Annotated in this window: 62 protein-coding genes, 2 pseudogenes and 1 riboswitch (2 of these 65 cut by a window edge); of the genes and pseudogenes, 8 read left to right on the top strand and 56 right to left on the bottom strand. The window is 30.9% G+C overall.

Going from position 1 to position 57,671, the window contains the following annotated elements; translation table 11 throughout:
* Positions 1 to 99, bottom strand: the start of a protein-coding gene (locus tag BDW31_RS05885) for an NUDIX hydrolase (protein WP_053024466.1). 444 nt of this gene lie to the left of the window's left edge; the window shows 99 of its 543 coding nt (coding positions 1–99); its start codon is at positions 97 to 99; its stop codon lies beyond the left edge, outside the window.
* A gap of 81 nt (positions 100 to 180) precedes the next feature.
* Between BDW31_RS05885 and BDW31_RS05880 the strand changes: the two genes are divergently transcribed.
* A complete protein-coding gene (locus tag BDW31_RS05880; protein ID WP_110709323.1) occupies positions 181 to 1,089 on the top strand; it encodes an aldo/keto reductase in 909 nt (302 codons plus the stop codon).
* Positions 1,090 to 1,191: 102 nt separating this feature from the next.
* Here BDW31_RS05880 and BDW31_RS05875 read toward each other — a convergent pair whose 3' ends face one another.
* Both BDW31_RS05875 and BDW31_RS05870 read right to left on the bottom strand, forming a co-directional pair.
* Positions 1,192 to 1,434 (bottom strand): hypothetical protein, encoded by a 243-nt coding sequence (locus tag BDW31_RS05875; RefSeq protein WP_037537033.1) that lies wholly within the window; start codon positions 1,432 to 1,434, stop codon positions 1,192 to 1,194.
* A 14-nt stretch (positions 1,435 to 1,448) separates the two neighbouring features.
* Entirely contained in the window at positions 1,449 to 2,204 is a 756-nt protein-coding gene (locus BDW31_RS05870) for an SDR family NAD(P)-dependent oxidoreductase (RefSeq protein WP_037550526.1), read from the bottom strand.
* A 262-nt stretch (positions 2,205 to 2,466) separates the two neighbouring features.
* Here BDW31_RS05870 and proC point away from each other — a divergent pair, with 262 nt between their 5' ends.
* Positions 2,467 to 3,282: a pyrroline-5-carboxylate reductase gene (proC, locus tag BDW31_RS05865; RefSeq protein WP_033079849.1), complete on the top strand. Its 816-nt coding sequence runs from the start codon at positions 2,467 to 2,469 to the stop codon at positions 3,280 to 3,282.
* Between the two features lie 105 nt (positions 3,283 to 3,387).
* Here the strand turns inward: proC and rnz are convergent, their stop codons facing one another.
* Entirely contained in the window at positions 3,388 to 4,308 is a 921-nt protein-coding gene (gene rnz, locus BDW31_RS05860) for a ribonuclease Z (RefSeq protein ID WP_037550534.1), read from the bottom strand.
* Between the two features lie 235 nt (positions 4,309 to 4,543).
* Here rnz and zwf point away from each other — a divergent pair, with 235 nt between their 5' ends.
* Both zwf and BDW31_RS05850 read left to right on the top strand, forming a co-directional pair.
* Complete coding sequence (zwf, locus tag BDW31_RS05855) at positions 4,544 to 6,028, top strand: glucose-6-phosphate dehydrogenase (protein WP_037550537.1); 1,485 nt, start codon at positions 4,544 to 4,546, stop codon at positions 6,026 to 6,028.
* 283 nt (positions 6,029 to 6,311) lie between these two features.
* Entirely contained in the window at positions 6,312 to 7,175 is an 864-nt protein-coding gene (locus BDW31_RS05850) for an AraC family transcriptional regulator (protein WP_037550538.1), read from the top strand.
* Positions 7,176 to 7,336: 161 nt separating this feature from the next.
* Here the strand turns inward: BDW31_RS05850 and BDW31_RS05845 are convergent, their stop codons facing one another.
* From BDW31_RS05845 to BDW31_RS05825, 5 genes are all read right to left on the bottom strand, one after another.
* Positions 7,337 to 7,432, bottom strand: coding sequence for a type I toxin-antitoxin system Fst family toxin (locus BDW31_RS05845; protein WP_107609979.1), 96 nt, complete (start codon positions 7,430 to 7,432; stop codon positions 7,337 to 7,339).
* Between the two features lie 172 nt (positions 7,433 to 7,604).
* Positions 7,605 to 9,251: a glycoside hydrolase family 13 protein gene (locus BDW31_RS05840; protein ID WP_053024468.1), complete on the bottom strand. Its 1,647-nt coding sequence runs from the start codon at positions 9,249 to 9,251 to the stop codon at positions 7,605 to 7,607.
* Positions 9,252 to 9,263: 12 nt separating this feature from the next.
* The gene (locus BDW31_RS05835) at positions 9,264 to 10,259 is read right to left on the bottom strand and encodes a LacI family DNA-binding transcriptional regulator (protein ID WP_053024469.1); all 996 of its coding nucleotides are present in this window, start codon (positions 10,257 to 10,259) and stop codon (positions 9,264 to 9,266) included.
* 175 nt (positions 10,260 to 10,434) lie between these two features.
* Complete coding sequence (gene gndA, locus BDW31_RS05830) at positions 10,435 to 11,841, bottom strand: NADP-dependent phosphogluconate dehydrogenase (protein WP_053024470.1); 1,407 nt, start codon at positions 11,839 to 11,841, stop codon at positions 10,435 to 10,437.
* 73 nt (positions 11,842 to 11,914) lie between these two features.
* A complete protein-coding gene (locus BDW31_RS05825) occupies positions 11,915 to 13,042 on the bottom strand; it encodes a M20/M25/M40 family metallo-hydrolase (RefSeq protein ID WP_053024471.1) in 1,128 nt (375 codons plus the stop codon).
* A 158-nt stretch (positions 13,043 to 13,200) separates the two neighbouring features.
* Between BDW31_RS05825 and prli42 the strand changes: the two genes are divergently transcribed.
* Complete coding sequence (gene prli42, locus BDW31_RS12460; protein ID WP_011275700.1) at positions 13,201 to 13,296, top strand: stressosome-associated protein Prli42; 96 nt, start codon at positions 13,201 to 13,203, stop codon at positions 13,294 to 13,296.
* Here prli42 and BDW31_RS05820 read toward each other — a convergent pair.
* The 18 genes and pseudogenes from BDW31_RS05820 to BDW31_RS05735 all read right to left on the bottom strand — a co-directional run.
* A pseudogene (locus tag BDW31_RS05820) lies at positions 13,293 to 13,791 on the bottom strand (transposase); the annotation flags it as partial. The gene prli42 and the pseudogene BDW31_RS05820 overlap by 4 nt on opposite strands.
* A gap of 410 nt (positions 13,792 to 14,201) precedes the next feature.
* A complete protein-coding gene (locus tag BDW31_RS05815) occupies positions 14,202 to 15,179 on the bottom strand; it encodes an aromatic acid exporter family protein (RefSeq protein ID WP_037550558.1) in 978 nt (325 codons plus the stop codon).
* A 12-nt stretch (positions 15,180 to 15,191) separates the two neighbouring features.
* Positions 15,192 to 15,629, bottom strand: coding sequence for a bacilliredoxin BrxB (brxB, locus tag BDW31_RS05810; protein ID WP_011275697.1), 438 nt, complete (start codon positions 15,627 to 15,629; stop codon positions 15,192 to 15,194).
* A 102-nt stretch (positions 15,630 to 15,731) separates the two neighbouring features.
* Positions 15,732 to 17,060 (bottom strand): dihydrolipoamide acetyltransferase family protein, encoded by a 1,329-nt coding sequence (locus BDW31_RS05805; protein ID WP_110709321.1) that lies wholly within the window; start codon positions 17,058 to 17,060, stop codon positions 15,732 to 15,734.
* A 12-nt stretch (positions 17,061 to 17,072) separates the two neighbouring features.
* A complete protein-coding gene (locus BDW31_RS05800) occupies positions 17,073 to 18,056 on the bottom strand; it encodes an alpha-ketoacid dehydrogenase subunit beta (RefSeq protein WP_053024474.1) in 984 nt (327 codons plus the stop codon).
* Positions 18,049 to 19,050 carry a thiamine pyrophosphate-dependent dehydrogenase E1 component subunit alpha gene (locus BDW31_RS05795; protein ID WP_053024475.1) on the bottom strand — a complete coding sequence of 334 codons (1,002 nt, stop codon included), beginning with the start codon at positions 19,048 to 19,050 and terminating at the stop codon, positions 18,049 to 18,051. Before BDW31_RS05795 ends, BDW31_RS05800 begins: the two co-directional genes overlap by 8 nt.
* 17 nt (positions 19,051 to 19,067) lie before the next feature.
* A complete protein-coding gene (gene lpdA / locus BDW31_RS05790) occupies positions 19,068 to 20,492 on the bottom strand; it encodes a dihydrolipoyl dehydrogenase (RefSeq protein WP_053024476.1) in 1,425 nt (474 codons plus the stop codon).
* Between the two features lie 176 nt (positions 20,493 to 20,668).
* The gene (gene recN / locus BDW31_RS05785) at positions 20,669 to 22,354 is read right to left on the bottom strand and encodes a DNA repair protein RecN (RefSeq protein WP_110709319.1); all 1,686 of its coding nucleotides are present in this window, start codon (positions 22,352 to 22,354) and stop codon (positions 20,669 to 20,671) included.
* A gap of 15 nt (positions 22,355 to 22,369) precedes the next feature.
* Positions 22,370 to 22,822: a transcriptional regulator AhrC/ArgR gene (gene ahrC / locus BDW31_RS05780; protein WP_037550574.1), complete on the bottom strand. Its 453-nt coding sequence runs from the start codon at positions 22,820 to 22,822 to the stop codon at positions 22,370 to 22,372.
* Positions 22,823 to 23,118: 296 nt separating this feature from the next.
* Positions 23,119 to 24,000 carry a polyprenyl synthetase family protein gene (locus tag BDW31_RS05775; RefSeq protein WP_053024478.1) on the bottom strand — a complete coding sequence of 294 codons (882 nt, stop codon included), beginning with the start codon at positions 23,998 to 24,000 and terminating at the stop codon, positions 23,119 to 23,121.
* Positions 23,978 to 24,208: an exodeoxyribonuclease VII small subunit gene (locus BDW31_RS05770; protein WP_053024479.1), complete on the bottom strand. Its 231-nt coding sequence runs from the start codon at positions 24,206 to 24,208 to the stop codon at positions 23,978 to 23,980. Before BDW31_RS05770 ends, BDW31_RS05775 begins: the two co-directional genes overlap by 23 nt.
* Complete coding sequence (gene xseA, locus BDW31_RS05765; protein ID WP_053024480.1) at positions 24,201 to 25,538, bottom strand: exodeoxyribonuclease VII large subunit; 1,338 nt, start codon at positions 25,536 to 25,538, stop codon at positions 24,201 to 24,203. The genes BDW31_RS05770 and xseA overlap by 8 nt, the downstream gene beginning before the upstream one ends.
* Before the next feature lie 18 nt (positions 25,539 to 25,556).
* The gene (gene nusB / locus BDW31_RS05760; protein ID WP_053024481.1) at positions 25,557 to 25,943 is read right to left on the bottom strand and encodes a transcription antitermination factor NusB; all 387 of its coding nucleotides are present in this window, start codon (positions 25,941 to 25,943) and stop codon (positions 25,557 to 25,559) included.
* A 31-nt stretch (positions 25,944 to 25,974) separates the two neighbouring features.
* Complete coding sequence (locus BDW31_RS05755) at positions 25,975 to 26,334, bottom strand: Asp23/Gls24 family envelope stress response protein (protein ID WP_011275686.1); 360 nt, start codon at positions 26,332 to 26,334, stop codon at positions 25,975 to 25,977.
* A gap of 13 nt (positions 26,335 to 26,347) precedes the next feature.
* Positions 26,348 to 27,703 (bottom strand): acetyl-CoA carboxylase biotin carboxylase subunit, encoded by a 1,356-nt coding sequence (gene accC, locus BDW31_RS05750; RefSeq protein ID WP_037550587.1) that lies wholly within the window; start codon positions 27,701 to 27,703, stop codon positions 26,348 to 26,350.
* A complete protein-coding gene (gene accB / locus BDW31_RS05745) occupies positions 27,703 to 28,188 on the bottom strand; it encodes an acetyl-CoA carboxylase biotin carboxyl carrier protein (protein WP_053024482.1) in 486 nt (161 codons plus the stop codon). Before accB ends, accC begins: the two co-directional genes overlap by 1 nt.
* Before the next feature lie 216 nt (positions 28,189 to 28,404).
* Positions 28,405 to 28,962, bottom strand: coding sequence for an elongation factor P (gene efp, locus BDW31_RS05740; RefSeq protein ID WP_053024483.1), 558 nt, complete (start codon positions 28,960 to 28,962; stop codon positions 28,405 to 28,407).
* A gap of 27 nt (positions 28,963 to 28,989) precedes the next feature.
* Entirely contained in the window at positions 28,990 to 30,048 is a 1,059-nt protein-coding gene (locus BDW31_RS05735; protein ID WP_053024484.1) for a M24 family metallopeptidase, read from the bottom strand.
* Positions 30,049 to 30,151: 103 nt separating this feature from the next.
* Here BDW31_RS05735 and BDW31_RS05730 point away from each other — a divergent pair, with 103 nt between their 5' ends.
* Both BDW31_RS05730 and BDW31_RS05725 read left to right on the top strand, forming a co-directional pair.
* Positions 30,152 to 30,733, top strand: a complete 582-nt coding sequence (locus BDW31_RS05730; RefSeq protein ID WP_053024485.1) for a putative periplasmic lipoprotein — start codon at positions 30,152 to 30,154, stop codon at positions 30,731 to 30,733.
* 14 nt (positions 30,734 to 30,747) lie between these two features.
* Positions 30,748 to 30,963: an SA1362 family protein gene (locus BDW31_RS05725; protein ID WP_011275680.1), complete on the top strand. Its 216-nt coding sequence runs from the start codon at positions 30,748 to 30,750 to the stop codon at positions 30,961 to 30,963.
* A gap of 43 nt (positions 30,964 to 31,006) precedes the next feature.
* Here the strand turns inward: BDW31_RS05725 and BDW31_RS05720 are convergent, their stop codons facing one another.
* Entirely contained in the window at positions 31,007 to 31,837 is an 831-nt protein-coding gene (locus BDW31_RS05720) for a lipoate--protein ligase family protein (RefSeq protein ID WP_037550600.1), read from the bottom strand.
* Between the two features lie 151 nt (positions 31,838 to 31,988).
* Between BDW31_RS05720 and BDW31_RS05715 the strand changes: the two genes are divergently transcribed.
* The gene (locus BDW31_RS05715) at positions 31,989 to 32,375 is read left to right on the top strand and encodes a rhodanese-like domain-containing protein (protein ID WP_011275678.1); all 387 of its coding nucleotides are present in this window, start codon (positions 31,989 to 31,991) and stop codon (positions 32,373 to 32,375) included.
* A 178-nt stretch (positions 32,376 to 32,553) separates the two neighbouring features.
* On the opposite strand, the gene gcvPB is transcribed toward BDW31_RS05715, so the two are convergent.
* From gcvPB to dnaG, 28 genes and pseudogenes are all read right to left on the bottom strand, one after another.
* Positions 32,554 to 34,032 (bottom strand): aminomethyl-transferring glycine dehydrogenase subunit GcvPB, encoded by a 1,479-nt coding sequence (gene gcvPB, locus BDW31_RS05710; protein ID WP_037550603.1) that lies wholly within the window; start codon positions 34,030 to 34,032, stop codon positions 32,554 to 32,556.
* Positions 34,019 to 35,371, bottom strand: a complete 1,353-nt coding sequence (gcvPA, locus tag BDW31_RS05705) for an aminomethyl-transferring glycine dehydrogenase subunit GcvPA (protein WP_053024486.1) — start codon at positions 35,369 to 35,371, stop codon at positions 34,019 to 34,021. The genes gcvPB and gcvPA overlap by 14 nt, the downstream gene beginning before the upstream one ends.
* Before the next feature lie 16 nt (positions 35,372 to 35,387).
* The gene (gcvT, locus tag BDW31_RS05700) at positions 35,388 to 36,479 is read right to left on the bottom strand and encodes a glycine cleavage system aminomethyltransferase GcvT (protein ID WP_110709317.1); all 1,092 of its coding nucleotides are present in this window, start codon (positions 36,477 to 36,479) and stop codon (positions 35,388 to 35,390) included.
* Positions 36,480 to 36,555: 76 nt separating this feature from the next.
* Positions 36,556 to 36,671, bottom strand: a riboswitch (glycine riboswitch).
* Positions 36,668 to 37,186 (bottom strand): shikimate kinase, encoded by a 519-nt coding sequence (locus tag BDW31_RS05695; RefSeq protein WP_110709315.1) that lies wholly within the window; start codon positions 37,184 to 37,186, stop codon positions 36,668 to 36,670. It overlaps the preceding riboswitch by 4 nt.
* Positions 37,187 to 37,345: 159 nt before the next feature.
* Entirely contained in the window at positions 37,346 to 37,837 is a 492-nt protein-coding gene (locus BDW31_RS12945; protein WP_037550614.1) for a prepilin-type N-terminal cleavage/methylation domain-containing protein, read from the bottom strand.
* Positions 37,755 to 38,054 carry a hypothetical protein gene (locus BDW31_RS05685; RefSeq protein WP_053024491.1) on the bottom strand — a complete coding sequence of 100 codons (300 nt, stop codon included), beginning with the start codon at positions 38,052 to 38,054 and terminating at the stop codon, positions 37,755 to 37,757. The genes BDW31_RS12945 and BDW31_RS05685 overlap by 83 nt, the downstream gene beginning before the upstream one ends.
* Positions 38,035 to 38,487 carry a competence type IV pilus minor pilin ComGD gene (comGD, locus tag BDW31_RS05680; RefSeq protein ID WP_226956186.1) on the bottom strand — a complete coding sequence of 151 codons (453 nt, stop codon included), beginning with the start codon at positions 38,485 to 38,487 and terminating at the stop codon, positions 38,035 to 38,037. Before comGD ends, BDW31_RS05685 begins: the two co-directional genes overlap by 20 nt.
* Positions 38,468 to 38,788, bottom strand: a complete 321-nt coding sequence (gene comGC, locus BDW31_RS05675; RefSeq protein ID WP_011275670.1) for a competence type IV pilus major pilin ComGC — start codon at positions 38,786 to 38,788, stop codon at positions 38,468 to 38,470. The genes comGD and comGC overlap by 20 nt, the downstream gene beginning before the upstream one ends.
* Positions 38,789 to 38,801: 13 nt before the next feature.
* The gene (gene comGB, locus BDW31_RS05670) at positions 38,802 to 39,866 is read right to left on the bottom strand and encodes a competence type IV pilus assembly protein ComGB (protein ID WP_053024492.1); all 1,065 of its coding nucleotides are present in this window, start codon (positions 39,864 to 39,866) and stop codon (positions 38,802 to 38,804) included.
* Positions 39,838 to 40,812 (bottom strand): competence type IV pilus ATPase ComGA, encoded by a 975-nt coding sequence (comGA, locus tag BDW31_RS05665; RefSeq protein WP_110709313.1) that lies wholly within the window; start codon positions 40,810 to 40,812, stop codon positions 39,838 to 39,840. Before comGA ends, comGB begins: the two co-directional genes overlap by 29 nt.
* Before the next feature lie 51 nt (positions 40,813 to 40,863).
* Positions 40,864 to 41,490: an MBL fold metallo-hydrolase gene (locus BDW31_RS05660; RefSeq protein ID WP_037550628.1), complete on the bottom strand. Its 627-nt coding sequence runs from the start codon at positions 41,488 to 41,490 to the stop codon at positions 40,864 to 40,866.
* A gap of 1 nt (position 41,491) precedes the next feature.
* The gene (locus tag BDW31_RS05655) at positions 41,492 to 41,815 is read right to left on the bottom strand and encodes an MTH1187 family thiamine-binding protein (protein ID WP_011275666.1); all 324 of its coding nucleotides are present in this window, start codon (positions 41,813 to 41,815) and stop codon (positions 41,492 to 41,494) included.
* Complete coding sequence (locus tag BDW31_RS05650; RefSeq protein WP_037550630.1) at positions 41,815 to 42,801, bottom strand: ROK family glucokinase; 987 nt, start codon at positions 42,799 to 42,801, stop codon at positions 41,815 to 41,817. Before BDW31_RS05650 ends, BDW31_RS05655 begins: the two co-directional genes overlap by 1 nt.
* Positions 42,798 to 43,001 (bottom strand): YqgQ family protein, encoded by a 204-nt coding sequence (locus BDW31_RS05645; protein ID WP_037550632.1) that lies wholly within the window; start codon positions 42,999 to 43,001, stop codon positions 42,798 to 42,800. The genes BDW31_RS05650 and BDW31_RS05645 overlap by 4 nt, the downstream gene beginning before the upstream one ends.
* Positions 42,985 to 44,442, bottom strand: a complete 1,458-nt coding sequence (locus tag BDW31_RS05640; protein WP_037550635.1) for a rhomboid family protein — start codon at positions 44,440 to 44,442, stop codon at positions 42,985 to 42,987. Before BDW31_RS05640 ends, BDW31_RS05645 begins: the two co-directional genes overlap by 17 nt.
* Before the next feature lie 15 nt (positions 44,443 to 44,457).
* On the bottom strand, positions 44,458 to 44,994 hold the full coding sequence (locus tag BDW31_RS05635; RefSeq protein WP_037550637.1) for a 5-formyltetrahydrofolate cyclo-ligase: 537 nt from the start codon (positions 44,992 to 44,994) through the stop codon (positions 44,458 to 44,460).
* Positions 44,995 to 45,230: 236 nt separating this feature from the next.
* Positions 45,231 to 45,380, bottom strand: a complete 150-nt coding sequence (gene rpmG, locus BDW31_RS05630; protein ID WP_011275661.1) for a 50S ribosomal protein L33 — start codon at positions 45,378 to 45,380, stop codon at positions 45,231 to 45,233.
* Between the two features lie 117 nt (positions 45,381 to 45,497).
* A complete protein-coding gene (locus BDW31_RS05625; protein ID WP_110709311.1) occupies positions 45,498 to 47,543 on the bottom strand; it encodes a peptidoglycan D,D-transpeptidase FtsI family protein in 2,046 nt (681 codons plus the stop codon).
* Positions 47,544 to 47,670: 127 nt separating this feature from the next.
* Entirely contained in the window at positions 47,671 to 48,270 is a 600-nt protein-coding gene (locus tag BDW31_RS05620) for a superoxide dismutase (protein ID WP_053024495.1), read from the bottom strand.
* Between the two features lie 456 nt (positions 48,271 to 48,726).
* Positions 48,727 to 49,149: a Fur family transcriptional regulator gene (locus tag BDW31_RS05615; protein ID WP_053024497.1), complete on the bottom strand. Its 423-nt coding sequence runs from the start codon at positions 49,147 to 49,149 to the stop codon at positions 48,727 to 48,729.
* Positions 49,136 to 49,998: pseudogene (locus BDW31_RS05610) on the bottom strand (metal ABC transporter permease). Before BDW31_RS05610 ends, BDW31_RS05615 begins: the two are co-directional and overlap by 14 nt.
* Before the next feature lie 62 nt (positions 49,999 to 50,060).
* Positions 50,061 to 50,837 (bottom strand): metal ABC transporter ATP-binding protein, encoded by a 777-nt coding sequence (locus BDW31_RS05605; protein WP_037536591.1) that lies wholly within the window; start codon positions 50,835 to 50,837, stop codon positions 50,061 to 50,063.
* 248 nt (positions 50,838 to 51,085) lie between these two features.
* The gene (locus BDW31_RS05600) at positions 51,086 to 51,976 is read right to left on the bottom strand and encodes a deoxyribonuclease IV (protein WP_053024501.1); all 891 of its coding nucleotides are present in this window, start codon (positions 51,974 to 51,976) and stop codon (positions 51,086 to 51,088) included.
* Positions 51,977 to 51,985: 9 nt separating this feature from the next.
* Positions 51,986 to 53,332, bottom strand: a complete 1,347-nt coding sequence (locus BDW31_RS05595; RefSeq protein WP_053024504.1) for a DEAD/DEAH box helicase — start codon at positions 53,330 to 53,332, stop codon at positions 51,986 to 51,988.
* 46 nt (positions 53,333 to 53,378) lie between these two features.
* Entirely contained in the window at positions 53,379 to 54,479 is a 1,101-nt protein-coding gene (locus BDW31_RS05590; protein WP_037550648.1) for a Nif3-like dinuclear metal center hexameric protein, read from the bottom strand.
* Positions 54,469 to 55,158, bottom strand: a complete 690-nt coding sequence (locus BDW31_RS05585; protein WP_053024507.1) for a tRNA (adenine(22)-N(1))-methyltransferase — start codon at positions 55,156 to 55,158, stop codon at positions 54,469 to 54,471. The genes BDW31_RS05590 and BDW31_RS05585 overlap by 11 nt, the downstream gene beginning before the upstream one ends.
* Before the next feature lie 241 nt (positions 55,159 to 55,399).
* Complete coding sequence (gene rpoD, locus BDW31_RS05580; protein ID WP_011275651.1) at positions 55,400 to 56,506, bottom strand: RNA polymerase sigma factor RpoD; 1,107 nt, start codon at positions 56,504 to 56,506, stop codon at positions 55,400 to 55,402.
* 301 nt (positions 56,507 to 56,807) lie between these two features.
* Positions 56,808 to 57,671: the 3' portion of a DNA primase gene (dnaG, locus tag BDW31_RS05575; protein ID WP_110709309.1), read on the bottom strand. It continues 942 nt past the right edge of the window; only the last 864 of its 1,806 coding nucleotides appear in the window; the start codon falls outside the window, past its right edge; its stop codon occupies positions 56,808 to 56,810.

The raw sequence follows: 57,671 nt of genomic DNA, 5'->3' as shown, positions 1-57,671 counted from the left end.
TGTATTGCCATCAGGCAACTCCACATCATGAATTTCTAAATCTATAATTTTGCCATTATAAATTACTGTTCTATCAAACGTCTTTTCATTAAATTCCATTAAATTCACGTCCCTTTTAATTCATTATATAAATTGGTAAGATGAATGCGTTACCTAAAGTGTATCGAAAGGAGATTGGACATGCAAAAGAATATTTTAAAGAGTGGCATCGAAATTTCAGAATTAGGGTTAGGTTGTATGAGTTTAGGTACAGAGTATGCTAATGCTGAACCTATCATTGAAAAAGCAATCGAAAGTGGTATCACTTATTTTGATACTGCTGATATTTATGATAGAGGGACTAATGAAGAAATTGTGGGCAAAGCTTTAAAAAAATATCAAAATCGTGATGATATTGTAATTGGAACAAAAGTTGGAAATCGCCCTACTGAAGATGGAGGTACAACATGGGACCCTTCTAAGAAATATATTAAAGAAAGTGTAAAGGGATCATTAAAACGATTAGGACTAGATCATATAGATCTATATCAATTACATGGTGGTACAATAGGTGATCCATTGGATGAAACGATTAGTGCATTTAATGAATTAAAGCAAGAAGGTATCATTAAGGCATATGGTATTTCTTCAATACGCCCAAATGTTATTGATTATTATTTAAAACATAGTGAAATCGAGACAATTATGTCGCAATTTAATTTAATTGATAATCGTCCAGAACAATTATTGAGTGACATCCATGCGAAAGGCGTTAAAGTGTTAGCACGCGGACCCGTATTTAAAGGGTTGTTAACCTCCGATAGTATTGATGCTTTAGATCATAAATTTAGTAAGGGCATATTTGATTATACACATCATGATTTAGGAGAAACGATTGCTTCTGTTAAAGAAATAGAAAGTAATCTTAGTGCTTTATCTTTTGAATATTTAAAATCTCATGATGCACTTGGCGCAATTATCGTTGGCGCTAGTTTGCCACAGCAATTAGAAGAAAACGTTAATAATTACAATAAAAAAGTAAGTCTTGATCAAGTGAAAGCAGCTCGAGAAAGAGTGAAGAACTTAGAATATACTCAACATTTAAAATAGATAACATGCTTAATTAATTTTTAAATAATCACTTAGGTGTTAGGGACAATAAATTAAAAACTTGTCCTAAACACCTTTTGTTTCAATTTAAATTGATTTAATTTAATATTGCTTTAAATACCTATGTTTATCATGTTCACTTTCTTCTTTAATGACTACATTCATGATTTCCCCTCTTAATATTAGCTCATGAAATTTGAAATCTATAAATGATTGTTCGGCAGAATCTAATGAATCATAATAGTCTTGTCCTAATAAATCTGTAATAGTAAAAATTGATTGTGGTGATAGTGTATTCACATTCTCAATACATTGTTTGACGTCTCGGTTCACACAACATAACATGCAATCACTCCTATTTACTGTTTGTTTTTAAATAAAAATGGAAAAAGCGATTCAAGAAATCTAGGGCATAATTGATAAAATTTTAAAGCGGAGTGCATCCATTTAGGTTGATTGATTTCACATTTACGTTTAATAATACCGTCAATAATATCTTTAGCTAATAGTGTTGGATCTAACATCATTGCGTCATACTTATGTGCATATGCGAGACTTGGATCTGCTTTTTCGTGAAAAGGCGTTCGAACAGGTCCGGGATGAACTAACATGACATGGTAAGATGGCTGTTCTAAACGAAGTGCATTTAGAACTGCATTAAAAGCCGCTTTAGACGCACCATAATGAGCCGCATTTGCTTGTGAGATGAATGCTGCTTGACTCGAAATCCCTACAATACTCGCATGTTTGGATAAATATGGCAGTAAGGCATGCAGTAATAAATTAAAACCGATGATATTAACTTCGTAAGTTTCTAACATTTCATTAGTGGAATGTTGACTTATCGATTTAAAATATCCAAGCCCAGCACTATATATGATACCGTCAATTTGAGTATCGATATATTGTGGTAACATGCTAATAGCATTTTTATCTTGCAAATCACAAGTTAGCATTTGTACTCTTTTTTCAAATGGTTTGAAATTGATTTGTTTATATTTTTCTTTGTTCCTAGCAAGAATTGAAACATGAGCCCCTTTTTTGATAAGTTGCCTAGTGATTTCAAGCCCCAATCCACTAGTGCCTCCAGTAACGATATAATGTTTACCTAACATAGTAATACCCTCTTTAATTATGATTAAGATTATAATAACCTAAATCATTTCATACATAAAGTTATCTATTATATAAAAAAAGTGCCTTGGGATCACCTGAGCTGAAGCTCGTGCGTATAGTAGCACTAACTTTTATAAAAAAAGTGCTCTGGGATCACTTGAGCTAAAGCTCATGCGTATAGTAGCACTAACTTTTATAAAAAAAGTGCTACTAGTATGTTACTATGGTTTTATAAATTAAAGAGTGAGGATGATGTTGTCAATGAAATTAGTATTTTATGGTGCAGGAAATATGGCACAAGCAATCTTCAAAGGTATAATTAATTCAAAAAAATTAAAGTCACATGATATTTACTTAACAAATAAATCGAATGAAGAAGCGTTAAAAAATTTCGCTGAGGAATTAGGTGTTGAATACAGCTACGATGATGAAAACTTATTACAAGACGCAGATTATGTCTTCTTAGGTTCTAAACCTTATGATTTCGAAAAAGTAGCACAAAGAATTCAACCATATATCAATGAAAACAATCGCTTTATTTCTATTATGGCTGGTTTACCTATCAATTATATTCAGGAACAATTACATGTTGAAAATCCTATCGCTCGAATTATGCCTAATACAAATGCACAAGTTGGTCATTCTGTAACAGGTATCAGCTTTTCAGGAAATTTTGGACCTAAATCAAAGGAAGAGGTTATCGATTTAGTAAATGCTTTTGGTTCAGTAATTGAGGTGGATGAAGACCACTTACATCAAGTAACTGCGATTACAGGAAGCGGTCCTGCATTTTTATATCATGTCTTTGAACAATATGTTAAAGCAGGTACAGATTTAGGTCTTGAGAAAGATCAAGTTGAAGAATCAATTAAAAATTTAATTATTGGTACAAGTAAGATGATTGAAAGATCAGATTTAAGTATGGAACAGTTGCGTAAAAATATTACTTCTAAAGGTGGAACAACTCAAGCGGGTTTAAATGCATTAGCTCAACATGATATTGAAGCAATCTTTAAGGATTGTTTGAATGCAGCAGTTCATCGTAGCGTTGAATTATCTAAAAATGAAGATAATTAAATTTTACTGTAAAAGAGACTAGGATAATGATTTATCTGTGACTTCATTATCCTAATCTCTTACTTTGTAATTTTAATTATACTTACTTTAAAGAATTAGTAGTATTTAAATTTTAAACGTATCAAAATCTTTAACAAATTCAAAATTTGGAACATCTTCATGTGTCTTTAATTGTTGTTTAATAAGTTGAATATTCTCGTGATTATAGCGATTACTTAAATGTGTGATTAAGCTTCTTTTTACATTAGCTTGTTTTATTAATTCAAAAACATCTTCAATATGACTATGGTGATAATTATTTGCTAATGTTTTTTCGCCTTCAATGTATGTAGCTTCATGAATCATTACATCAGAATCTTTAGCAATGCTTAATTCCGACTGACATGGTTTTGTATCACCAAAGATGGATATAATTGGTCCGGGTTTAGCTGGCCCTTTGAAATTTTCCGAATTATATACTTGTCCTTCATGTTCAAAATTATCATAAGATTTTACTTCTTGATATTTTGGTCCAGGATATAAACCAATTGATTTAAGTGCCTCAACATCAATTGTTCCTGGTGTCGTCGGAGATTCAATGCGATAACCATAAGAAGGGATACCATGATTTAACAAATGTGCACTAATTGAGAATCCTTTATGATGATATGTGAAATGATTATCAATTTCTATATAAGTAATCGGATAGTTTAGATGAGATTCAGATAATCTTAGTGTAGTCTCAATAAATTGCTGTAAACCTCTAGGACCAATAACTGTCAGTGGTTTGTCTTCTCCACCTTGAAAAGAACGGCTTGTAAGTAGTCCAGGCAATCCGAAAATATGATCTCCGTGCATATGCGTTATAAAAATATGGTCAACTTTTCCTAGCTTAATTGAATGATGTAATATTTGATGTTGTGTGCCCTCTCCGACATCAAATAGCCATATACTATTCGAAAAAGGCTCAAGGTTCAAAGCTATAGCTTGAGTATTTCTCTCTTTAGTAGGTAACCCAGCGCTTGTTCCGAAGAATGTAACTTCCATGCATATGCCTCCTTTTCCTTCAGTATATTTTATCATATGTGGTTATTTTTGCTATAAAAAGACATAAAATAAATACATTAGATACATTTTGAGTTATAATGATATTAAATTGTGCATCATTCTATTATATAAGTGCCCTAGCAAAATAATAAATATTAGGCAAATCAGTTTGAAGCGGTGCAAATATAATTTATAATAATACAATCATAGTATTAATAGAATTGAGGTTTTGAACTTGAGTAAACATTCTAAACATATTCCTTGTTTAATTACTATTTTCGGTGCTACCGGAGATTTAAGTCATAGAAAATTATTTCCATCACTATTCCACTTATTTCAACAAGATAATTTAGATGAACATATTGCAATAATTGGAATTGGACGTAGAGATTACACGAACGAAGTCTTTCGTGAACAAGTTAAAAGTTCTATCCAAAAGCATGTCAAAGATACGGATCAAATTGATGCATTTATGGAACATGTATATTATTTTAAACATGATGTAAGTGATGAACAAAGTTATTATTCATTATTGAGTTTTTCAAATGAATTAGATTCACAATATCAGTTAAAAGGAAATCGCTTATTTTATTTAGCAATGGCACCTCAATTCTTTGGTATTATTTCGGATTACTTAAAATCGTCTGGTTTAACCGATACTACTGGTTTTAAACGATTAGTTATTGAAAAACCATTTGGCAGTGATTTAAAATCGGCTGAGCAATTAAACAATCAATTAAGACGCTCATTTAAAGAAGAAGAAATATACAGAATTGATCATTATTTAGGTAAAGATATGGTTCAAAATATAGAAGTCTTGCGCTTTTCAAATGCGATGTTTGAACCATTATGGAATAATAAATACATTTCAAACATTCAAGTAACATCCTCAGAAGTATTAGGTGTTGAGGACCGTGGAGGTTATTATGAATCTAGTGGCGCATTAAAAGATATGGTACAAAATCATATGTTACAAATGGTGGCCCTTTTAGCTATGGAAGCGCCAATTAGCTTAAATAGTGAAGATATACGTGCTGAGAAAGTTAAAGTATTGAAATCACTTAGACAGCTTGATCCTCAAGAAGTAAAACAAAATTTTGTACGTGGACAGTATGATGAAGGATTTATTGATGGTGAAAAAGTCATTGCCTATCGAGATGAAGATCGAGTAGCCGAAGATTCAAATACTCCAACTTTTGTATCAGGCCGACTAACAATTGATAACTTCCGTTGGGCTGGTGTACCTTTCTATATTAGAACGGGAAAACGTATGAAATCTAAATCGATTCAAGTTGTAGTTGAGTTCAAAGAAGTACCAATGAACTTATACTATCAGACCGATAAATTGTTGGATTCAAACTTATTAGTTATTAATATTCAACCTAATGAAGGTATATCACTTCATTTAAACGCGAAAAAGAACATCCAAGGTATTGATACAGAACCCGTTCAATTATCATATGCAATGAGTGCTCAAGATAAGATGAACACTGTGGATGCCTATGAAAATTTATTATTCGATTGTTTAAAAGGTGATGCTACAAACTTTACACATTGGGAAGAATTAAAATCTACATGGAAGTTTGTTGATGTTATACAAGATGAATGGACAATGAATGAACCTAACTTCCCTAACTATGAGTCAGGTACAAATGGACCATTAGAAAGTGATTTATTATTAAGTAGAGATGGTAATCATTGGTGGGATGATATTCAATAAATAGTCAATTGATAAGCCTATAGTGAAGCCTTCTGGACTAAAGTAATATTTTGAGTTCAAGTATTATTTTAATAGTAGCTACCTAAATTGAGCATGTGCTCATAGCCAGCCTCTTTCAACTATAGTCATTCTTTTGGTGGTGGGACAATGAATTGATTTTAAATTCTGTCCTACCACCCTTTTCTATTAAAAAATTTTCAATATGACACATGTTAAGATGTATATTTTCTAAAAATAAGGTAAAATAAAAGTTAATGATTGTAAATTTATTGGAGTGAGAGTTTTGGACGTTATCAAGCAGATACAACAGGCAATTGTATTTATCGAAGATCGTTTATTAGAGCCGTTTAATTTGCAAGATTTGAGTGATTACGTTGGTCTTTCTCCTTACCATCTTGATCAATCATTTAAAATGATTGTTGGACAATCACCTGAACACTACGCACACGCAAGAAAAATGACTGCAGCTGCTAAAGAAATGGTTCAAAGTTCTTCGAGGTTAGTAGATGTCGCAAAAAAGTATAACTATCATAGTTCAAATGATTTTGCGAATGATTTTAGTGATTTTCATGGGATTTCACCAATTCAAGCATCTACAAAAAAAGATGAATTAAAATTACAAGAACGTTTATATATAAAGTTGACAACTACTGAACGAGCACCTTATCCATATAGACTAGATACCACGGAAGATATAGCATTAGTAGGTTATGTACGTTATATTGAAGCAAATAATTTATCTAATCCTTATAAAGTTCCTGATTTTTTAGAAGATTTAATTCTTGATGGTAAAATAAAAGATTTAAAAAGGTATAATAATATAAGTCCATATGAGTTATTTGTAATCACTTGTCCATTAGATAATGGATTGGAATTATTTATTGGTGTTCCAAGTGATAGATATCCATCTCATTTAGAAAGTAGAATATTACCTGGAAGACATTATGCGAAATTTAATCTCCAAGGAGAAATAGACTATGCGGTTAATGAAGCTTGGTATTATATCGAATCAAGTTTACAACTTACTTTACCTTATGAAAAAGATAGCTTATATGTTGAAATATATCCCTTTGATGTCTCATTTGAGGACCCATTCACTAAAATTCAATTATGGTTGCCAATTGAACAAGAAAATTATGATTTGTAAATATCAAAGAAATACATTCTCTAATCAAAGCACCATATCTTTTTGCAAATCTATAACGATAAGTGTTATAATCTAACTAACAAGAATATCTGCATTTTATGCACCAATCCCCTCACTATGCCAGTAGTGAGGGGATTTTTTTGGTGTGGCTTGTCGCCTATTTACTTATTGTTACGGTTTCGAAGCCAATACGAAAATAACGCAACAATACAACCACTTGTTACTGTGGCTACGATGTGCACAAGAATATCTGCCATTTTAGCACCCCCTCTCTGCGTATAGATAAACGCCTGAGAGATAGGCGACTTATTTATTATATCATCTCTAATATATGAGTCATGTATTATTTACGGACGTAAAATGATTTTTTATTTTTCAAAAGAAAAAGAGGTTAGGACAAAATAAGTATGTCCTAACATTGCTTATGAATTAAATTTCTGCTACAAATGCTTCGAATGGCTTAAGTGATTTTGAATCTAATTGACTATTGTAGTTATGTAATTTGATTGCATTCTCATCGATATCAAAAGGTAATGTTAATGAACTTTGTTTATCAGTTAAGTTACCTGCAACCACTACAGTTTTGCCTTCTAATTGCCTAGTATAAGCGAACACATTTTCATTTTCTGCATCAATTAAATCAAACTGTCCGTACGTATAAATTTCATGAGATTTCTTTAATTGAATCAATTTTTTGTAAAAATTAAGTACAGAATGCTCGTCTTCTAATTGATGAGCTACATTAATATCTCTATAATTTGGATTAACAGGGAACCAAGGTTTTCCCTCTGTGAAGCCACCATTTGTAGAATCATTCCATTGCATAGGTGTACGAGAATTATCACGATTTTCCATTCTATACTTATCTAATAATTGATCAACGTCTCCACCTTGTTCTTTTACAATTTTATATTCATTTCTAACCGCAACATCATTAAACGTTTCAATACTTTCAAAAGGATAATTGGTCATACCAATTTCTTGTCCTTGATAGATAAAAGGTGTACCTTGCTGTAAGAAATACACAACGGCATGGCTTGTAGCAGATTCAAACCAGTAATCTTTATCGTTACCCCAAGTTGATACACGACGAGGTTGATCATGGTTTTCTATGAAAAGTGCATTCCAACCAATTCCTTCTAGTCTCTTTTGCCAGCGATTTAACACCTCTTTATATGATTTAACGTCAAATTGAGAATCACCAGTACTCCATAAACCTAAATGTTCAAATTGGAAGATCATATTGAATTTACCTTTATCTTCTCCAACCCACTCTTCTGCATTATCTGGATTTACACCGTTGGCTTCTCCAACAGTCATAATATCATATTGGCTTAGTGACTTATCTTTCATTTCTTGTAGCCAATTGTGAATACCAGGTTGATTCATATCTATATCAAAGGCTGGAGCATATTTTTTTCCTTCTGGTACAGGTAAGTCACCAGCTTCAAATGTTTTCTTGATATGTGTAATAGCATCGACACGGAATCCATCAATACCCTTTTCAAACCACCAATTCATCATGTTGAATACTGATTCACGTACTTCTGGATTATCCCAATTTAAATCTGGTTGTTTTTTACTAAATAAATGGAAGTAATATTGATTAGTTGTTTCATCAAATTGCCATGTTGAACCATTAAAAATGCTCTCCCAATTATTTGGTTCAGAACCATCATCTTTAGGGTCTGCCCATATGTACCAGTCTCTTTTAGGGTTCTCTTTACTAGATTTTGATTCAATAAACCAAGGATGCTCATCAGATGTATGGTTAACGACTAAATCTAATATTAGTTTCATACCACGGTCATGTACACCTTTTAATAGACGATCAAAATCTTCCATTGTACCAAATTCATCCATAATATCTTGATAATCACTGATATCATATCCATTATCATCATTAGGTGATTTATACATTGGACTTAGCCATATAACATCAATACCTAAGTCTTTAAGATAGTCTAATTTTTCGATTACACCTGGTAAATCACCAATACCATCATTGTTAGTATCATTAAAACTTCTTGGATAAACTTGATACGCTACTGCTTCTTTCCACCAATTTTTATTCATAATTATGCTCCTTTATATTTTTGTAGTTGATACCCTTTCAACTATTTGAGTTGAAATCAATTTTTCTCTAAAAGAAATAGTTTCATTTCTTAATACATCAATGATTGTATTGCCTGCTGTGAGGCCTAATACATCTGGGTTAATGTTTACGCTTGTTTGAGATGGTGTTGCATTTTCAGTGAGAAAAGATGTATTAAACGTGGCAGTTTGTACATCCTCTGGAATGCGTAGTTGATATTCATAAAGCACATTTAATAATTGCATATTTAACATAGCATCAGACGTTATAATCACTGAAGGCGTATGACTAGCATCAATACAATATTGCTTTATACAATCACGTAAATCATTCATGGACTTTATTACGATACAGTCATTTGAAAGTTTAACGTTGTCACAGTATTGTGTAAATCCTACTGTTCTGTCTTCTGTAACTGCATAATGTCCAGATTCTTGTAAAAATAATATATGGCGGTGTCCTAAATGATATAAATATTGTGTTAATTGATAAGCTGCATCGATATTATTATTATCAATATGTATTATATTTTCGTAGTTCAAAGATTTTCCAATTATAAGATAAGGAACTTTAAACTCATAAAGTAGGTGCTCAATAGGATCATCTTTCAATGAATATAAAAGAATAAATCCATCCGCACTTTTAGATTGAATCATTGTTTTTACTTCATGATATAAGTCCCTGCTATTTTCCGACACAGTCATTCTAGTTGAATAGCCTCTTACATTACATGCCTGATTAATACCATTAAGAACGTCACTATTAAATGGATTTTGACGTATTTCAGGAGTGGAACTTTTCTGTATTAATCCAATGGTCATTGTTTTATTTGTTATTAATGTTCTTGCCGCTTGATTGGGTGTGTATCCTAATTTGGACATAGCCGCTTTGACTTTATTTGAAGTTGCCTCACTAATTTTCGCATTGTTCCGTATCACCCTCGATACTGTAGATGTAGCTACATTAGCCTCTTTGGCAACATCTTTAATTGTAACCGTTGTATATCACCTCAATCTTCAAACTTTAGTAAACGCTTTCAATCATCTTATATTTTCATGGTATAGAATTCGTATTAGGAAGTCAATCATTTTGTGCAATCGTTTGCATAATTTTTAAAAAAGAAGTAAACCATTGAATTGGTTTACTTCTGTAACTAGTATGTGATTACTCTTCAACCCATTGAGTATGGAAGATACCTTCTTTATCTTTACGTTCATACGTATGTGCACCGAAATAGTCACGTTGTGCTTGAATTAAGTTTGCTGGTAAATTTTCAGAGCGATAACTATCATAGTAGTTTACGCTGGCAGAGAATCCAGGTGTTGGTACGCCGTTATGTACACCTGTTGCTACTACATCTCTCAATGCATCTTGATATTCTGTGACAATACCTTTGAAATAAGGATCTAATAAAAGGTTTTGTAATTCTGAGTTGTTATCATATGCGTCTTTAATTTTTTGTAAGAATTGAGCACGAATAATACAACCTTCACGCCATATCATTGCTAAATCGCCTAATTTTAAATTCCATTCATTTTCTTCACTAGCTTTACGCATTTGCGCAAATCCTTGTGCGTATGAACAAATTTTACTCATATATAAAGCTTTACGGATTTTTTCTAAGAATTCATCTTTATTACCAATAAATTCTGCTTTAGGACCGTTTAATTCCTTAGAAGCATTCACACGTTCTTGTTTAATTGATGAAATGAAACGAGCAAATACTGATTCAGTAATAATCGTTAAAGGAATACCTAATTCTAAGGCATTGATAGAAGTCCATTTACCTGTACCTTTTTGACCCGCAGTGTCTAAGATCTTTTCGACAAGTGCTTCATTGTCATCATCTAATTTAGTGAAGATATCACCAGTGATTTCGATTAAATAACTTTCTAATTCACCAGTATTCCATTCTTTAAATGTCTTAGAGATGTCTTCATGTGACATACCTAATAAATCTTTCATCATCGCATAGCTCTCCGCTATAAGTTGCATATCTGCATATTCAATACCATTATGAACCATCTTAACATAGTGGCCGGCACCATTTGGTCCAATATATTCTACACATGATGCACCATCCTTAGCTTTTGCAGCAATTGCATCTAGTATATCACTCACTTTATTATAAGCTGCTTCTTGACCACCTGGCATTAATGAAGGACCAGTAAGTGCACCTACTTCACCACCAGATACACCCATGCCAATAAAGTTAATACCACTTTCAGCTAAGGCTTTATTACGACGGATTGTATCTTGATAATTAGTGTTACCACCATCAATTAAAATGTCATCATCATCTAATAATGGAAGTAAACTGTCAATTGTTGCATCTGTTGCAGGACCTGCTTTAACCATTAATAAAATTTTACGTGGCTTTTCTAATGAATTAACAAATTCTTCCAAAGTATATGTTGGGTGGATTTGTTTACCTTTAGATTCATTAACCATTTCATCTGTTTTTTCGCTTGAACGGTTATATACAGAAACGCTATAACCACGTGATTCAATGTTCCAAGCGAGGTTTTTACCCATTACTGCTAAACCTACTACACCTATTTGTTGAGTCATATTACTTACCTCTCTCATTCAATTTTTCAATAGTATTGTATCATAAAACTTGAAAGTACTTCACTAAACTAAATTACGATTTAGCTACTAACTCAATAATTTTGACAATTTGTTTTGCTAATTGATTAAGTGAATTCACTGAAATACGTTCAGATGTTGTATGAATATGTTCATAGCCCACACCTAAAATGACTGTAGGGATTCCAAATGTATTAATAATACTGCCATCTGATCCGCCTCCAGCAATAACAGTATCCCCAGCTAATCCAATTTCTCTAGCACTATTAGTAGCAAATTGAGTTACTTTATCATCATTTTCTAATTTAAAACCAGGGTAGCTCTTCTCAATGATAACTTTTGCTTCACCACCTAATTCTTGTGCGGTAGTTTCGAATGTTTCCTTCATATGAGCGACTTGTTGTTCAATACTTTGATTGTCATGAGAGCGTGCCTCAGCATCTAAAACTACTTCATCAGCAACGATATTTGTAGCAGAGCCACCATGAAATTTACCTATATTAGCAGTAGTATAGTCATCAATTTGTCCTAGCTTCATGCGACTAATAGCTTTTGCAGCAATGTTTATTGCACTAATTCCTTCTGAAGGTGTACTAGCATGAGCTGTTTTTCCTAAAATAGTCGTGTTTATTACCATTTGAGTTGGTGCTCCTACTACTGTTGTGCCAACGGGTTGACTAGCATCAACTGCATAACCAAACTCAGCGTCAATGTATGTTGAATCTAGATCTTTAGCACCTTTAAGACCAGATTCCTCACCAACAGTAATAATAAATTGGATTTGGCCATGTGGAATTTCATTTTCATTAAGATATTGAATGGTTTCAATTAATGCTGCTAATCCCGCCTTATCATCAGCACCTAGAATGGTACTACCATCAGAATAAATATATCCATCCTCTTTAATTTGAGGTTTAATATTTATTCCAGGTACAACAGTATCCATGTGACTAGTGAAGTAAATTTTAGACACATCTTCTTTCGCACTAGTGGCTGGTAAAGTACATATAAGATTGTTAGCACCTAACCATGACTTTTCTGATGCATGATTTTCAATTACATTTAAACCTAGTTCTTCAAATTTCTTTTTTAAAATGGGTTGAATGACTTCCTCATGTCCTGTTTCAGAATTTATTTGGACTAATTCTAAAAATGTTTCAAGTAATCGTTGACTGTTTATCATTATGACAAAACCCCTTTCTCATTTGATTTCCATTTTAACTAATTTTCTACAATATCAAAAATAAATTGATTGCCATTTGTATAAAAATCATTTATGGTTAATTTATATATTAAGTAAAGTGTATTATGTAAGTGTTTTTAAATAAGGAGCGTCAAATAGTGAATAATAAAGTGTTAAGAATTATAATAATTGTAATGTTGATTGCAATTGTGGCAGCATTACTACTCACAAGTTTAGTGCCACTAATGCATTAATCTTCGCAATAAAAAAGAGTCCGGGACATAAAGTTCCAGGATAAGTAAATAAAGACAATTTCTATTGAAATAATATAGAAATTGTCTTTTTTATAATGTTTTTGATTACTTTTCTTATATTAAGTGCCATTAGCACAAATCCTAGTTCTCTTTTGGCTTTATTTATCCCTCGAACGGACACTCGACGGAAACCCAAAATAGCTTTCATAAATCCAAAAACAGGATCCACATCAATTTTTCTTTGAATGTAGTTGGTTTTGTTTTTGGTTCTGAATGCTTTTTATTAATTTGTGCTTTAAAATATTCCCAATTATAATTTCTCATTATTTTTTTATTTGCTTTTGAATTGAAGTTCATACATTGTTGTTTCAGCGGACATTCTGAACAATCATCACATTCATATAATTTAAAGGCTCGTTTAAAACCATTCTTATCATGGCGATAGGCATATCTTTTGAATCCTATTCTTTTATTGTTCGGACAAATTAATACATCGAATTCGGTCTTAGGGATTGTTTCAACAATATCATTTACATGTCTTGAAATACAATTTGTTGGGATAAGAACTGAAGTTTCCATTGGTAGAGTAAGTTGAGTAATGTTTATAGTCCCTATACATAAGGCACCTCGTTAATTTAGTTTAATGAAGTTTATTAAATTATACGGAAGTGCCTTATTTTTTTAAGTGTTTGAATGTAAAATTACATATAGATAAAAAGTATTTTGGCGAGACTCTTGAGGGAACAGGACAAGCTGAAGACTACAGGCTGAAGCTGTCCCCTAAGAAAGCGAGCCAAGAATACGAAGTATTGTAAATAAAGAAGCCAGTAAATGAATTTATAAAAACTCATTTACTGGCTATTTTGCTAGGAATTATGTACCAGCCTTTTTTATTTAATCACTAATTATATTTCATTATGTAACCGTAGTGATCCAAATTGAGATTTAATGTTTAAATACTTTTCTAGTTCATTTAATATTTGCATCATACTTGAACGTGATTTTAAAGATTGATGAGATTTAGGAAGTGGTAATTCGTCTAGTGATAAACGGATTTCATACAGTGAATGTAATCGTAAAGCAGTATAATCATTACTATTTACGTTATTACCAATTTCTGACATTAAATGAGATACATCAGTCAGTAATGGGTCATCGACAGTGACTTGATTTAATAACGGTTTAATTCTACGCAATAATTCAAGTTGTTCTTGTCTCATATCAAAATAGTGATAATATGAATTTTCATTTCTAATAAAATGATTTTTAACATCTCTAAATGCGATAGATTTGGCCTTTCGAATGTCTAATTGGAGTTTTTCGAAAGATAAAGTAAGATCATTATTATAATTTGAGCAAGCTTCGCTATATGTCATAAAGATTTCTTTGAAGCCTTTTTCTATATCTTTCTTAAAAGAAACTAATGTTTTGTCTAAACTTGGCATAATTAAATTCATAATGAATGCGATTCCTAGTCCAATAGTTAATAAGAGTAATTCATTAATGATTAAATGTAAATTAATCGTGGTTGCATTGAAAACATGTAATAATATAACACAACTAGTTACAACACCCTCTTGAACTTTCAACATAACAGTTATCGGAATAAATAATAATACAATTAATCCCAAAACAAGCGCATTCTGACCTAATAAGCTAAAAACCAATGAACCAAACAGTAGAATTAGTATACAAGATACAAATCTTGATACGATAGCTTGTACTGAGTGAACTTTAGTATGTTTAATACATAATACAATGAGGATAGCACTTGATGCATAATTATCAAGCCCCATCCATTTAGCTAAAATAACACCTAATGTGATACCTACTGCTGTTTTAAGCGTTCTTAATCCAATCTTATAAGGATTTAACTTTAACATTAGTAAATCCTCTTATCTTTCGTCGCAATATTTATCAAATAGGCCTTGTAACTGATTAATAACATCCATTACATCATGGCCTTCAATTTGATGACGTTCAATCATTTCAGTGATTTTACCATCTTTAATTAATGCAAATGATGGACTTGAAGGTGCATAACCCTCAAAATAGTCTCTAGCTTGTTGCGTAGCCTCTTTATCTTGTCCAGCAAATACTGTAACAAGTCTATCAGGTAGTTTATCATAGTGTAATGCATGTGATGCTGCTGGACGTGCAATTCCCCCCGCACATCCACAAACTGAATTAACCATTACTAATGAAGTACCATTTTGTTGTAATACTTTGTCAACTTCATCTGCAGTTGTTAATTGTTCATATCCCGCATTTTCAATTTCATTACGAGCTTGTTCAACCACGCCATTCATATATAAATCAAAATTTAAATCCATTTTAATCACCTTTCAATCTTTTATTTATTCAATGCTATTCTACTAAATATAAGTGTTAGAGTTCAAACAGCTTGTCCAGGGAATATGATATATCATTTTAAACTAGTAAATACTTGTATTTTCTATTGTGAATTGTTCAATACGTTCTTTAACTTGAGACATGAAGCGTCCTGTTTGAACACCATCAAGTATTCTATGATCAATCGAAATACACAAATTAACCATGCTTCTAATTGCAATCATATCATCAATAACGACTGGTTTTTTTACAATAGATTCTACTTGTAAAATCGCTGCTTGTGGATGATTTATAATTCCCATTGATGAAACGGATCCAAATGTACCGGTATTATTAACGGTAAAGGTTCCACCAGACATATCTTCTTGTGATAATTGTTTATTTCTTGCTTTAAGTGCTAGTTCATTTATCTCTCTAGCAATACCTTTGATTGATTTTTCATCAGCGTGTTTAATAACAGGAACATATAATTTATCTTCATCTGCTACAGCAATTGAAATATTAATATCTTTATGAAGAATAATTTCTTCTCCATCCCAGCTACTATTTAATAGTGGGTTTGATTTTAATGCTTCTGCAACAGCTTTTACAAAGAATGCAAAGAAAGTTAAATTATAACCTTCGTTCTCTTTGAACGAATTTTTATGATGATTTCTAGTTTTAACTAAGTTAGTTGCATCAACTTCAAGCATCATCCAACCATGAGGGATTTCAGTAACACTTGTCACCATGTTTTGAGCTATTGCTTTACGAACACCTTTGACTGGTATAGATTGACCAATTTGACTCTGATTAGAATCCACGTTGGATTTCGTATGTTCAAAACTAGATTGTAAATTGTTATTTATTTCAGGTTCCTGATGACTTGAATTAATATAATTTTCAATATCTTTTTTAGTCACACGTCCTTCGAAACCTGTGCCAGGAACTAATGATAAATCAATATCATTTTCAGATGCAATTTTAAAAACTACTGGTGAATATCGACCGTTATTAAGTATTGATGCTTGTGTATGTGCATTTGTTTTAACAGAATGATTTACTTCTTTATCAGAAGTATTTTTTGAAGCCGATGCTGACGTTTCGACTGTTAAAGTATCATTACCATTTATATTTAAATTTGTTGAATCCTTAACGGTTTCAATATCGATATTTTTAGTGTTGGTAGAATTATCTGTTTCAGAAGTTTCAATTTTACAAATAACATGATCTATTTGAACTGTTTCACCTTCTGAAACTAAAATTTCAGTGATAGTACCAGATATAGTTGAAGGTACTTCAGCAGTTAATTTATCAGTAATTACCTCACATAAGGGTTCATATTCATCAACATAGTCACCCACTGAAATAAGCCATTGTTCAATAGTACCTTCATGAACACTTTCGCCTAGTTTTGGCATTTTTATATCCATAACTTTTCCTCCTTAAAATTGTGCAAGTTCTCGCATTTTTTCTAAGATTTTATCAGGATTCATCATAACTTCATTTTCAAGATTAGGAGAAAATGGCATTGAAGGAACATCTGGTCCAGCTAATCTCATTATAGGTGCATCAAGTTCAAATAAACAGTTTTCAGCTATGATTGCAGAGACTTCTGACATGACACTGCCCTCAAGATTATCTTCTGTTACTAATAAAATCTTGCCATTCATTTTAGCACGTTCAATAATTGTTTCTTTATCTAGAGGATAAACAGTTCTCAAATCAACTATTTCAACACTAATACCATCTGCTGCTAAAATATCAGCAGCTTGCATACAATAATTTACACACAAACCATATGTAAATACAGTTATGTCATTCCCTTCACGTTTTACATCAGCTTTTCCAAGAGGAACTGTATAATAATCTTCTGACACTTCTTCTTTCAAGAAGCGATATGCTTTTTTATGTTCAAAGAATAATACTGGGTCGTTTGACTCAATAGAGGATAATAATAATCCTTTAGCATCATAAGGAGATGAAGGTATGACAATAGTTAGCCCCGGTGTAGACGCAAAGATGCTCTCGATACTTTGAGAATGATATAAACCACCATGTACCCCACCACCAAAGGGTGCTCTGATTGTGATAGGACATTGCCAGTCATTATTTGAACGATAACGCATTTTAGCTGCTTCACTAATAATTTGATTAACTGCTGGAAGTATAAAATCTGCGAATTGAATTTCTGCAATTGGTCGTTTACCAATCATTGCTGCTCCAATAGCAGTCCCTACAATATTAGATTCAGCCAAAGGTGTATCTATTACTCTTTCAACACCGTATTTGTCTTGAAGACTTCTAGTTGCACCAAAAACACCACCTTTACGTCCTACATCTTCACCTAATATAAATACATTATTATCATGTTCCATGGCTAGGTCTTGCGCTTGTTGTATTGCTTCAATATAACTCATTTTACTCATTGCCCATACCTCCTTCTGGGTCATAAACAAATTGATATGTTTCTTTTACAGATGGATATGGCGCTTTTTCTGCATCTTTAGTGGCTTTATTAATAATTTCTTTATGCTCTTGCTCTATATTGTCTAACCATTCTTGATTAATAATCTCTTTTTCTAATAAATAATCTTTAAATTTAAGGTTACAATCATAAGTTTTTAATGCTTCTCTTTCTTCTTTCGTACGATATGTATCATCATCATCTGAAGAATGTGGCGTCATACGATGTGTTACAGCTTCAATTAGAGTGGCACCCTCACCATTTAGTGCACGTTCTCTAGCATCTTTCATAGCTTTATACATTGCTATCGGATCATCCCCATCTACTGTCTCACCATATATGCCATATCCTAAGGCTCTATCAGAAAGTTTTTCTGCGGCGTATTGTAATGTATTAGGCACAGATATCGCATATTTATTATTGATGATGACACAAACAAATGGTAATTTATGAACGCCTGCAAAGTTTAAACCCTCATGAAAATCTCCTTGATTTGAACTTCCCTCACCGACAGTTGCCGTAGCAATATTTGGTTTTTTATCCATTTTTAAAGCTAATGCAGCTCCAACTGAATGTGGTATTTGTGTAGCAACTGGAGAACTTTGTGATAATATGCCCTTTTCACGATGACTAAAGTGGGAGGGCATTTGTTTTCCTCCAGAATTAATATCATCTTTTTTTCCAAATGAAGCTAGCATTGTATCATATGGAGAAATCCCCATAAAAGTAACAAATGCTAAATCTCTATAATATGGAGATGATATATCTCCTTCTTTCATAGCGTATGCCATTCCTATTTGTGTAGCCTCTTGTCCTTGTCCACTAACAACAAATGGAATTTTACCTGCGCGGTTTAATAACCATAATCGTTCATCTACTTTTCTACCTAAATCCATCCATTTATAGATTTCTTTAAGGTCTTCTTCTGAAAGTCCGACAGATTTATAATCAATCATCTTTTATGTTCCTCCTGTTAAATGTGTATTGCTCTATTTTCTACTTTCAATCCCAATTCCATAAGTACTTCTGATATAGAAGGATGTGCATGTGTTGTCAGACCTAACTCAATTGCTGAACCATTCATAAATTGCAATAAAGAGGCTTCGTTGATTAATTCAGTAACCTGAGGACCTATCATATTAATACCGATAATTTCATTAGTTTCATCATTAATTATCATTTCACAAAATCCTCTGTCATTAGTAGTTTCCTCTATTACTGCTTTACCAATTGCATTAAAGCTTACTTTAAATGATTTGGTTTTAATGTTTTTGGCTTCGGCTGATTCTTTATTGTAACCAATTGAAGCAACTTCTGGGTGTGTATATATGCATTTCGGCATCTTGTCATAATTTATAGGTAGGCCATTGCCATTAAACATGTGTTCAACAGCAAGTATTGCCTCTTTAGAAGATACATGTGCTAATTGAAGCTTACCTATGCAATCACCTGCAGCATAAATATGCTTATCTTCGGTTTGTAAAAAGTCATTAACAAGTATATTACCGTTATCATCAGTTTTAATTTTAGTATTATTTAATCCTATATCATCAGTATTAGGCTTGCGACCAATTGATACTAAAACTTTTTCTACTTCTATAGTTTTATCTTTATTTACTTGTATAGTTACAAAATTAGAGTTGACTGTAACTGCAGATTCATTTAAAGCGCAATTTTCATAGAACGTTACTCCTCTTGCTATAAGTGATGTTTTTAGAAAATTTGCAATTTGAGCACTCTCATTAGGCAAGATTCGTTCACCAGCCTCTATCACACTAACATTTACACCTAAGTCAATTAATAAAGAAGCAAATTCAAGACCTATCACTCCACCGCCAATGATTGCTATGCTTGTAGGTAAATCAGTGAATTGCAATATGTCATTACTAGATAGAACTGTATTGTGATTTAAAGGCAAGAATGGTAATTGAGTTGGTAGTGAACCTGTAGCTATCAATACATTCTGATTAGGTAATAATTCAGATTCTCCATTATCATATTCAACTGAAATGGTACCACTTTGAGGTGAGAAAATAGATGTCCCCATAATTCTACCTGTGCCATTAAATATATCTATGTGATTTTTCTGCATTAAACTTTCAATACCTTGATGCATTTGCTTAACAATTTTGTCTTTACGTTTCATCATAGATTTTAAGTCAAATGAATATTGACCAACATTCACTCCGAAATGAACTGAATCTTTAACTGTTCTTAAAATTTCAGCAGATTTTAATAAAGCTTTTGTAGGAATACATCCTTTGTGAAGACAAGTGCCACCCAACAAAGATTTCTCTACTATAGCTACTTTTTTACCCAATTGTGATGCTCGAATTGCCGCTACATATCCAGCGGTTCCTCCACCTAAGATGACTAGGTCATATTGCTTTTCATTCATAATTTTACTCCTAACTTGCTTTGCGATTGGATTTAATAACGTTAATGTGTAAGTGACTTTAAATTTTAAATGAATTTAGTAACTCAATGAGTAGGTTACATATAAAATTAAAATATTCATTTTATAATGTTAATATTTATTTTACAGCAAAAATAAATATAAATAAATTCAATGAATTACTTACTACTTTTTCTTTGATTTTGGCTAATCATTTCTTTTGCATTTTCTCTAGTTAATTCAGTAACACTAGCACCAGAAATCATTCGTGCGATTTCATCAATTTTATCATCATTTTCTAATTCTTTAACTTGAGTTGTTGTACGATTATCATTGGATGCTTTACTAATTAATAAATGATGATCACTCATAGATGCAACTTGTGGTAAGTGCGAAATACATATTACTTGAATATATTCAGCTATATCTCTCATTTTTTCAGCCATTTTTTGAGCAGCTTGTCCTGACACTCCTGAATCTACCTCATCAAATAAAATTGCAGTTTGTCCCCTTGATTGTACAAAAATACTTTTTAGGGCTAGCATAATACGAGACAACTCACCGCCAGATGCAATTTTATTTAAACTTTTGAGTGGTTCCCCTTTATTAGGACTGATTAAAAACTCTACAAATTCTATACCATCAATTGTTGGTTTATCTAATAATTGGAATGAGATTTCTAAATTAGCATCTTTCATTTGTAAATTTTGTATTTCAGAAACGATATGATCTCTTAATGTTCGAGCTACTGTGCGACGCTCTCTAGATAACACTTTGCCTTTTAACATCACTTCATCATATAATTGACTAATTTCCTCACGTAATTGTGATGTACTTTCTTCATAATTTTCGATTTTGGCTATTTCATTTTGAAGCTTATCTTTGTATGTAATTAATTCATAAATGTCTTTGCCATATTTCCTTTTAAGATTGTTTAATAAATTCATTCGTGATTCTAGCTCATTAAGCATTTGCTCATCAAATTCAGTGTTTGACATTTCATCATATAAATCATGCTTAGCATCTTCAAGCGTGTAATAAAATTGATCAATATCCTCTTTTAATTTACTAAATTTATCAGGCAAAATATCATCTGTAGATTGTAAATGATTACTTAATTCATATAGTCTATCTGTAATTGCATGCTCATCAGTCAAAGTGACATGCGCATTATTAAGCGCCATGCTTAGTTTTTCGGAATTTTGAATTCTACGTATATCGACTTCTAATTGCTCAATTTCTCCCTCTTTTAAAGAAGCTTCTTCTAATTCTTCATATTGAAATTTCATTAAATCCAAACGTTGAAGTAACGCTTGGTCGGCAGACTCTAATTCTTCTAATTCCTTTGTTTTACTTTTATATTGATTAAACACATTTTGATATTTTTCTTTAGTTGATAAATACTTGTCTTCTGCATAATCATCTAATAATTTTAAATGATACTTCTGTTTAAGAAGTGTCTGTGTTTCATGTTGACCATGAATATCTAATAGTTCTTGCATAACTTTTCGCAAATCTTGAAGCGTAACAATTTGATTATTCAATCTACAAATACTTTTACCAGTGCTAAATATTTCTCTTTTTACTAATAAGAAGTCCTCGTCGATTTCTATATCAAGATTATGAAGTATATGAATAACATCTTTATTTTCATCTATATCAAATATGCCTTCAATAATTGCTTTCTTTTCACCATGTCGAACATAATCTGATGATGCACGCATTCCAATTAACTGGCCAATCGCATCTATGATGATTGATTTACCTGAACCCGTTTCACCACTTAGAACTGTTAATCCATCTGAAAAATGAATTTCTAATTCATCAATAATTGCAAATTGTTTTATTGATAAGGTTTGTAACATGAATTCATCGCATCCTTATAATAAATTGAAAATTCTTGTTTTAATTGTATTACTTGCGTCTTCATCTTTACAAATTAAAAGGCAAGTATCATCACCACATATAGTACCGAGAACTTCATCCCAATCGATTTGGTCTAATATAGCGCCAATAGATTGAGCGTTACCAGGTAAGGTTTTTAAGACGAGTAGATTACCTGTACCTTCTATATTCACAAATGAGTCCATGAGATAACGACCCAATTTTTCTAATGGATGGTATTTTCGATCATTAGGCAAGCTATATACATATTGACCTGATGTTGCAGGAACTTTGATTAACTGTAATTCTTTAATATCACGTGATACGGTAGCTTGCGTAACATTAAGGTCGTATTCATTAAGACGTTTTACTAGTTCGTCTTGAGTTTCTATTTGTTCGCTTGAGATAATTTCTCTAATCTTTATGTGTCTCACAGATTTTTTTGCCATTATGAACACTCCTATTTTCGAATAATTATACAATGATTTTAACACATCATTTTTTTAACTACTACTATTGTTATTATGCATACTTAACTGATAACTCAATAATCGTAAATTATTTTATTTAAATACTAATAGGTACAATTAGTTAATTTGTATTGAAAAAATGTATAAACGAATAAATAAATATGTAAACTAAAATTAGGATATAAATGTAATGCCACAATTTAAAATAGTGTACTAAAACACCCTTCAACGCCAGTTTTTAATCAGTAGCTTTGAAGGGGTAATATTAATGATAATTAATGATCACGTGTGTAGAAAAGCTCAACGATATCTAATAGAGGTTTAATATCATAGTGAGAAGAAAGTTGTTCTATTGATTCTATGGCAGCATCTTTATGGAAATTTAATTTATTTTCAGCACCATCTTTACCTAATAAAGAAACATACGTACTTTTGTGATTTTCGATGTCACTACCAACTTTTTTTCCTAATTTAGATTCATCACCATATACGTCGAGCAAATCATCTTTAATTTGGAACATCAAACCCATATGATTACTAAAATCTTCAAGAAATTGTGATGTAGACTTATCTACTTTAGCAATATCAGCTGCACTTAATACCGCGAACTGAAGTAATGCTCCTGTTTTAGCTTTATGTATCTGTTCAAGTGTATCCAAATCAACAGGTTTATCTTCACTTTGCATGTCTAATGTTTGGCCTCCGACCATGCCTAAGTGACCACTGTTATGCGCTAATCTGGAAAGTATTTTAACTTTGACGTCAGATTCTAATAATTCATCATCAGCAATGATTTCAAATGCCTTAGTTAGTAGTGCATCACCAGCTAGAATAGCTTTCCATTCACCATAGACTTTGTGATTGGTAAGTTTACCACGACGGTAATCATCATTATCCATCGCAGGAAGATCATCATGAATTAAAGAATACGTGTGAATCATTTCCAATGCCAATGCAGTTTTTTTACCTTTTTTATAATCTTGATTTAATACATCTAATGTTAAAAATACAAGAAGTGGTCTTATTCTTTTACCACCTGCATTGAGAGAATATTGCATACTTTCTTCTAGATTAGTATTTAGTGGTGAAGTTTCGATTACACTGTCAAGAGCAATATTAATTTGATCAATTAATTCATTCATTGACTTCTTTGCCATTTTCTTCATCCTCTGCTTCATCTTTAATAAGTTCATTTACTTTCTTTTCAGCATCTTTAAGTGTTGCATCACATGTTGCAGAAAGTTTCATACCACGTTGATATAACTCTAATGATTCTTCTAATGATACAGTCTCATTATCTAACTTTTGAACGATATTTTCTAATTCTTGCATCATTTCTTCAAAACTTTGTTGATCTTTACTCATGTTCACACCTAACCTTTTTAACGATGGCATCTACACTACCATCTTTCATTGCTAATGTAATTTCATCATCTTTACTTAAATCCTGTGTACTTGTAATGACTTTATCATCTTTATTAATAATAGAATAGCCTCTCAACATAGTATTAGTAGGACTTAAATTATTTAATAGTTCAACTTTATTTTTGAGCTCTAATTTATTATTATGAATGTTTTTAATTGTTAGATTTGATAAACGATTTTTTACATTCATTAGTTGCTTATTATTTTGTAATATAGTTTGATTTAATGTTTTTACATTAAAATTCTGATGAAGAACTTTTAATTGATATTTTTTATTCTCAATTTTGGATAATAATAATTGAGTTAGTTGTCTTTCTAAATCATCTTTGCGTTGTATCTGTTGATCGTATAATAATGAGGGTTGTTTAAACTTATAATAAGATGTTAAATGATCTAGTTGTTTATGTTGTTTTTCAAGATATTGTTTAATATACCTTGATAATGAAAATTGGTATTGCTTAATTTGTTGTATCAATTCGTACTGATCTGGAGTCGCCATAACTGCAGCTTGTGTTGGTGTTGCTGCTCTGACATCTGCTACGAAATCACTAAGTGTAAAATCGGTTTCATGTCCAACAGCTGAAATAATGGGTGTTTGACACTCAAAAATCGCTTTAACAACATCTTCTTCATTAAAGTTCCATAAATCTTCTATAGATCCACCACCACGGCCTACTATAATAGTATCAACGCCAAGTGAATCAGCATACTTAATATTTTTTATAATATCCTCTTTGGCTTGTGTACCTTGTACTAAAGTACTTATTTGGATTTTATCGGCCAAAGGATATCTACTATTTATTGTAGATTGAATATCTCTAATTGCGGCACCAGTACTAGCAGTTAAGATTGCGATTTTCTTAGGGAATCGAGGAATAGGCTTTTTATGTTCATTATTAAAAAAGCCTTCTTTTTTTAATTTTTGTTTTAATTGTTCTAACTTTTGATACAAGTTCCCTATACCATCTAATTCCATTTTATTCACATAAATTTGATAATTTCCACGTCGTTCATATACTGAAACACGTGCTTCTAAAAGAACTTCATCACCTTCTTTTGGCTCAAAAGTAAGCTGATTCGCATTACCTTTAAACATCATTGCACTTATCACACTATCCTTATCTTTAACGTTGAAATAAAGGTGTCCACTTGAATGTTTTTTAAAGTTAGATAGTTCACCTTTTAGTAAGATAGATTGCAAATGTGGGTCCTGATCAAATTTATATTTAATATATTTCGTTAAAGTTGTAACGCTTAAGTATTCAGACATTGTCATCACTCAAATTATTTATTTTATGTTACTCAACACACCATTTATAAATTTATAATGCTCATCGTCGCTAAATTGTTTTGCTAATTCTACAGCTTCATTAATGATTACTTTTGGTGGTGTATCACTATGCAATAATTCAAATGTAGCCATTCGTAATATTATTCGGTCTGTTTTTAATAAACGTTGAAGTGACCAATTTTTAAGATGAGGCTTAATAGTATCATCTAGAACTGGCTCATGATCTTTAACACCTGTTACTAACCAGTGTATAAAATCAAAGTCTAATTCAGGCTCATCATCTTTTATGAAATTAATGGCTTCATTGATTGTTAATTCTGTGTCTTTCATTTCTAACTGAAACAAAGTTTGAAATGCTTGCATTCTTGATTCTTTACGACTCATAAATAACTCCTTGTTAAATGTAATCTATATATTATTCGACAGTAATATGCATGATGTGAACGTTAATTTCTTTTGGCTCAATAGCAGTCATCGTTTTAATTGAGTTAAAAATAGATGTTTGAATTTTACTTGCAAACTTTGAAATATTTATACCGTGCTTAATAGAGCAATATACATCAATTTGAATGCCATCTTCTTTAACATCAATTTTTAAATTTCTATTGAGGTTTTTACGACTTATTTTTTCAATGTTACTATTTTTCAATTCTGAAAAATGTCCAGTTACCCCTTCTACCTCTGAAACAGCTATACTTGCAACTACAGAAATAACTTCAGGTGCAATTTCAATTTTACCTAAGTTTGAATTTGAATAATCTGCTACTTTAACCATTTGGTTTAACCTCCTACTCCTCGTCATCCATAATATTATATTGTTCTAAGAAGTTAGTATTAAAAGATCCACTTCTAAATATATCATTATTCATAAGTTTTAAATGGAAAGGAATTGTTGTATCAATTCCTAAAATTAAATACTCACTTAATGCTCTAATACCAGTCATAATTGCTTCATCACGCGTTGGTTCATGAACAATGAGTTTAGCTACCATAGAATCATAATATGGAGGAATTGTATAATTTGTATAACAAGCTGATTCGATTCTAACACCATATCCGCCTGGAGCTAGGTATTGTGTGATTTTACCAGGAGATGGCATGAAGTTCTTATATGGATTTTCAGCATTTATACGATATTCTATTGCATGACCATTGATGGTAATATCTTCTTGAGTGTATGGCAGTGCTTCACCCATCGCAACTTTTAGTTGTAATTTTACTAAATCAATGCCAGTAACCATTTCAGTGACAGGATGTTCAACTTGAATACGTGTATTCATTTCCATAAAATAAAATTGATTATCATTTAAATCATATATAAATTCAATAGTACCTGCATTTTCATAATTAACTGCTTTTGCGGCTCTTATAGCTGCATTACCCATCTCTTCACGTTGTTCATCAGATAAAATAGGCGATGGAGATTCTTCGACTAACTTTTGCATGCGTCTTTGAATCGTACAATCTCTCTCTCCGAGATGAATGACATTTCCATGTTGATCTCCAATAATTTGAATTTCAATGTGACGGAAGTTCTCAATAAATTTTTCAAGGTAAAGACCGCCATTACCAAAAGCAGTTTCTGCTTCTTGTTGAGTCATACGATAGCCATTCTCAAGCTCTTCCTCTGTTCTAGCCACTCGTATACCTTTTCCACCACCACCTGCAGTAGCTTTAATAATTACTGGATATCCAATTTCTTTAGCAATTTGTTTTGCATCCGAAATGGTTGTAACTAACCCATCACTACCTGGAACAACTGGGACATTAGCTGCAATCATTTCTGCTTTTGCAACGTCTTTGATGCCCATTTTTTGGATAGACTCATAGCTAGGACCGATAAATTTCAATTGGCATGCTTCACACAACTCTGCAAAGTCACCATTCTCAGCTAAAAAGCCATATCCTGGGTGAATACCATCACAACCGGTTGAAGTCGCAATTGATAATATATTTGGAATGTTCAAATAAGAATCTTTAGACTGAGTTGGACCAACGCAATATGCTTCATCAGCAATTTGAGTATGTAACGCGTCTTTGTCACCCTCAGAATAAATGGCAACAGTTTGTATGCCTAAATCATGACAAGCTCTAATGATTCTAACCGCAATTTCTCCACGATTAGCGATTAAGATTTTTCTCATTATTTCACCTTAAATAACGGTTGGCCATACTCTACCATTTGTCCGTCTTCTACTAATATTTCAACTATTTCTCCAAAAACTTCAGCTTGTATTTCGTTAAATAATTTCATTGCTTCTAAGATGCACACTGTAGATTCATTGGTAACTTTATCTCCGACTTGAACATATGCATCTTCTTCTGGCGATGGCGATTTATAAAATGTACCCACCATAGGGGCATTGATTGTTTGGTATGATGAATCATCTGTATCGATTTGATCATTATTTTGTGGAATAAGTGATTCTGTTGCACTTTGATTTGGTGTTGCCATCGTTGATGCTGCTGGTGCTAATGGTGCTTGTTGTGTATACTGCGGTGTAATTATTTCTGTCTCTTTCTGTTTTTTTAGGTTGACTACACTACCTTTGTTATCTTCAATATTTATTTCAGTTAAACTTGATTGATCAAGAATTTCGATTAATTCTTTTATTTCTTTAAAATTCATAAGTTACTGACTCCTTGAATTAGTTTTCATCTACCAATCTATTTTACTTGACTGTACTTGCCAATTCAAGCATGTGTCATTTTAGGGAATTACATCTTAATATTTAATGCTTACTATTATTGATAAATAGACTTTTGTAATTTATATAAAATAATGATTTAGATATTAAAAAAAGTCTTTCCAATTAGTAATTAGAAAGACTTTAGCTACTATTAACTAAGCTCTTGAGATATAGCTTCCGTCGCTAGTGTTAATAACTAATACATCACCTTCATTAACGAATAAAGGTACATTTAGAGTATAACCTGTTTCAACTATAGCTGATTTAGTTGCTCCAGTGGCAGTATCACCTTTGATACCTGGCTCAGTTTCAGTAACTTCTAATTCAACAGTTTTAGGTAGTTCAACTCCGATTGTTTCACCTTCATATGATTGGATTTGAACTTCCATGTTAGCTTTTAAATATTTTAATTCATCTTTTAAATAATCAGCTGATAATTCAGTTTGATCAAACGTCTCATTGTCCATGAATACATGATTATCTCCATCAGCATATAAATATTGCATACGACGATTTTCAATCATCGCTTGTTCAACTTTTTCCCCAGCTCTAAATGTCTTTTCTTGAATTGCACCTGTTCTTAAATTACGTAATTTAGAACGTACAAATGCAGAACCTTTACCTGGTTTTACATGTTGGAAATCGATAACTTTCCAAATGCCATTATCTACTGAAATTGTTAAACCTGTTTTAAAATCATTAACCGAAATCATTCAGTTTCCTCCTCAAATATGCGCTTTCTATAAAATAATAAGGTCTTTTGTACATTTAGTAAAGACTTCACAACCATTTTCAGTTATTAAAATGTCATCTTCTATGCGTACACCACCAAGACCATCAACATAAATACCTGGTTCAATAGTAACACAATTATTTACTTGTATTATACCGATTGCATTTTTAGATAATAATGGTCCCTCATGTATGTCTAAACCAATACCATGTCCAAGAGAGTGGCCAAATGCATCTCCATAACCGTGAGATTCAATATAGTCTCTTGATAACGCGTCAGCCTCAGCTACAGTCATTCCAGCTTTGATTTCGTTTATTGCTTTAATTTGGGAATTGAGAACGATGTTATAAATATCTCTCATCTTGGGGTCAGGTTCCCCAATAGCAAATGTTCTTGTTATATCAGAGCAATATCCTCTGTAGTATGCCCCAAAATCAAGCGTAATCATATCGCCTTGCTCTATGACTTTATCGCTTGCTACACCATGAGGTAAAGCGCCTCTATAGCCAGATGCTACAATCGTGTCAAATGAAGGGCCATCTGCTCCTAATTCTAACATTTTAGCTTCTAATTTAGCTTTTAATTCTCTTTCAGTCATTTCAACCTTTGCAATATCTAATACATAGTTATATGTATCATCAACTATTTTAGCAGCGTATTTGATCTTTTCTATCTCTTCGGGTGTCTTTATTTCCCTGATTTTTTCAATCTCATTGCCAATAGAGATTAATTTAGCTTTCGATTGATCTAATGATTGGTATGTATCGTAACTCACTAAGTGTCCTTCAAAACCAACATGATCAAATTGTTCATTATTAATAATTTCTACAATTGCTTCAATTAAACCACCACTGCGATTGATGATGTTAAATTCAGTTGCTTGATTAGTTGCTTGTTCAATATATCGAAAATCAGTAATTAATTGATAGTTATTTTTTGAAATTATTAATGCACCACTTGTACCAGTGAAACCTGATAAATATCTACGATTATAATCTGATAAAATAACTAAAGCATCTAATTGTTGAACATCTAGTAAGTCTTTAACTTTTGCTAATTTATTCATACAAATCACTCCTAGTATAACGTTTGTACATTTGCTCTATTTACATTAAAATAATAGCATAATTATTTTAGAAATAAAGAGATTTTGGTTTAGGGAGATTTTAATGAAAAAATTAATCGTTATAATTGGAGCTTCATGTTTATTGGTTGGTTGTGGCTCTCAAAATTTAGGACCATTGGAAGATAAGACAACCAAATTAAGAGATCAAAACCATAACTTGAAGTTAGATATTCAACAGCTAAATCAAGATATAAGTAATCAAAAAGCACAGGTTGAGGCTCTTAATAAAGATAAAAAAAATGTTTCCAAAACAGTTGATAATAATAAAGAAGCTAAATTTTTAGATGCTTCGTCTAAATATTATCAAGATATTACTAAAGTTATTAGTAATTATAATCAGTTGGATTTGTCAAAAAATAAGAAAGAAGACAAAAAGCAAAATCTTGAAAAATTAAATACTATTGCTAATGGTATTGATGATGCTTATAGTAAATATAAGGGTTCCGTAACTAAAAAAGACTTATCTAGTGCAAATAAAAATGAAGATAAAAATATTAGACAAATTAACAAAGAGTTACAATCAGCATTTAAAGATATTAAGAGCGGATATGAAAATAATAATACGAATAAATTGAATAAAGGTAAGACTAAACTATCTCAAGTGAACATGTCTAACAATTCATAATAGGAGTTTTTGATTTGAAAAATATATTGTTTTATTTAGTAATTTTAATCGCTGCAATTGGCTTGATTTTGAATTTAAATGTATTCATGATGTCTTTTGCTAAAACGATTTTCACCTTTTTAATCATTGCGTTAATTATTTATTTAATATACTATTTCTTTTTCTTAACTGAAGATCAACGTAAATATAGGAGAGCAGCAAGAAAATATAAAAAGAGAAATAGAAAATAAAAATAATCATAGGATGACCAATTATTAGCCATCCTATGATTTTTTATTTTTTATATAACCATTCATCAGAACGATATTTTTCTTCTAATTCTTTTACTTCTTTTATTTGGTCATCTGTTAAAGTAAGTGGTTTAAATTCTATGTTTAACCCCTTTTTAAATCCTTCTTCAAATGCTTTTTCCATCTCTTCAATTGATATATGTCTATCAGCAATATCATTAATCGCTACAGCTTTATCAACAAAGGCTTTTTTCATCTTATCTTTTAGACGATCATTTTTGAAAATGAACATATCGAAAAGCTCATCAACGTTAACATCTTGTAATAAGGAACCATGTTGTAGTATAACGCCTTTTTGTCTAGTTTGAGCGCTTCCTGCAATTTTTCTGCCTTCAACAACTAATTCATACCAACTAGGTGCATCAAAACAAACAGCACTTCGAGGTTGTTTTAATTTTTCTCGTTCTTCTTTGGAACGTGGAATCGCAAAATATGCTTCAAAACCTAACAATTTAAATCCTTCAAGTAATCCTTCAGAAATGACACGATATGCTTCAGTTACGGTAGAAGGCATATTAGGATGTTCTTCCGAAACAATAACACTATATGTTAATTCTTTATCATGAAGAACCCCTCTACCACCAGTTTGTCTTCTTACTAATCCAAATCCTTTTTCATTAACTTTATCAATGTCAATTTCTTTCTTTAATCTTTGAAAATACCCTACAGATAACGTTGCAGGATTCCAAGTGTAAAATCTGACAACAGGGTCAATTTCCCCTCTTGATACGAAGTTTAAGAGTGCTTCATCCATTGCCATATTATAATATGGATCATGGCTTCCTGTATTTATAAAATTCCATGTCTCTGTCATAAAATAATCTCCAATCACAACATATAATTATCTATAGAAAAATATTAAATTTTACATATAAATCTTTGATAAAAATAGCCAATAAAAAATTTTGATAAATTTAGCTAACAGCCTTATAATTATAATATCGGTTAATTGGGGAGGATGCAATATGAATGTATCTTTGATTATAGCTTTAGCTATTATAGTCATAATTATTTTATATATGCTTGGAAATTGGTTTATGAATAAACGAGCAGTCACTGAACTTGAGCAGAATGAATTTCACAAAGGTTTAAGAAAAGCTCAAGTGATTGATGTTCGTGAGAAAGTAGACTATGATTACGGACATATTAACGGCGCTCGTAACATTCCAATATCAATGTTTAGTCAAAGATATCAAGGTTTACGTAAAGATCAACCTATTTATCTTTGTGATGCAAACGGTGTTGCAGGGTATCGTGCAGCACGTATCCTTAAAAAAAATGGCTATAAAGATATTTATATGTTAAAAGGTGGATACAAAAAATGGACAGGCAAGATTAAAACTAAAAAATAATCTCTTGTTTGCTTACTAACTCTTAAAGATGTTCTTTAAGAGTTTTTTTATTATTTATGTGAAAATCATTTAGAAACGTTATCTAAATATAGAATAAACATAAAATATTTCACATAAAATTAAAATAAGGAAGACCCTATAATCAATTAAATTGGTTACAGGGTCAAAGTTTTAAATATTATTCTTTTTCTTCATGTAGATTATCAAATTTTAAAACAGGCTTACGCGCAGCTGTAGTTTCATCTAATCTATCAATTATTGTACTATGTGGTGCTTCTAATACTTTATCTGGATCATTTTTAGCTTCTTCAGCAATTTGAATCATAGCATCGATAAAGTAATCTAACGTTTCTTTAGATTCTGTTTCAGTTGGTTCAATCATCATACCTTCCTCAACGTTAAGTGGGAAGTAGATTGTTGGTGGATGAACACCAAAGTCTAATAAACGTTTTGCCATGTCTAATGTACGGACACCATGTTCTTTTTGTTTAGAACCACTTAATACGAATTCATGTTTACAATATTGTTCATATGGTATTTCATAGTGGTCTTTTAAGCTAGCTTTAATATAGTTAGCATTAAGAACTGCTGCTTCAGAAACCTCTCTTAAACCTTCAGCACCCATAGTTCTGATATATGTGTATGCTCTTAAGTAAATACCAAAGTTACCGTAGAATGGTTTTACACGTCCAATTGAGTTTTTAATATCATTATCGTATTTAAAAGTATCTCCATCTTTGATTACCATTGGTTTTGGTAAATAACTAGCTAATTCTTTTTTTACACCAACTGGACCTGAACCTGGACCACCGCCACCGTGAGGACCAGTGAAAGTTTTGTGTAAGTTTAAATGTACCGCATCAAATCCCATATCTCCAGGACGTACTTTATCCATAATGGCATTTAAGTTTGCACCGTCATAGTATAATAATCCGCCTGCTTCATGTACAATTTCACGGATTTCCATGATGTTTTTCTCGAAAATACCTAAAGTGTTAGGATTAGTTAACATAATTGCAGCAGTATTTTCATTAACAACGCGTTTTAAGTCTTCGATATCAACTTCACCACGTTCATTTGATTTAACTGTAACTGCTTTAAAACCAGCAAACGACGCAGATGCAGGGTTTGTACCATGAGCTGAGTCAGGAACAATAACTTCATCACGATGACCTTCACCATTATCTAAATGATACGCTTTGAAAATCATTAAAGCAGTCCACTCACCATGAGCACCAGCAGCTGGTTGTAATGTAACTTCATCCATACCAGTAATTTCTTTAAGTTCTTCTTGCAAACTATACACAATTTCTAAAGAACCTTGAACTTGCTCTTCTTCTTGTAAAGGATGTGACTCTGCAAATCCAGGTATGCGAGCAATTTTTTCATTGATTTTAGGATTATATTTCATAGTACATGATCCAAGTGGATAAAAACCTGAATCTACACCAAAGTTTTTATTTGATAATTCAGTATAATGACGAACTAAATCTAATTCTGCAACTTCAGGAAACTCTGCTTTATTTTTACGAATAAATTTATCATCAAGAATACTTTCAACTGAATCTGTTTTTATATCGCTTTGAGGTAATGAGTATGCATATCTACCTTCTCTAGATCTTTCAAAAATTAATGGACTTGATTTACTTACTACCATTTAGCTCACCAGCTTTCTTAACAAATGTATCAATTTCATCTTTAGTTCTTAATTCAGTAACAGCAATTAACATATGATTTTCAAAATCTGCTGAGGCTTCACCTAAATCAAAGCCTCCAATGAAACCATGTTCTGCTAATTTTTTATTTACATCTTTGATTGGTTGATCGAATTTGACAACAAATTCATTGAATGAAGTACCATCAAGCACTTCAAAACCATTGTCTTTAAATTGATTTTTAGCATAATTTGCGTGTTCTAAGTTTTGAACTGCAATGTCGTAAATACCTTGTTTACCAAGAGCTGACATAGCAATTGATGATGCAAGTGCGTTTAATGCTTGGTTTGAACAGATATTAGAAGTGGCTTTATCACGACGAATATGTTGTTCGCGGGCTTGTAAAGTTAGAACGAATCCACGGTTACCTTCATCATCTTGTGTTTGTCCTACTAATCTACCAGGCACTTTACGCATTAATTTTTTTGTAGTTGCGAAATAACCACAGTGTGGTCCACCAAATTGTGTTGGTATACCAAATGGTTGTGTGTCTCCTACTACAATATCAGCACCAAATGAACCTGGAGGTGTCAATAGGCCTAAAGCTAATGGATTAGCATAAACGATAAATAATGCTTTTTTGCCTTCAATAAATGATTGAATTTTTTCTAAGTCTTCCACTGAACCATAGAAGTTTGGATATTGAACTGCTACTGCAGCAGTTTCATCGTCTACAGCCTGTTCTAATTTTTCTAAGTCAGTAATTGTTCCATCTAAATCAACTTCAACAATTTCAAATTCTTCTCTAACTTTAACGTAAGTTTTTAACACTTGAAGTGCTTGATAATGAAGACCTTTAGATACTACAATTTTATTTTTCTTAGTATGATTGAATGCTAAGATACAAGCTTCAGCAAAACTAGTGATACCATCATACATAGATGAGTTAGCTACATCCATATCTGTTAATTCACAAATTAATGTTTGGAATTCAAAAATCGCTTGTAATTCACCTTGTGAAATTTCTGGTTGATATGGTGTATATGCTGTATAGAATTCAGAACGTGAAATCATTGCATCTACAACAGCTGGAGCATAATGGTCATAAACGCCAGCACCTAGGAAAGACGCATGAGTTTCTTTAGTTACGTTTTTATTTGCAACTGTATTAAGTCTTCTTAATAAAGAAGTTTCAGCTTCACCACTAGCAATATTTAAATCTCTATTTAGTAAAATATCTTTCGGCACATCTCCGAACAATTCATTAATTGAACTTGCTCCAATTTTATCAAGCATTTCTTTTTTATCTTTTTCAGTTAATGGTATATAACGATGACTCACAATACACACCCCTTAATTATTTTTCAATTTGGTTTTTCTTAACAATTTTAGCTTTAAGCTGTCTTTTACGTACTTGAACTAATAATTCTCGTCCCATTTCAAATTCATCTCGCTTAATAATTGCCATAGCGATTGATTTACCTGAAGATGGTGCTTGTGTTCCTGAAGTAACTTCCCCAATTTCGTTACCATCAAGGTCTAAAACAGGATAACCAGTTCTTGCAATACCTTTATCAAGTAACACTAAGCCAACAGTTCTACGTTCTGAACCATTTTCTTTTTGGTCTTTTAACACTGATTTACCGATGAAGTCTTCTTCAATAAGTGGTTTAGCAGCAAAAGCAATTCCACCTTCATATGGTGTGATAGATTCTGTTAAATCTTGACCATGTAATGGAAGGCCAGCTTCTAATCTTAATGTATCACGTGCACCGAGACCGCATGGAACTATATTATATTCAATGAAGCCGTTCCAAATGTCTACTGTGTCTTTTGCTTCACAATAGATTTCAAATCCGTCTTCACCTGTATAACCAGATTGAGATAAGATAACATTTTTTCCAAATAGAGTAACGTTTTGTTGGAAATCAAATGGTTTCATTTCACTTACATTTATATCAACTAACTCGTTTACCAAATCTCTTGCTTTAGGACCTTGAACAGCTAACTGACCGAATTGATCAGATACATTTGATACTTCAACATCAAATTTAGGTGCATGTTTTTGTACCCAGGCAAAATCTTTATCTGTATTTGCAGCGTTAACAATTAGTAGATAATCTTTGTCGCCGATTTTGTATGTTACTAAGTCATCAATAATACCGCCTTCTTCGTTACATAAAGCAGTATATTGAGCTTTAGTATCAGTAAGGTTGTTAGTATCGTTTGAAAGTAAGTATTGGACAAATTTACTAGCATCATTGCCTTTTATAGAGATTTCTCCCATATGGCTTACATCGAACATACCTACTTCATATCTAACTGCATTATGTTCTTCTTTGATACTTGTAAATTGAACAGGCATTGCCCATCCACCGAATTCTACTATTTTTGCACCACTGTCAACATAATTTTGATACAATGGTGTTTTTTTTAATTCGCTTGTCATTAGAAAACCCCCTATAATTTTTATAAAAAACAGAGTAGCAGATAGCTACCCTGTTTATACACTTAATCCAGGAATGCGTAGCAGTATTATCCTTTTGCCTGAGAGTTTAGTAGTTAACTTGCACCTTCGGCGATAAAAATTATTATACTTAAATTTAAGTAATATATTTTTATTCTCTCTAATACTGATCAACCGCAAGTAAGATAATTTATAATCTCATTATAAATTTCTCTGATTGTTTTATCACTATTCACTTTCATGAATGCGATTTCATTATATCTTGAAATCCTTGATAAATACAAGTTATTTAACTGTTTTTTGGATTTATCAATTGCATTTGGTCTATGATTATCGTTTATTACTCTCTTGAAGATAACATCTATGTCACAATCTAGCCAAAAAATGTATTTATACTGTTTCAAATGATTTAGTGATTCATTATATTCGATAACACCACCACCTGTTGCAATAACATCGTATTTTTTTGTACATTCAATTAAGTAGTTATATTCAATTTTCCTAAAACCGATTTCTCCAACTTCTTCAAAGATATCTGGTATTTTTTTATTTTCTTTTATTTCTATGTATACATCTAAATCTATAAAACTTAATTGATTTTCTAATGATAAGTATTCTCCAATAGTACTTTTACCTGTGCCCATAAAGCCGATAAGAATAATTGGTGTTTTTTTTTTATTCAATTGCATCACCCTTTTTAAAATAGTTGATTTATCTTCAAATCATAATAACTACTAATGTTATGAATTGTCTTCAATTTTAAACTATATTGAGTTGTATAAAAAGAGATGATTGATAAATATATGATAAATATGAGCATAGTATAGATGCTTATGAAACCTTTATAGTTATAAATAAAGTGTTTTGTCATAGAAATTCTCCCTACTTCCAATCCTTAAAAACACTTCTATAATTCCTTTGTGATTAGAAATGAACCTCGCATTTAAAACATTATTTAGTAGTGTAATATTCCCTCTATTATTACTTATAAAAATAATTTTTTGATTTTGATATTTAATGAAACTATTTTGATTCTGTTGTTTAAGTAAAATTGAATGTTCATCAATTAATTTTAAAGAAATTGCTTTAGAATTGGTCATTTTATTAAGGTCCAATTGAAAAAATGAATATTCTAATTGGTCAAATTCATAGGCCGCACTTAAGTATGTATCAGTCAAACGAAATAGATGGGGTATTATAGTTAAAATGATTATAGTAATTAATAAGGATATTAGCATTTCTATAAAAGTAAATCCTTTAGTTACTGAGCTGAACACAGACCTTATTCTTAGATAAATTATTATTATTGCATATCGTATTTTTATAAATTTTAATTTCATATTTTCCTATAGTAATCCCCTTCTTTAATTCTTTAATATTATAATGTTTTTGGCTTGTGATAATAGCACTTTTCATATCTAAAATTTCGTATTGATTACGTAGATTGAAATTTAATTGTTGTAATAGAGGTAAGAATATTAAAGTAATAAAAGTTAGAATCAAAAAACCTAATAAACTATCAATTAATAAACTTCCCCTAATTTGATAATTTAACAAATCTTATCCTTCCTTTATCAATGTTAAAAATTACTCTGTAAATATTCTCTTTAGCTTTCAAAATGATTGATCCAAAATGATTAATTTTACCTTCATTATTGAATGTTATGGTGTGTACTTTTGCAACTGAAATAATTTTAGTGCCAAATAATCCTAATTTGTATTTATTTCCATTTTGTTCAATAATATTCATTTCTGTGGCTTGTTTGCTAAACACAATTGTAATTGATTGGTTCTCAGCAATTGCTTTTGATTTTATATACTCTAATTGGGTGATGATATTTTTTACTTTTAATTCACTTTCGATTAAATCTAATTTAGTTTTAGTATAAATGCTTGGGGAAATCATAATAATAATTATTAAAATTAATAAGGTAAGCAATGTTTCAAGAAGAGTAAACGCAGTAAATTGACTAGTTCGCAATAGCCTCACCATTAGATATTGTAATAGTTTCTCCCGATCTGCATTGTTTTTGTCCTTCTTTTATAAGGCCATCATTGATAAGATCATTTATATTAGAAGGTGTACGATTATGTTTTAATGTATATGCTTCTATTTGACTATTTATCATTTTGACTTGAGCTTCACAACCTGTGGACTGGATATGTGCTGTTTGTTTTGCAATGTTTGGAATAATTAATATTAGTAATACGCTGATAATTAGTAATACTAATAACATTTCTATTAGAGTAAAAGCTTTTAATTTTTTTAAATTTTCAAAGTGATTTTTCATATTAAACTCCTTATCATTTAATATTTTGCATTAACTGAAACATTGGTAACATAATTACTAAATACAAACTAACAATGAACAAGCCTAGAAACAGAAAAATAATTGGTTGAATGATTTTTGTATGAAGAAGTGATTTTTCTTTAAATCTATTAATTAAAATACTTGAGTAAATTTTAAGTTCTATATCTAATTTGGCACTTTTTTCTCCCTGCTTTATAAATTTAATTAAGTCTTTTTGAAAACACGGCATCATAGCTAAACTATTTGCTAAAGTTTCACCACTATTAGTTTTATCCATTAAAAACTCCCCTAGAAACCTTAAATATTCATTATCATTTTGTTTAATATATGTTGTAACAATGTCCTGTAAACTTACGCCATTTTTATAAAATAGACTTAAATCATTAGATATTTGATAAGTTTTAAAAATTTTATAATAGCTATTAAACAAAGGTATTGATGATAAAATAATTATTTTTTTAGAAGTTTCTATTCGTAATAATACTATGGTTAAAATTACAAAGATTAAAATTAAAATAGTAATGAAAAAGATAATAAAAGCAGGAAGAGAAGTAATCATTGAAGTTAAGAATTTCTGGTAAAATGATAAATTTACATCCATAGAAATGTATAGTTGTTCAAATTGCGGAATGACAGTATAGTTTAACCCTACTACCATACACATAAAAATACAGCATAATAAGAGTGGATATTGAACAGCTTTAATTACTTGCTGCTTTGCAGATAAATTTGTCTTTAAATATTTGATGGACTCCTCTAAAGCGTCTTCTAAATTTCCATATTTTTGTGAAAAATAGATTTGAGTTGTAATTGAATTTGGATAACCTATCAAATTTAACACTTCATAACATGTTTCACCTGATTTAATAGATGCTATGATTTTATTTTTTAATTCTTTATCTCTGTATTTGAAATATAGGTTGATGAACTCAAAACTCTCTAAAAGTGTGAAGCCATTTTTTAATAAGTTTGACAGTGTTTCAAGTAAGTGAATCATTTGTGCACTCGTTAAATTCTTAGATGACAATTTAAAAATATTTACTTGCAGTATCTTCACAAATTGTTCCTTCTTTAGATAATAAATTTAATTGCTGTTCTAAATTATTAAAATTAAGTGGCATTGTTTGTTCATGCTCGAAGAAATATTGTATCTGCTTTTTATCTATTGTTTCACAAATTAACCGACGCTCATTCTGAGTAGTCGTTATTAATCTTTGATTAGAAATGATATTGATAGATTGAGTTAATTCTTGAATTGAAATTCCCATCTCAAGTAATCGAAGTAATGCACCTCTACAATTAGTAGAATGCATGGTTGATAATACAAGGTGTCCACTCAAACTAGCTTGAATAACACATTTAGCAACTTCTGCGTCTCTTATTTCACCTATTAAAATAATATCAGGATCACATCTTAATATAGCTTTAAATGAACTTATGTAGTCTATACCTGCCTTTTTATTTATTGATATTTGGGTAATGCCTTTTAGTAATTGCTCAACTGGGTTTTCGATAGTGATAACATTAAGATTTAATTCTTTATATGCATGTAGAACCATTTGATACATCAGAGTACTTTTTCCGGATCCTGTGGGTCCAGTTAATAGAATTAATCCCTGTTTTTTATTTACTAAGTGTTTAAAATCGTTAAATTCTTTATATTCTTTTTTTGCTTGAAAATATTGAGGAATTATCCTAATTACACAACTTTCTACACCTAAAGACAAAGGTAATGTTGAAATCCGTAAATAAAAAGTAGATTTAGATTGATAAGTATAACGACCATTTTGAGCGGATTGTTGAGATGAAACGTCCAAACCTGATTTGAACTTCATAAAAACTAATAATTTTTGATATACATCTAAGTTGAATATTTCATAAAGTTCAAGATAATCATTAATTCTAAATTTAATATGAACTTCATCAACTGAAGGGATAAAATGTATGTCGCTCGCATTTTTTGAAATAGCTTTATTAACTATCTCTCTGAATAATAGTTTCAAAAAAACACCTCCTACATATATAAACGTAAGAGGTGAAGAAATTACTTTATTTTATTGGCCATCTAAAAATGGATTTAATTGCTCATCATCGACTGTTGTATATGGACCATGGCCAGGGAATAATGGTAAATCGCCTTCTAATTCAAATAATTTATCTTTAATAGAATCAACCAGTGTTTCATAATCACCGCGATATAAGTCAGTACGACCTATACCATTGTTAAATAACGTGTCACCGACTACTGCGAAATCCTCAAATACATACGTCAAACTTCCAGGAGAATGACCAGGAGTATGCAGTACATTGAATTTAAATCCTTCAATATTGGACTCACCTTCATCTAATTGGTTTGGTTTGACGTCACTAGTAATTAAAGGCATACCATATTGCTTAAACTTAGCAGAACCATTTTTATCAGGATCCTTTAGAAAACTAAACTCCTCTTTATTCATGTATAAAGGTACTTCATATTTATTAACGACATCGTCTAATGCACCAATATGATCAAAGTGCGCATGTGTTAATAAAATTGCTTTTAATGGTTTGTTAATTTGATTTAATTTTTTAAAAATCTTATCTGATTCACCAGCAGGATCGATTAATATAACACTTTCTTCATTTTCAATAAAATATGCATTAGTATCTACCAATCCTAAAGTTAAGCTTGAGATTTTCATATTATTCTCCTTGATTATCGATATGTTTTTGAACTGATTTTAGTTTATCATTCATTTTACGAGATTTATCGCGTCTATCATCTATACGTAAGTTTGTACAAACTCTATCAATACCTTTATTAAACGGCAATTCATGGATTGCTTGTACTACTTCGAATAAGTCTTTTAAATCCCCTTCGATTAGAGTATTCATTGGGGTTAATTGATAATCAATTTTTCCTTCTTGTTTAAAACTTTCTAATTTCATTTGTATCTCTGCAATATATTTACTAACACTAGGTCCTTCAGTTCCAACTGGAATAATAACTACATCAACAATTGCCATTATTTAACACCACCCTTTTCTAATATATATGTTTTAATTAGCCCTGCTGCACCAGTTATTCCTGCATCATTACCTAGTTGAGCTTGAACAATTTCAGTATCTTTTTGAGCGGGAGTGAATGTTAAGTTGTGGTACTCAGTTTTAATATTTTCGATTAAAATCAAACCAGCTGTTGACATACCTCCACCTAAAACGATGTATTTGGGGTTGCTTGTTGCGCTAATAATACTACATAAATAAGCGATGTGGTTTGCCACTTTTTCAGTAATAAAGATACAGAATTGATCACCTGCTTTAGCGGCATCAAATACGGCTTTAGCTGTAACTTTATTGTCTTTTATTAACGGTAATATTGATGATTTAAACGTTAATTTTGGATAATAAAAATTAACCAAATTAACGACACCAGTAGCAGAAGCAACAGTTTCTATACAACCTGATTTACCACAATTACAATTAAAGCGTTGATCAAAATCAGTTCTGATGTGACCTATTTCTGCACCTGATCCATTATGACCATGAACAAGTTCACCATTAGAGATAATACCTCCGCCTAAACCGGTACCTAATGTTATAGCAACTACATCGTCAGCACCTTGACCTGCACCTTTATGTTTTTCTCCTAATGCCGCTACATTAGCATCATTATCAACATAAACAGGACAGTTAATAAATTCACTAAACATTTGTCGAACATTTACACTACCTGGCCAATGCAAATTAACTGCCCCATTAACAATGCCAGTTTCAAAATCAACAGGCCCTGGTACACCAATTCCAACACCAATGACATCATCAATTTTTAATTGGTGAGTTGAGAGTGTTTCGTTAAATGAATCATAGATATTCTTTAATAATGTTTTGCCCGTGTGGTCAGACGTATCTGTTTTAATAGACCATTTGTGTAGTTGTTCGAGTTCGCCATTGAATATTCCAAGTTTACAAGTTGTCCCACCAATATCTGCTGCTAAAATAATATCTTTCATTTATGCTCATTCCTTCTTTGGTTAATTATTAAAATACATTTTAGGTATTCATCTTTAGATAATAGTTCGTAATGATATAATGATTTTATTTCTTGTAGCATCATTTCATACATATCGTTTGGATTTTTAAAATAGATAATAAATCCATAACGCTTTAAAAGCTGTAATACATCATAGAAATTTTTAATTTCTCGATTCATTTGATTGATCCAACTCTTTTTTTAAATTTTTATAATCATTATTGTCAGAATTAATAGTTAAAGCTTTTTTTACATATTTGAGTGCTTTTTCATTATCATCAAGTGCTCTATTAGCAATTGCAAGTTCATAGTTCAAAAGACCAGAATTTGGATGGTTTTTTAAACCGCGTTCCCAATCCGCCATGCCCTCTGCTCTAGAACTTGTAGTTGCTGTTATAAGCCCCTTTAAATAATAGGTTCGATCGTCATCATAACCTTTGTCAATTGTATGGTTTACAATTGAACTTGCCTCTTTATAATTATAGTCTAATATAGCATCCTCAATTAATTTATCATAAATATTTTCTTCTTTAATAGTAAAAATTCTTACCTGTAATGCAACAAACAAAACAAGCAATATAATTAAGAAAATCCAAAATAAATTACGATTGTGTGTGAAATAATAACCAATTAAAGTAATTAAAACACCACCAATAAATCCTCCTAGATGAGCCATAATATTAATATTAGACATAAATAATGATAAAACAATTAGCACTAATAATGCGATTAACATTTGACCAATTGTTTTTCTAGAATAGGTCTTACTTACAAACATCATTGCAAAAATTGAGCCTATTAGCCCGAAAATAGCTCCGCTAGCACCTACAGATACAGTATGAAGATTAAATGATAGTGAAATAAAATTTCCGAGTAAACCAGAAATTACATAAATCCCTAACATTCTTAATGGGCCGACTATAGATTCGACTATCTTACCGAAAATAAATAATGATAGCATATTCATTAAAATGTGCTCAAAATTAAAGTGTAGAAACATGGATGTTATAAGACGATACCATTCGCCATGAACGACGTTAAAGTGCACTAATCCACCTAAATCTAACAATTTAACATCGGAAAAATGATTAAGATAAAGAATCATTATTAGCCATATCAAAACGTTAATTATGATTAACCCATATGTCATAGGTGTAAAACGCAAAATATGTTTATCAATTGGGTTTTGTGACAATAAACGTCGCTTATAGTAATTTGATAGTTTGTTATCTTGTCTAAACATTAATTTAGTTAATATATTATTATGAATCAATTTATGTAAATCATTGTTATTTAAAATACTCATGCTTTCTATTTTAATGGGACTAGAGTCAGCGGATTTGATATTATCAAATATTTGATCTGTGAAATAATAATATTTAACGCTTTTTAATTTAAAATTGAGGTCATCCTCATATTGTTGATAATTATCCAACATTTTAGCTTTATCAAACTGAATTTCTTGGTTAGAAGCGATATCTTTCCTAAATATCACTAGCTTGTTTTTCTTTTTATGTATTAGCCAAATTTCACTATCATTTTTATCAATATTTACAATGTGATAATTGTAATATTTTATAAAATAATAGATAGACTTCCAGAAGTATTTTTCTGTATCCATTAACTCCTCCAAAATTTAAGTATTGAAAATTATTAATTTTTCAACAGGTTGATCATGGGATTCGATATCAAACTGTGTTAATTGTAGGTCATAAATTAAACTAATAGTATTGGCATTTGAATCACTTAAGAAGCGATCATAATATCCTCCACCATAACCTATTCGATAACCATCATCTCTAAAAGCAACTCCAGGAACAACAATTAAATCTAATTGATCAGTAATTTCAGTGTCATCATTAACATATAATAAGCCTTTTTCATCCTTTTCAAGTTGGTTTAAAGATAGTAACTGTTTAAAATTCATTTCTTTCAATTTGTAGTTTGTATTAGGAACAAAGACTTTTTTATCATCAGATAACATCGTATCGATGATGGGATAAGTATCTACTTCATGAGGCATAGATAAAACAATACCTATTCTTTTCGCGTTTTTATATTCAGTATTATTGATTAATTGATTCTTCAACCATGCGTCTGCACGAAGTTTGTGTTCTTTTTCTAATTGTTTCATTTGAGATAATATTTCTTTTCTAATCTCTTTTTTACTCATAACATCCCCACTCTCTAGACACTATATATATTATAACGTTATTAAAAGATGATGTCATTTATATGAAATAAAAAAGGAGCTAGACAGAATCCATTATGGATTCATAGTCTTGCCCCTGTAAGGATGACTTGAGCCGAAAAACGCAATTTTAGCGTTTTTCGGCTCAAGTCGGCTACTGCAAATTAGCAATGTAGTCTTATAATATTATTTTTGAAACAAACTCTTTAGATGAGTTATTATTTAGTTTCACGGTGTAAAGTGTGTTTATTATCACGTGAACAATATTTTTTCATTTCAACACGTTCAGGATTAGTTCTTTTGTTTTTAGTAGAAATGTAGTTTCTATCTCCACATTCTGTACAAGCTAATGTTACATTTACGCGCATGTTAAATCCTCCTTACCTTTTTTAAATACGACTTTATAATCATACCACTTAGTTTAAAAATTGAAAAGTATTATTTTTGATGCTCTAAAAAATTTCAATTCATTAAAAGTAAAATAGTTATTTTTTATCGTCAAAGTAATAATTAATTACATCTCTTCCTAGGTCTCCACCATTTAACCATGGTGGTGGGACAGGTTGATTTGTATATACAATCGAGAATGATAGTTTAGGATTTTTGATAGGTGCATAACCTATATATGTTGAATTAACTCTAGATTCACCATCTTGGAATACTTCAGCAGTACCTGTTTTTCCTGCAGATGGTACTTTAGTTTTGTGGAAACTTGAATAACCTGTTCCATCTTGCTTATTGAATGCCATCTCAAACCCTTTTTGAACTTCATTAATTTCATCTTCAGAATTATTTACTTTGTTTAATACATTACCTTTGATTTTTTGTTTAACAGGTCCTATGTCATCACTATTTGTAGCATCATGAATTGCTAATCCAATGTGCGGTTGAATTCTATAACCATCATTAGCTATTGTAGAAACGTACTGTGATAATTGAATTGGACTATATGTGTCATATTGACCAATTGATAAATCAAGGTAATTGCCTGAATTGTTTGTTAATGGTTCAATTTGACCTATTGTTTCATTTGGCAAGTCAATACCTGTTTTAACTCCCAATCCGACTTGATTAAGTCCCTTTCTTAATTTCTGGCCAGCTTCACTTATATCTGTAGGTAAGCCCATTCCACTATAGTAAGGATCTCCGGCTAATTTAAGAGCAGTTTTAAACATATATACGTTTGAAGAGTGCATTAATGCTTCTTTATCATTAATTCTGACTTTATCATTTTTATTAAAGTATGAGCGTTTTGTTAATCTACCTTTAAAATGAAGTGGCTCATCTATCATTTCCTCGCCAACTTTAATCGCATTATTTTGATATCCAGCTAATAGGGTTCCACCTTTTACTGAAGAACCAACTGCAAATTGACCAGTAAAGTTTCCTAAATCATAATCTGTTAGCTTACCATTTTTATCGATTTGTTTTCCTGCCATAGCTAAAATATCGCCATTTTTAGGATTTTGCACTACAATAAGCGCGTTATCCATATCTTTAGCACCTTGATTGCGTAACGTCTTGATTTGACTTTCTAATAAAGATTCTACTTTTTTCTGTAAGTCTATATCAATTGTTAACTGTAAATCATCGCCTCTAGACCCAGGATTGATTACTTCAGAGTTTATGACTTTTCCAGATTTATCAGTAGTATATTTCATTTCTTTTTTCTTACCACGTAAAATATCTTCATATTGATATTCTAAATAAGATTTACCAACTCTATCATTTCGAGAATAACCTTTAGCTAAATATTGTTCGGTCAATTCTTTAGGAATACCTTCACTTGATGTAGATACACTACCAAATATACTTCTTAATGTATCTCCATAAGGATAGCGTCGGTCCCAACCCATAGTTGTATTTATACCTGGAAGACTATCAAGTTGCTGTGACACTGCAGCATATTCTTTTTCACTTACATCCTCATTCTTAATTGTTTGCGGGTTCATGGTAGAACCAGCAGACATTTCACGATAAATTGCTAAAACTTGCAAGTCTTTTTTTGATAAACTATTAATTTGTTTGTCTCCAACTTTTTTATATAATTGTTTATCATATTGATCTTGGGTAATACTACCTTCATTTAACATTGAAGTTTCTTTTTTCATTAATTTGTCTACTTCATCTTGATGTTTTTGAATCCAAAAATCTTGTTTATCTCTTTCAGTAATTTTGTCAGTTTTCATAGTAATAAGAGATGACAATTTTTTTGCAGTATCGAGCATATCTTTTTGACTTGTTTTCCTAGATCTTGTGTATGTAATCGTTAGTTTAGAAGCATTATCTACTAATACTTTTCCATTCCTATCAAGAATTCTTCCCCTAGGAACAGATTCATTTACAGTTATGTTTTCATCGTTTTTTACTAGTTGGCTATAATGGGAGCCTTGCGCAATTTGTAAATATCCTAACCTTAAAACTATAATTCCAAATATAACTACAATAGCACCAAACACAAAACTTATTCGTTTATTCATTGTGTGCTTTATTTTTTCATCATTAGACTTTTCCTTTAATCTTTTAAGCAAGATAACCTACCTCAATTATTAAACATGTTTACTCATAAATGATATATGAAAATTAAACATATTACCATCATTTTAATAAAAAAAGTGGCCTCTCATAGAGGCCACATATTAATTAGGAAATATAGAATTATTTTGTTGCATTGTATAATTCGTCAACTTTTTCCCAGTTAACAACATTCCAGAAAGCAGTAATATAATCTGGACGTTTGTTTTGATATTTAAGGTAATAAGCGTGTTCCCAAACATCTAAACCTAAGATAGGTGTTTTACCTTCAGTTAATGGGTTATCTTGGTTAGGTGTAGTAACAATTTCTAATTGACCATTGTTAACAACTAACCATGCCCAACCTGAACCGAAACGAGCTGCTGCTTTGTCAGCGAATTCTTTTTTAAATTCATCTAAAGAGCCCCATTGTTCTTTGATTTTATCAACAACAGCACCTTTTTCTTCAGAATTAGGAGTTAATAATTCCCAGAATAATGAGTGATTTAAGTGTCCGCCACCATTATTACGAACAGCTGTTTGAATATCTTCAGGTACACTATCTAAGTTAGCAACAATTTCTTCAATTGATTTAGATTCAAGATCTGTTCCCTCAACTGCAGAATTTAATTTGGTAACATAAGTATTGTGATGTTTGTCATGATGGATTTCCATAGTTTGTTTGTCAATGTGTGGTTCTAATGCATCTGCTGCATATGGTAAATTTGGTAATTCAAAAGCCATAATTAATCATCCTCCTAAAAATTCGTTATATTTATAATAACAAGTTATTAACTAAGCAACAAAATATTTGCTTGCAACTAATATTAATACGCTTATTATCAACTTACTTTTATAATATAACTCAAAATGATAACTTTTAAACATAATTACAAACAATAATTGTTTATTTTTAAATAATTCCTACTTTTGACCTATGTATATCAAAATTTTTTAATTACATTTAATTTTAAGATTGTTAAATTGAATTAAAATATGATTTGTTTTCTATTTTGTTAATCTATTAATTCTTTAATGGGATTTTCAGTCGACTGACTCAAAAAAACTGAGAAAGCCACAATTAACACTTTCTCAGTTTAGATTGCTAATATATATTTGCAATTTTGTTTTACAATAATTCATTTTTAAATTATTTAAGTGTATTAGCAAAAACAATTGATATTTATAATTCAAAAAATTTTAATTTGAGTTTTGATTTTGACATTTTTCACATACGCCATAAACTTCTAGTTTATGGGTGTGAATATCTACATTAGGTAGATACACCTTTATTTGATCAATTGGGCAAAAATCAATAACTTTAGTATCACCACAATTTTCACAAATAAAGTGATGATGGTGATGATTCATACAAGCAATTCTAAATTTCATTTCACCATCTAATTCAGTACTCTCAATAATTTTTAAGTCTTTAAATAAATGTAAATTACGATAAATTGTATCGAAAGAGATACCTGGATAATCTTTGTCTAATTGTTGTTGAATATGTTTTGCATTAATGTATTTATCTTCTTTAACAAAAATATTAATCATATCTTCACGTTTCTTAGTATATTTCAAACCATTATCTTTTAAAATTTTAATTGCATCATTTGTATTCATAAGTTATTGCCCCTTTTTAAGTCTTACAATTGATTTTTGGAATAACATTGTAAGTCCTAATAATAAAACTAATAGTACTACAATAACACCACCTGGTGAAATATTCATATAAAATGCTAAAACAAGGCCCATTATAACTGAAAATTCGCCAATTATGACACTTAAGATGATTAATTGTTTGAAACCTTTAGTTATTCTCATTGCTATAGCAATGGGTAATGTTATTAATGCACTGACTAAAAGTATGCCAACCACTCTCATTGAAGCAGAAATTACCATAGCCACGATAACTATAAATAAAAATTGAATCCATTTAGGAATATTTACAACTCTACTATATTCTTCGTCAAATGAAAGTATAAATAATTCTTTATAAAATAAAGTAATAAATAAAACAACGACAATTGCTATAACTACAACCGTTAATAAATCACTAAGACTGACCGCACTTATGGAACCAAATAGTAAACCTACAATTTCTTGGTTAAATCCATCTGCAAGAGAAATAAAAATGGCACTTAGTGCAATCCCTGCGCTCATAATAATTGGTATGGCAATCTCTTGATAGTTAGAATATGATGTTCTTAACTTTTCAATTAAAAGCGCACCTACAATAGCATATAATATACCAAACCACATCGGATTAATAATAGTTAGTGCGGGTGACAAAGTTAGTATAAACATGCCAAATGAGATACCGCCTAGTGTAACATGGCTAAGCGCATCTGCAATCAAAGATAATCTTCTTACAACTATAAAAGCACCAATTAAAGGTGCAATAAATCCAATTAAAATACCACTAAGTAATGAATATCTCATGAAGTCGAAATTTAATAACGCTTCAATCATAGATATCACCACTCACTTGTTTAATTAATACATTCATTTTGTTACTCCTAATATATTAAATTTTAAACTTCACAACATTCTCTATTATGTTGATGATCTACAAATTTAATGGGGTGACCATAAATTTTAGAAATTTCAACTTCGTCTAGTTTTTTGAAGTCCTCGGTTGATCCATGGAAATGTAAATGTTTATTTAAGCATGCTACTTTTGTTGCTGTATCAGCTACAACGCCAATGTCATGTGTTACTAATATAATCGTTATACCTTCATCTTTTAATCTTTCAAGCGTTTCATAAAATTCACTTACATGTTTTGCATCAATACCATTTGTAGGTTCATCTAAAACTAAGACAGATGGATTGGAGATTAAAGCTCTCGCAATTAATACACGCTGTTGTTGTCCGCCGGAAAGTTCTGCAATATTCTTGTTGATAAGATGATTGATATTTAATCTAGTTAAAACGTCATCGACAAGTGCTTCATCTTTTTTATTAAACTTTTGAAATAACTTTTTTGTTTTAGTAAGACCACTAAGTACCACTTCTTTAACACTTGCTGGAAATCCAGCATTAAAAGCTGTAGCTTTTTGTGATACGTAACTTATCTTTAAAGCAGATTGATTTTGCTTTTTATATGATTTACCATCTATATATATTTCGCCCTTTTGCAACGGAAGCAAACCTAATATGATTTTTAGTAAAGTAGACTTACCTGCTCCATTGGGACCCACAATTGCTAAAAATTCACCTTTATTTATGTGTATATTAATATTTTCTAAAACTTGTTTATTATCAAATTGATAATCGATATTTTTTAATTCAAAAACAGGTTGATTCATTATTTCACCTCGTTTAATACTATACAGTTAAGTTTAGAAGTTGTAAATAGTAATGTTTACGACTTGATTTAATAGATAATAAAATGGAGCGATACTGAATTATTGTAAAATTAATTGTATCACTCCTGAGAAAATTATTAAGTCTGTGAAGAGTTATGGTTTAACGCCTTTTAAGGTTATACCGCTATTGTTTTATTACATCATAGCCTTAAATATTAATATTTGATTCAACTTCCAATTAATAATAATTATTGCTGAAGAATTTTATATTTTAATTCTGAATCAAATTGTTGTGCTTTTAACATCTCTATTTCAAATTTATAAGGTGGTTTCTTATTTTTTTTATCTTCACCAACATAGGGTGTTTCTAAAATTTTAGGAATATCTTTGAAAACATCATGGTGTACTACATAATTTAATGCGTCAAATCCAATGTGACCGAATCCTATATTTTCGTGTCTATCTTTATGAGCACCTTGCTCATTTTTACTATCATTAACATGAACCACTTTTATTCGATCTAAGCCAATAATTTTATCAAATTCATTTAATACACCATCGAAATCCTCTTTAATGTTATATCCAGCATCATGAGTGTGACATGTATCGAAACAGATTGATAATCGATCATTATGAGTAACCCCGTCAATAATTTGTGCGATTTCCTCAAAACTTCGTCCAACTTCAGATCCTTTTCCAGCCATAGTTTCTAGAGCGATGCGCACATCATTATCATGAGTTAAAACATCATTCAAACCTTTAATAATCTGTTGAATACCTTTATCAGCACCAGCGCCAACATGTGAACCAGGATGTAGAACAATATCTTTAGCACCTAAAGCTTGTGTTCGTTCAATTTCATTTTGAAGGAAATCTACCCCTAATTGAAAGACTTCCGTTTTAGTAGTGTTAGCGATGTTTATAATATATGGAGCATGGACGACTAAATTAGATAAACCATATTTATCCATGGCTTCATGTCCTTTTTCGATATTTAAATCCTCTATGCTCTTTCTTCTTGTATTTTGAGGTGCGCCAGTATATATCATAAATGTAGACTCACCAAATTTGTGTGCTTCTTCTGCAGAACCTTCTAACATCTTTTTACCACTCATAGAAACATGTGACCCAAGTAACATTGCTTTCACCTAACCCTTATTATTTTTTTTTCGTTGTTGTCTATTTTGTCTTTTACTAAATTGTTTTCTTTCTTGTCTCTTCATTCTTTCGACTTCTTGTTTGAATTTCTTTTTATAACCTGGTTTGACTTTATTTTTAGTCTTACTTCGCACTTTATGTTTCACTTCGTTCGTTAAGTGATCGTCTTTTCTTACACGCTTACGTCGAGTATTATGTGCTTTAATTGGTGTTAATTCATTATTTTTCACATCAACATTTTCAAAATGGTAGCCTTTATCTTCAATTAGTGTGATTAAATGTTCTTCATCCGGACTATAAAGTGTTATTGCCACACCTCTATAATTACCTCTACCTGTTCTACCCACACGGTGTGTAAAGAAGTCAATATCTTTAGGTACGTCAAAATTAATAACATGACTAACGCCTTCAATGTCTATACCTCGAGAAGCTAAATCACTTGCGATAACAAATTGAAATTCTAAATTACGTATACGTTTCATTTGTTGCTTACGTTCTCTAGGTGTTAAACCACCGTGTATCATGCCAACTTTAATACCGGCTGCATTTAATGAATTAGCTAATTCATCCGCATTATCTCTACTATTACAAAATACAATACATAAGTACGGATTTAAAATATTAATTAATTGAAGTGTTTTATCTACTTTTTCAGTACCTTTAGTTGGAATTAGATAAAATTCGATATTTTTTTTATTTTGAGATTTAGAATCAACTTCTACATACTCAGGATTACTAAGATATTTATTTAAAAATGGTTGTAAGGATTTAGGTATAGTAGCACTGAAGACAGCTATATGTGCATTTTCATCAAGGCGTGATGCAATTAAATCTACATCTTCAATTAATCCTAAATCAATCATTAAATCAGCTTCATCCACTATAAGATAAGATGCTAAGTGCGCATGTAAATGACCACTTTGAGCTAAATCATTAATTCTAGTTGGTGTTCCTATTACTAATTGTGGTTGATTACTTGTACGCTGTCTATCTTTTTCAATATCTGTACCACCAATAAACAAACTAACTTTAACGCCCTGTTTAAAAGTAGCTAGATGGCTTGCTGCATGATATAACTGTTGTGCTAATTCTCTTGTAGGTGCCACCACGATAGATTGAGGTTCTTTATTTTCAACGTCTATTTTATCCATTAACGGTAATAAAAATGCATGCGATTTCCCTGTACCTGTTTGAGATTGACCTATTAAATTAACTCCTTTTTTAATTCTAGGAATTATTCTATTTTGAATTTCAGTTGGTTTTTCAAATTTTAAATCTTTAATTGCTTCTATAAGTTTTGAGTCTAAATTAAATAACTCAAATGGATGAGTTGCCATCGATTAGGCCTCCTTAAAATATTCAATTGATGTTGATTAAATTTTTTTAGCTATATTTGAATGGGTCTGTATTAATATTAGAAGCTTCAATTGGGAAGTTTACATTTTCAGTATTTAACCAATGCTTCAATAAATCTTTCAGTCCCTCTCTCATTACATATTCACTATAATGATTAATATCTAAAATGGTTATGCCGTTAGTCTGTGCATCAAGTGCATCATGGTGTTTAACGTCCCCTGTTATAAAGATATCAGCACCCTTATTAAAGGCAAGTGATTCAAATCCAATTCCAGAGCCACCAATGATTGCTACATTTCGAATGAGTTTATCAGAATCACCAGTATATCTAACACTAGGTATATCAAGCTGCTTTTTCACAAATTTCACAAATTCAGCTAATGGCATTGCTTCTTCCATATTCCCGATTTTACCAAGTCCATAATTAGCAGTTTTAGTCATTTTAATAAAATCATAAACTGGCGTTTCATAAGGATGGTTGCTAATAATTGCTTTTTCAGCTAATTCATATTGACTATCTTTAATCATAAATTCAATTTTAACTTCGTTCACGTATTCAATATTGTTTATTTGACCTAAATATGGTTTAGCTTCACCCACAGGTTTGAACTGACCGCGACCCTCAGTTTCATAAAAACAATATTCATAATTACCTTCTTTTGCAAGTCCTACTTGATCAAGGCTATTTTTAAAGGTTTCTATATCTTCCTTAGGTATATAAGTCTGAACTTTAAAATAGGTTTCATTTTCTTGTGTTAAAAATTGTATATTGTTTAACTTTAATTTATTAGCTAGCATTTGGTTTACACCATTAACGTGGTTATCAAGGTTCGTGTGTAGAGCAATGAGGTTAATATCATGACGAATAATTTTTTGAATTAATTGTCCATAACCATCATCAATAATTGATTTTACACCCTTAAAAATGAGTGGATGATGAGCGATAATCGTGTTGTAACCATTATCTATTGCTTGGTTAACAATTGAGTCGGTACAATCCAGAGTAGTTAAAATACCATTGATTTCAGATTCATTATTACCTATAAGTAATCCAACGTTGTCCCAACTTTCTGCTGTTTTGAGAGGAACGTGATTATCAACAATAGACATTAACTCTTTAATCTTCATAATTTAACACCTCAGTAATTAATGATATATCATTCTCTATTTCTTTAAGTCTCTCATGATGTGATTCTGAATTCAATTGATTGCGAATATGTTTAAGTGCTTCTAATTCATGATTCCATTTCTTATAAAAAATTTCATTTTTCTTTTGTAATAGCTTAGGTCCAAATTTTAATTCTTTATTATTCAAATTTTCACTAGTAGTATTGTATTCAGCTACAACTATTTCGTAAATATGTCCTTTTTCTTCCATAATAATCTCATCAACAATGTGATAGTTGATAGACATTAAAGTATATCTTAATGCTTCAGTCTGAATGTTACTTTGTAGAACTAGTCTAGGACCTTGAACTAGATGCTCTTTTCCTTCTTTTAATATTTTAGCAATTAACGGACCGCCCATACCACAAATAGTTATATTCTGTATTGATTCGCTTTTGCTTATAACACTCAATCCATCCCCTAATCGAACATCAATTACATCATTAAGTTGATTTACTAATACATTTTTTCGTGCTGCTTCATATGGACCTTTAATAACTTCTCCAGCAATAGCACTAGAGATTAAATTATTTTGAATTGCATAAATTGGAAGATATGCATGGTCAGAACCAATGTCAGCCAATTTTCCAGGAACAATGTAATTGCAAACAGAAGTTAATCTTTGATTTAAAGTTATCATAGGTATCTCCTTTACTATAAAAAGAGACTGGGACAAAGTTAAGTGTCTCAGCCTAAAATTCTCTTTAGCTCAATATAGTACCGTTTAAAATAGAATTGAATCATCATGGTAGATAATAGAATCTTTAATTAGTAAATGCTACAAATTAACTAATTAATTGAAATGAATATTTCAAAATTTTAAACGTTAAGTACTCTATGAGCATTGAAAATAAATAAAGTTGTAACTCGAATTATTAAAATTAATCCATAAAGTCTTTTAATCTCTTACTTCGACTTGGGTGTCTAAGTTTTCTTAGTGCTTTTGCTTCAATTTGACGAATTCTTTCACGTGTAACACCAAAGACTTTGCCAACTTCTTCAAGTGTTCTTGTTCGACCATCGTCTAAACCAAATCTTAAGCGTAAAACATTTTCTTCACGGTCAGTAAGCGTATCTAAAACATCTTCTAATTGTTCTTTTAAAAGTTCGTAAGCTGCATGGTCAGATGGACTTTGTGCCTCTTGGTCTTCAATGAAGTCACCTAAATGACTATCATCTTCCTCACCTATTGGCGTTTCTAATGATACTGGTTCTTGAGCAATTTTAAGAATTTCACGTACTTTTTCTGGAGGTAAATCCATCTCTTCCCCGATTTCTTCAGGTGCAGGATCACGACCTAAATCTTGTAATAATTGTCTTTGAACACGTATTAACTTATTAATTGTTTCAACCATGTGAACTGGAATTCTAATTGTACGTGCTTGGTCGGCAATCGCTCTTGTAATTGCTTGTCGAATCCACCAAGTTGCATAAGTGGAGAATTTAAAACCTTTACTAAAATCAAATTTCTCAACAGCTTTTATTAATCCCATGTTGCCCTCTTGAATTAAATCAAGGAATAACATGCCACGTCCAACATATCTTTTTGCGATACTTACAACTAGTCGTAAATTAGCTTCAGCTAATCTAGACTTAGCAATCTCATCACCTTGCTCAATTCGTTTAGCTAATTCAATTTCTTCTTGAGCACTTAGTAGATTAACTCGGCCAATTTCTTTTAAGTACATTCTTACAGGATCATTAATTTTGACACCTGGAGGAGCACTTAAATCATTTGGGTTTAATTTTTCATCAGTATCTGAGCTATCTTTCTCATTTACTAAACTAATATCATTATCATTTAATTGGTCAAAGAAATCATCCATTTGATCAGAATCCATATCGAAATTTTGCAATTTTTCGGCTATTTCCTCATGACTAAGGTGACCTTCCTTTTTACCTTTATCGATTAATTGTTTCTTAACATCTTCTAATGTTAATGTCGGATCTATTGTTTGTTTTTTAATTTTAACTTGGTTATCAGACATGAAAAGGCCTCCCAATAGTAATATATGCTTTGAAACAAGATATTTAATTATATAATATTTCAATATAATAAGAAAAGTATTAATAAAAATTCATAATAATGGTAACATTTCATATTCAATATTTGAATGTTTAATATCAATTATATTTAAACGGCATCACATTAATTAAATGTTACTTATGTTCCATATCTACCCGTTAAAAACGCATAATAACCATTATACAATAATGGTTATTAAATAGAAATACTATTTATATGATTTATTAAAGTATGCAATTTTATAGCAGTTTTTATAATAATAGTTACATACGAGCTTTATTTTTATTAACGATTTGTTCCAAATAATATTTTTGCAATTCTACGTCGCCTATCCGTGTCGCTTCACGTAATTTATGATTTAATTCTTCAAGTGTATCTCCATACTTTGATTCATTGATGACATTCATGTAATCTTCTATTTCACTATCATAAGGCTCTTGATTTAAATCATAATTATCCAAAGCGATTATTGCATCTCTCAAATTATCATTATCTGTGTAAAGTATCATATCGCTAATTGTATAACTGTCATTTTCAGCGTAAAAATCTTCTAAAACACTATATATACGTTTGAAAAATTGATTATCAAAGTCATCACTTTCAAGTTGCTTATGATAATTTAAGAATAAGTCTTTATCATTCATAAAATGTTTAAGTAAGGCTCTTTCAGCACTTTCATGTTTTGATAAATGACTAAATAAATTATTTGTATTATTTTGTATTTCACTATCATATGATTGATAATCGTTAAAATGAGGTTCGCTAGGAATATATTGTTGTTGATTCAACACATTGCTATTTAGAGTATTAGAATCAACATTAAATATATGTGCTACATCTTTGATTATCTTATTCTGCAAAATTTGAGAATTCATTAATGCAATATCTTGGGTAACTTCTTTAAGATAACGTTCATAAGCTAAGTCATTATTAGCAATTTCATCTTTGTGTTTATTTACTTTATAAATGATAAATGATTTCTTTTCATTATTTACATATTCAAGAAATTTTTCATTACCATATTTAGTTATATACTCATCTGGATCCATATCTTTAGGTAATTGAACAACAAAAACATTAAATCCTTGTTGTAAAAAGTGTTGCCCAGTTTTAATTGTTGCTTCTTG

This window comes from Staphylococcus sp. AtHG25 (assembly GCF_003217445.1).
Taxonomy (GTDB): Bacteria; Bacillota; Bacilli; order Staphylococcales; family Staphylococcaceae; genus Staphylococcus; species Staphylococcus haemolyticus.
The sequence above is the reverse complement of the archived record's forward strand: the minus strand, read 5'-3'. Positions and strand labels throughout refer to the sequence as shown.

What these genes read in the sequence shown, in the direction of transcription:
- BDW31_RS05880 (WP_110709323.1), top strand. Translation starts at nt 181, where the DNA reads ATGCAAAAGAATATTTTAAAGAGTGGCATCGAAATTTCAGAATTAGGG.
- BDW31_RS05875 (WP_037537033.1), bottom strand. Translation starts at nt 1,434, where the DNA reads ATGTTATGTTGTGTGAACCGAGACGTCAAACAATGTATTGAGAATGTG.
- BDW31_RS05870 (WP_037550526.1), bottom strand. Translation starts at nt 2,204, where the DNA reads ATGTTAGGTAAACATTATATCGTTACTGGAGGCACTAGTGGATTGGGG.
- proC (WP_033079849.1), top strand. Translation starts at nt 2,467, where the DNA reads ATGAAATTAGTATTTTATGGTGCAGGAAATATGGCACAAGCAATCTTC.
- rnz (WP_037550534.1), bottom strand. Translation starts at nt 4,308, where the DNA reads ATGGAAGTTACATTCTTCGGAACAAGCGCTGGGTTACCTACTAAAGAG.
- BDW31_RS05845 (WP_107609979.1), bottom strand. Translation starts at nt 7,432, where the DNA reads ATGGCAGATATTCTTGTGCACATCGTAGCCACAGTAACAAGTGGTTGT.
- BDW31_RS05840 (WP_053024468.1), bottom strand. Translation starts at nt 9,251, where the DNA reads ATGAATAAAAATTGGTGGAAAGAAGCAGTAGCGTATCAAGTTTATCCA.
- gndA (WP_053024470.1), bottom strand. Translation starts at nt 11,841, where the DNA reads ATGACTCAACAAATAGGTGTAGTAGGTTTAGCAGTAATGGGTAAAAAC.
- BDW31_RS05825 (WP_053024471.1), bottom strand. Translation starts at nt 13,042, where the DNA reads ATGATAAACAGTCAACGATTACTTGAAACATTTTTAGAATTAGTCCAA.
- BDW31_RS05815 (WP_037550558.1), bottom strand. Translation starts at nt 15,179, where the DNA reads ATGTTAAAGTTAAATCCTTATAAGATTGGATTAAGAACGCTTAAAACA.
- brxB (WP_011275697.1), bottom strand. Translation starts at nt 15,629, where the DNA reads ATGGATTTAAATTTTGATTTATATATGAATGGCGTGGTTGAACAAGCT.
- BDW31_RS05805 (WP_110709321.1), bottom strand. Translation starts at nt 17,060, where the DNA reads ATGGATATAAAAATGCCAAAACTAGGCGAAAGTGTTCATGAAGGTACT.
- BDW31_RS05800 (WP_053024474.1), bottom strand. Translation starts at nt 18,056, where the DNA reads ATGAGTAAAATGAGTTATATTGAAGCAATACAACAAGCGCAAGACCTA.
- BDW31_RS05795 (WP_053024475.1), bottom strand. Translation starts at nt 19,050, where the DNA reads ATGATTGATTATAAATCTGTCGGACTTTCAGAAGAAGACCTTAAAGAA.
- lpdA (WP_053024476.1), bottom strand. Translation starts at nt 20,492, where the DNA reads ATGAATGAAAAGCAATATGACCTAGTCATCTTAGGTGGAGGAACCGCT.
- recN (WP_110709319.1), bottom strand. Translation starts at nt 22,354, where the DNA reads ATGTTACAAACCTTATCAATAAAACAATTTGCAATTATTGATGAATTA.
- ahrC (WP_037550574.1), bottom strand. Translation starts at nt 22,822, where the DNA reads ATGGCAAAAAAATCTGTGAGACACATAAAGATTAGAGAAATTATCTCA.
- BDW31_RS05775 (WP_053024478.1), bottom strand. Translation starts at nt 24,000, where the DNA reads ATGGCAAAGAAGTCAATGAATGAATTAATTGATCAAATTAATATTGCT.
- BDW31_RS05770 (WP_053024479.1), bottom strand. Translation starts at nt 24,208, where the DNA reads ATGAGTAAAGATCAACAAAGTTTTGAAGAAATGATGCAAGAATTAGAA.
- xseA (WP_053024480.1), bottom strand. Translation starts at nt 25,538, where the DNA reads ATGTCTGAATACTTAAGCGTTACAACTTTAACGAAATATATTAAATAT.
- nusB (WP_053024481.1), bottom strand. Translation starts at nt 25,943, where the DNA reads ATGAGTCGTAAAGAATCAAGAATGCAAGCATTTCAAACTTTGTTTCAG.
- BDW31_RS05755 (WP_011275686.1), bottom strand. Translation starts at nt 26,334, where the DNA reads ATGGTTAAAGTAGCAGATTATTCAAATTCAAACTTAGGTAAAATTGAA.
- accC (WP_037550587.1), bottom strand. Translation starts at nt 27,703, where the DNA reads ATGAGAAAAATCTTAATCGCTAATCGTGGAGAAATTGCGGTTAGAATC.
- accB (WP_053024482.1), bottom strand. Translation starts at nt 28,188, where the DNA reads ATGAATTTTAAAGAAATAAAAGAATTAATCGAAATTCTTGATCAATCA.
- efp (WP_053024483.1), bottom strand. Translation starts at nt 28,962, where the DNA reads ATGATTTCGGTTAATGATTTTAAAACAGGTTTAACAATTTCAGTAGAT.
- BDW31_RS05735 (WP_053024484.1), bottom strand. Translation starts at nt 30,048, where the DNA reads ATGAATAAATTAGCAAAAGTTAAAGACTTACTAGATGTTCAACAATTA.
- BDW31_RS05730 (WP_053024485.1), top strand. Translation starts at nt 30,152, where the DNA reads ATGAAAAAATTAATCGTTATAATTGGAGCTTCATGTTTATTGGTTGGT.
- BDW31_RS05720 (WP_037550600.1), bottom strand. Translation starts at nt 31,837, where the DNA reads ATGACAGAGACATGGAATTTTATAAATACAGGAAGCCATGATCCATAT.
- BDW31_RS05715 (WP_011275678.1), top strand. Translation starts at nt 31,989, where the DNA reads ATGAATGTATCTTTGATTATAGCTTTAGCTATTATAGTCATAATTATT.
- gcvPB (WP_037550603.1), bottom strand. Translation starts at nt 34,032, where the DNA reads ATGGTAGTAAGTAAATCAAGTCCATTAATTTTTGAAAGATCTAGAGAA.
- gcvT (WP_110709317.1), bottom strand. Translation starts at nt 36,479, where the DNA reads ATGACAAGCGAATTAAAAAAAACACCATTGTATCAAAATTATGTTGAC.
- BDW31_RS05695 (WP_110709315.1), bottom strand. Translation starts at nt 37,186, where the DNA reads ATGCAATTGAATAAAAAAAAAACACCAATTATTCTTATCGGCTTTATG.
- BDW31_RS12945 (WP_037550614.1), bottom strand. Translation starts at nt 37,837, where the DNA reads ATGAAATTAAAATTTATAAAAATACGATATGCAATAATAATAATTTAT.
- comGC (WP_011275670.1), bottom strand. Translation starts at nt 38,788, where the DNA reads ATGAAAAATCACTTTGAAAATTTAAAAAAATTAAAAGCTTTTACTCTA.
- BDW31_RS05660 (WP_037550628.1), bottom strand. Translation starts at nt 41,490, where the DNA reads ATGAAAATCTCAAGCTTAACTTTAGGATTGGTAGATACTAATGCATAT.
- BDW31_RS05655 (WP_011275666.1), bottom strand. Translation starts at nt 41,815, where the DNA reads ATGGCAATTGTTGATGTAGTTATTATTCCAGTTGGAACTGAAGGACCT.
- BDW31_RS05650 (WP_037550630.1), bottom strand. Translation starts at nt 42,801, where the DNA reads ATGAAAGATATTATTTTAGCAGCAGATATTGGTGGGACAACTTGTAAA.
- BDW31_RS05645 (WP_037550632.1), bottom strand. Translation starts at nt 43,001, where the DNA reads ATGAATCGAGAAATTAAAAATTTCTATGATGTATTACAGCTTTTAAAG.
- BDW31_RS05640 (WP_037550635.1), bottom strand. Translation starts at nt 44,442, where the DNA reads ATGGATACAGAAAAATACTTCTGGAAGTCTATCTATTATTTTATAAAA.
- BDW31_RS05635 (WP_037550637.1), bottom strand. Translation starts at nt 44,994, where the DNA reads ATGAGTAAAAAAGAGATTAGAAAAGAAATATTATCTCAAATGAAACAA.
- rpmG (WP_011275661.1), bottom strand. Translation starts at nt 45,380, where the DNA reads ATGCGCGTAAATGTAACATTAGCTTGTACAGAATGTGGAGATAGAAAC.
- BDW31_RS05620 (WP_053024495.1), bottom strand. Translation starts at nt 48,270, where the DNA reads ATGGCTTTTGAATTACCAAATTTACCATATGCAGCAGATGCATTAGAA.
- BDW31_RS05615 (WP_053024497.1), bottom strand. Translation starts at nt 49,149, where the DNA reads ATGAATACAAATGATGCAATTAAAATTTTAAAAGATAATGGTTTGAAA.
- BDW31_RS05605 (WP_037536591.1), bottom strand. Translation starts at nt 50,837, where the DNA reads ATGAATCAACCTGTTTTTGAATTAAAAAATATCGATTATCAATTTGAT.
- BDW31_RS05600 (WP_053024501.1), bottom strand. Translation starts at nt 51,976, where the DNA reads ATGTTACTTGGGTCACATGTTTCTATGAGTGGTAAAAAGATGTTAGAA.
- BDW31_RS05595 (WP_053024504.1), bottom strand. Translation starts at nt 53,332, where the DNA reads ATGGCAACTCATCCATTTGAGTTATTTAATTTAGACTCAAAACTTATA.
- BDW31_RS05590 (WP_037550648.1), bottom strand. Translation starts at nt 54,479, where the DNA reads ATGAAGATTAAAGAGTTAATGTCTATTGTTGATAATCACGTTCCTCTC.
- BDW31_RS05585 (WP_053024507.1), bottom strand. Translation starts at nt 55,158, where the DNA reads ATGATAACTTTAAATCAAAGATTAACTTCTGTTTGCAATTACATTGTT.
- rpoD (WP_011275651.1), bottom strand. Translation starts at nt 56,506, where the DNA reads ATGTCTGATAACCAAGTTAAAATTAAAAAACAAACAATAGATCCGACA.